This window comes from Streptomyces sp. NPDC051636 (assembly GCF_044453765.1).
In the GTDB taxonomy this organism is placed as follows: domain Bacteria; phylum Actinomycetota; class Actinomycetes; order Streptomycetales; family Streptomycetaceae; genus Streptomyces.
The window spans coordinates 1-56,475 of sequence record NZ_JBITDA010000038.1 but is presented as its reverse complement, the minus strand read 5'-3'; the positions used below and the strand labels follow the sequence as shown (position 1 = coordinate 56,475).

The window sequence follows — 56,475 nt, the reverse complement described above, 5'->3', positions numbered from 1 at the left end:
GATCATCTGCATCCCGGACTGCTCGTCGGCGGTCCCGCTGCACACGGTCCCGCCGGTCGCGAACAGCCCGGCCTTCTTGCCGGTGATCACCAGGGCGACGGCCTTGCCGTCGGTCGTGGTGAGCCAGTTGCCCTGCAGGCTGCCGGACGTTCCCGTCACCCCGCCGGTACCGCCGCCGGTGTCCGCGGTGGAGGCCGCGGACGCGCTCGGCCTGTTCGAGGAGTCGTCCTTGGAGCCGCCCCCGCCGCCGCACGCGGTGAGCGCGAGCGCGCCCGCCAGCCCGGCGGCGGCGGCCGCTGTCCGCACCCTGGTGTTCGCCACCCTCGTAGTCGCCGAAGTCACTGCAAGCTCCCAAGCTGTAGCCGGTCGGCCACCGGTTGGCCGGAGGACCGCAGCAAGCTACCAGGAGTTACCCGGAGTACTTCAGGACGCCCGGCAGGTATTCGCTGTGAGCCTGGTCCCGGCCGGACCAACACGTGGACGCTGGAACACCAAGGGCTCGGTACGCGTCTTTTCCAGTGGACGAAGGACTCGTGGCGCGGAAGATCATGGACGGGGGCCGGTGTTCGCATGTCCCGCGAGCTCCGGGGCAGAAGCTGGAACGGCTTCGGCAGAGCAGACGGTAAAGCAGTCGTCAAAGCTGTAACCAGAGGAACACCCCCCGTGCACGTGCATCTGCCCATGCATCTGCACATGAACAGGGCTATGATCCGGGTCAGTTGACCACAGCATCTATGGCCACACCAGCCAAGTGCACCACCGGGGAGCGACCTGTGGACCGCGACGTTGACGGCGTGTACGGGGGGTACGACGTGTACAACGGCATGGCTGCCACGCAGCTGGACGGAGTGGCCTGGCAGAAGAGCAGGCACAGCAACTCGCAGGGTTCCTGCGTGGAGTTCGCCCGCCTGCCGGGCGGAGACGTGGCGGTGCGCAACTCGCGCTTCCCGGACGGTCCCGCGCTCGTCTACACGCGCGCGGAGATCGAGGCGATGCTGCTGGGCGTCAAGGACGGCGAGTTCGACCACCTGATAGTCGGCTGACGCCACTCGCCCGACCCGGAGCCGGGCGAGGGCGGTTGAGGGCATTCGGGCGGACGCGCGTAGAAACGCGGCGTCAGTCGACGCCGCGTCGCGTCATTCGGCCGGCCGCAGCCGGAACAGCGCCCAGACGACCTTGCCGTTGAGGGTGCCGGCCAGCGGGTGCCAGCCCCAGCTGTCGCTGAAGGAGTCGACGAGGAACAGGCCGCGGCCCGACTCCGACGAGAAGTCGTCCGAGTCGCGCGCGACCGGGGTTTCGTGACTGGGGTCGCGCACCGCGCACACCAGCCGCTCGGTCCACCGCATCAGATGCAGCCGCACCGGCGAGGCCTGGTCCCCGCACCGCCCGGCGTCGCCCGGCAGCGCGTGCCGCAGGGCGTTGGTGACCAGTTCGGAGACGACGAGACATATGTCGTCGAAGCGGTCGCCCACGTCCCACTGGTCGAGCGTCCGGCGGGTGAACAGGCGGGCTTCGCGCACCGCTTCGTAGCGGGCCGGCAGGGCGCAGGAGGCGGCATTGGACACGGCCGCGGGATCCAGCGGCGGAAGGCCCTGCCGTAACGGCTCGAGCATGGTCGATCCATTCGTCCCCATGCGAGGCACTCCCGGGAATTCGCGGTCGTTGCGATGCAGCGGTGGCGCGGGACCATGGTTTCGGATGCGCAGAGCAGATGCAAGGGCAGATGCACGTGCACGAGACCGAATTGAGCCGCCCCGTACCGCTTGTTGGCCATTTTTTCCGCCAACCTCCTGCACGTCGCACACCTTTCGCTTGCCACTTCCTGCGCGAAATCATTGGCCTCTTTCCGTTTGTGTAATCGGACGAGTACAGCTCGAAGTGTTTTAGTGGCAGACTGCGGCCCCTGAAGACGTTGGGGAGGCTGGCGAACGTGAGCGCGGGAGAGCCGGGATCGGTGGTGCGGCGCATGCTGCTCGGATCACAACTCAGGCGACTGCGTGAAGCGCGGGGGATCACGCGCGAGGCGGCGGGGTACTCGATCCGCGCCTCGGAGTCGAAGATCAGCCGGATGGAGTTGGGCCGGGTGAGCTTCAAGACGAGAGACGTGGAAGACCTGCTGACGCTGTACGGCATCACCGACGAGGCCGAGCGTGAATCCCTGCTCTCCCTCGCCAAGGAGGCCAATGTGGCGGGCTGGTGGCACAGTTACTCCGACGTGCTGCCGAGCTGGTTCCCGACGTATGTGGGTCTGGAGGGCGCGGCCGCTCTGATCCGGGCGTACGAGGTGCAGTTCGTGCACGGCCTGCTGCAGACCGAGGAGTACGCGCGCGCGGTCGTGCGGCGCGGCATGAAGGGCGCGAGCACGGCCGACGTCGAGCGGCGCGTGGCGCTGCGGCTGGAGCGGCAGAAGTACCTGGTGGCCGAGAACGCCCCCGACTTCCACATCGTCCTCGACGAGGCCGCCCTGCGCCGCCCGTACGGCGACCGCGAGGTGATGCGCGGGCAGCTCCAGCACCTGATCGAGATCTCCGAGCGGCCCAACGTCCGGCTGCAGATCATGCCGTTCAGCTTCGGCGGCCACTCCGGGGAGAGCGGCGCCTTCACCATCCTCAGCTTCCCCGAGTCCGACCTGTCGGACGTGGTCTACCTGGAGCAGCTCACCAGCGCGCTCTACCTGGACAAGCGCGAGGACGTCGCCCAGTACGAGCAGGCCCTGAAGGAACTCCAGCAGGACAGTCCCGGACCGGACGAGAGCCGGCACCTGCTGCGCGGGCTGCTGCACATGTCCTGAGCGTGCGGTCGTCTTGACCGCGCACGGTGTCGTGTCCCCAGGTGACGCCCAACTCACTGCAATCACAAGTACGATGACAGGTGATCAGTCTCATCGGACCGTGAAGTTGATCGGGTGTCTGTCTCGACTGCTTCGGCAGCAAGGGATCGAGGGATCACATGTCGTCCTGCTTCACCGACCTGGCTCAGCAGTACATCGACGGTGAGTGGCGCCCGGGCACCGGCTCCTGGGACATCATCGACTTCAACCCGTACGACGGCGAGAAGCTGGCCTCGATCACCATAGCCACCACCGACGAGGTCGACCAGGCCTACCGGGCGGCCGCCCGCGCCCAGCGCGAATGGGCCGAGACCAACCCGTACACCCGCCGCGTCTTCTTCGAGAAGGTCCTGCGCCTCGTCGAGGAGCGGGAGGCCGAGATCACCGAGATGATCATCGCCGAGCTCGGTGGCACGCGCATGAAGGCGCAGCTGGAACTGCACCTGGCCAAGGAGTTCCTGCGCGAGTCGGCCCAGCTGGCGCTGCGCTGCGAGGGCCGGTTCCTGCCGTCGCCGGTCGACGGCAAGGAGAACCGCCTCTACCGCGTCCCGGTCGGCGTGGTGGGCGTCATCAGCCCGTTCAACTTCCCGTTCCTGCTGTCGGTCAAGCCGGTCGCCTCGGCCCTCGCCCTCGGCAACGCCGTCGTCCTCAAGCCGCACCAGGACACCCCGGTCTGCGGCGGCACGCTGCTCGCGAAGCTCTTCGAGGACGCGGGCCTGCCGCCCGGCCTGTTCAACGTCGTCCTCACCGACATAGCCGAGATAGGCGACGCGTTCATAGAACACCCCGTCCCCAGGCTGATCTCCTTCACCGGCTCCGACAAGGTCGGCCGGCACATCGCCACCGTGTGCGCCGCGCAGCTCAAGCGGGCGGTCCTCGAACTGGGCGGCAACAGCGCGCTGGTGGTGCTGGACGACGCGGACATCGACTACGCCGTCGACGCGGCCGTCTTCAGCCGGTACGCCGACCAGGGCCAGGTATGCATGGCCGCCAACCGCGTCCTGGTGGACCGCTCGGTGGCGGACGAGTTCACCGAGAAGTTCGTCGCCAAGGTCAGAACGCTCAAGACCGGCGACCCCAGCGACCCGCAGACGGTCATCGGCCCGGTCATCAACTCCCTCCAGGCGAACACCATCTCGGCCGCGATCGAGCAGGCCGTGGCCGAGGGCGCCACGCTCCTCGTGCGCGGCTCGGCCACCGACAACCTGGTGGAGCCCTCCGTCCTGACGGACGTGCCGTCCGACTCCTCCCTCCTGCACAAGGAGATATTCGGGCCCGTGGCCCTGCTCGTCCCCTTCGACGGCGAGGAGGAAGCGGTCCGCATCGTCAACGACACGCCCTACGGCCTGAGCGGCGCCGTCCACACCGCGGACGTCGAGCGGGGCGTGTCCTTCGCCAAGCGGATCGACACGGGGATGTTCCACGTGAACGACGGCACGATCCATGACGAGCCGCTGGTCCCCTTCGGCGGCGAGAAGCACTCCGGGATCGGCCGGCTGAACGGCGAGACCACGCTGGACGCCTTCACCACGCTGAAGTGGATCTCGGTGCAGTACGGGCGGAGTGCGTTTCCCCTCTGAGTCCACTCTGGGTCCCTCTGCGTCCAGTCCCGGGATTGAGGACAGCACCTGTCCTCAAGGGCCCGTAACGTCGTCCATGTCAGGCAGCAGGAGCCGATCCGACGAAAGGCGGCCGGTCATGGTCACTCACGTGCGAGCCGAGGCCCAGGGCGACGAGCGGGGAGCGCTGCTCTCCTTCCTCGCCGAGCAGCGCGGCGGCATCCGGCGGGCGGTGCTGGGGCTGACCGAGGAGCAGGCCGCGAGCCGGCCCAGCGCCAGCGAACTGTCCCTGGCCGGGCTGGTCAAGCACGTCGCCGAGGTCGAGCAGGGCTGGGTGGCCCGTGCCAAGGGCGAGCCGCCGGCGGTCAAGCGGGACGAGTCGAACTGGCACGAGTGCTTCCAGCTGGTCGACGGCGAGACCCTCGCCTCCCAGCTGGCGTACTGGGAGCAGGTCGCCGCCGGGACGGAGGCCTTCATCCGCTCCGCCCCCAGCCTCGACGACACCTTCCCGCTGCCGAACGACCCGTGGTTCCCGCCGGACGAGGCCGTCTCGCTGCGCTGGCTGTGTCTGCACCTGATCCGGGAGACCGCCCGGCACGCGGGCCACGCCGACATCATCCGGGAGTCGCTGGACGGGAAGACGGCGTTCGAGCTGGTGGCTCTCGCCGAAAAGTGAGGCCATAACCTGGACCGCATGTCAGCGATCCGCCTGCTCGTGCTCGGCGCGGTCCGCCAGCACGGGCGGGCCCACGGGTACCAGGTGCGCAACGACCTGGAGTACTGGGGTGCGCACGAGTGGTCCAACGCCAAGCCCGGCTCGATCTACCACGCCCTGAAGCAGATGGCCAAGCAGGGCCTGCTGCACGCGCACGAGACCGCGCCGTCCACGGCCGGCGGCCCGCCGCGCACCGAGTACGAGATCACCGACGGGGGCACGGCGGAGTTCCTCCGGCTGCTGCGGGAGGCCCTGGTCTCCTACGACCAGAGGATGGACATCCAGTCGGCGGCCATCGGCTTCCTCGTCGAGCTGCCGCGCGCCGAGGCGGTGGCCCTGCTCAAGGAGCGGATCCGGCGGATCGAGCAGTGGCGGTCCGCCGTGACCGGGCACTACATCCCCGAGGACGGCCCCGAACAGCTGGGCCACATCGGGGAGATCATGAACCTGTGGGTCCACACGGCCGACTCCGACGCCGCCTGGACCCGCGGGCTCGTCGAACGCCTCGAACGCGGCGCCTACACCTTCGCCGGTGAGGGCGAACCGTTCGTCGGCGTGCTGGCCGAGGGCGAGGAGAACCCGTACGCGACGGGGGAGCGGCATCCGGGAGATGACCTCTGATCAAGTTCGACCGATCCGCCCACAGGCGCGTTACCTCTCTGAGTAGTCAGGTTTGCCCAGTGAGGGAGTGGGCCGTACGCGACCTGCTCGCGGCCCCGGCGACCCGGGGCACGTCGGCTCGGCCGCTAGTGGTGGAACCCGGTGGCCGCGTCCCTGTCCCTCGTCACCGGACGCGGCTGCCGGCGCAGTTCCGGCAGCAGGCGGCTCAGATCCTCGACGAACAGTTCGGCGAGGTCGACGGAGAAGCCGTTGCGGCACACCACCCGCAGGACCGACAGGTCATCCCGTTTCGGCGGGAAGGTGTAGGCGGGCACCAGCCAGCCGCCCTCCCGAAGGCGCCGGGAGACGTCGAACACGTCGTACGCCGTCACGTCCTCGGCGGTGGTGAAGGCGAAGACGGGCAGCTCGTCGCCCCGGGTCAGCAGCCGGAAGTCGCCCAGCGCCTCGATCCGGTCGGCGAGGTGGCGCGCGACGTCCCGCGTGGTCTGCTGCACGGCCCGGTAGCCGGCCCGGCCCAGCCGCAGGAACGTGTAGTACTGGGCGACCACCTGGGCGCCCGGCCGGGAGAAGTTGAGGGCGAAGGTCGGCATGTCGCCGCCCAGGTAGTTGACGTGGAAGACCAGTTCCTCGGGGAGAGCCTCCTTGTCGCGCCACAGCGCCCAGCCGACCCCCGGGTAGACCAGCCCGTACTTGTGCCCCGAGGTGTTGATCGAGACCACGCGCGGGAGACGGAAGTCCCACACCAGGTCCTCGTCCAGGAAGGGCGCGATCATGGCCCCGGACGCGCCGTCCACGTGCACCGGCACGTCCAGACCGGTCCGCGCCCGGAGGTCGTCCAGAGCCGCGCACAGCTCGGCGATCGGCTCGTACGACCCGTCGAAGGTGGAGCCGAGGACGCCGACGACCCCGATCGTGTTCTCGTCGCACAGCTCGGCCGCCGCCTGCGGGTCGAGGTGGTACCGGTCGCCCTCCATGGGCACCTGGCGTGCCTCGATCTCCCAGAAGTTGCAGAACTTGTCCCAGCAGACCTGGACGTTGACGCCCATGACGAGGTTCGGGCGGGCGTCCGGTGAGGGGTATCGGTCGGCGTTGCGCCGCGCCCAGCGCCGCTTGAGCGCCATCCCGGCGAGCATGCACGCCTCGCTGGAGCCGGTCGTCGAACAGCCCACGGCCGCCGCCGGATCCGGGGCGTGCCACAGGTCGGCGAGCATCGCCACACAGCGCCGCTCCAGCTCGGCGGTGCGCGGGTACTCGTCCTTGTCGATCATGTTCTTGTCCCGGCACTCACCCATCAGCACCCCGGCCTGCGGCTCCATCCAGGTGGTGACGAACGTGGCCAGGTTCAGCCGCGCGTTGCCGTCCAGCATCAGCTCGTCGTGGACCAGCTGGTACGCGGTCGACGGGGGCAGCGCCCCGTCCGGGAGCCGGTGCTTGGGCGGGGCCTCGGTCATGCCGCCGACCGGGTTCGCCTCGCCGAAGAACGGGTTGACGGACATGGGCCGCTCGTCGTGCTTCCCGGGGCCTTTGTGCAGTGCCATGGAGATGCCTTCCTGAAGGGTCGACAGGGTCAGCGGACCGGGCTTCCGTCCTCGCGCAGCTGCATCTGCGGCCGTCCCGTGACCAGCAGCCAGGTCGGCAGTGAGGCGATGCAGAGCACGGCGAGGACCGTCGGCGAGGCCACGATGACCGCGGCCGTGAACAGGCTCACCCAGGCCTGCCGGGTGATCGCCAGGAGCAGGCCCAGCACGCCCGCCGCCACGCCCAGGGCGGGATCGACGGCGGGCACGCACGCGTGCGCGCACAGGCCGAGCGCGACGCCGATGAACACGGACGGGAAGATCCGCCCGCCGCGGAAGCCGCTGGACGCGGCGACCAGCAGTGCGGCCACCTTCACCACCGCCAGGACCGCGAGCCGCCCCGCCGAGTTGCCCTGGGGATTCCGCGCCAGCTCCGCGGCCTCGGCGAGTCCCTTGAAGAGCGTCAGATGCCCGCCCAGCGCCGCCAGCAGCCCCAGCACGAGCCCGCCGGCCGGCAGGGCCAGCATCGGGTGGCCCAGACGCCGGAAGCCGCCGTGCACGTACGGGAAGGCGTAGACGGCGCACAGGCCCACCAGGCCCGCCACGGGCGCGATCACCAGGGCGGCCAGGAGATCGCCCCAGTCCGGTCGCCCGAGCGGGGGCAGACCGAGGTCCAGGGCGGGGTGGGCCACCAGGGCGGTCGTCAGCGCGCCCGCCGCAGCGGCGACCAGCGGCGCGAAGACGTTGTCCCACAGCGCCCCCTTGAGCGGCCGTCCGGCCAGCGCCTCGGAGATCACCAGCGCGGCCGCCACCGGTGTGCCGAACAGCGCGCCGATCGTCGCCGACTCCGCCAGCATGCCCCACACGCCGCCCGGAAGGCCGGGGACCAGCCGGTGCCCGAGCCAGAGCGCGAGCCCGACGTTCACCACGATGATCGGGTTCTCCGGCCCGAGACTGGGCCCGCCCGCGAGCATCAGCACGGTCGCCAGCAGCAACCCCGGCAGCACGACGGGCGGCAGCGGCACGGCGTGCAGTGACAGCGTGGCCGGGTCCGGACCCGCGTGCCCGGGCACCTTCCACACCACCAGCCCGACCAGCACGCCCGTCGCGGTGAGCATCACCAGCATCCACAGCACGGAGTACCGGCCGACCCCGAGCGCGTCGGGCAGGTTCGTCCACAGCAGGTCCTGGAGCCGCTCGGCCACCCCGTTCACCAGCAGCAACAGCAGGCTCGCCCCGACTCCGACGACCAGAGCGGGCAGGATCAGCGGCAGCAGGGCACGCGCGGGCGTCGCCGGGGCGGTCGGGGGCGCCTGCCGCGCGGTGTCCTGGGCCACAAGATCACTATAAGCGGACAAAGCCGGCACAACATCTCGAGGGAAACGGGCTTGCACCTCACGTCACGTGAGGGCCCACCGTGGAGTGCGTACCGAGAGAAGGAGCGGAAAGTGAGCTACTCCGTCGGACAGGTGGCCGGTTTCGCCGGAGTCACGGTGCGCACCCTGCACCACTACGACGACATCGGCCTGCTCACCCCGAGCGAGCGCAGCCACGCGGGCCACCGGCGCTACAGCGACGACGACCTCGACCGGCTGCAGCAGATCCTGTTCTACCGGGAGCTCGGCTTCCCGCTCGACGAGGTCGCGGCCCTGCTCGACGACCCGGACGCGGACCCGCGCGCGCACCTGCGCCGCCAGCACGAGCTGCTGACCGCCCGGATCGAGAAGCTGCGGAAGATGGCCGAGGCCGTGGAGCACGCCATGGAGGCACGCACGATGGGTATCAACCTCACGCCCGAGGAACGGTTCGAGGTCTTCGGGGACAAGGACCCCGCGCAGTACGCCGACGAGGCGGAAGCGCGCTGGGGCGGCACCGAGGAGTGGGCGGAGTCGCAGCGCCGCGCCGCCCGCTACACCAAGGACGACTGGAAGCGCCTGCAGGCCGAGGCCGACGCCTGGAGCGAGCAGTACGCCGCCCTGGTGGCCGCCGGCGAGCCGCCGGCCGGCGAGGCGGCCATGGAACTGGCCGAGGAACACCGGCAGCACATCAGCAGGTGGTTCTACGAGTGCCCGTACGAGATGCACCGGTGCCTGGCCGAGATGTACGTGTCCGACCAGCGCTTCAAGGCGTTCTACGACTCCGTGCGCCCGGGCCTCGCCGAGCACCTCAAGGAGGCCATCCTGGCGAACGCCGCCCGCCACGCCGCGTAACCCCTGGCCCGGGAGTGATCCCGGGCCAGGACCCTCCAGGTCCGTACGCGCACGTGCTCACAGCTTTGTGCCGGTCGCCGCGCAGTGCATCCTGAAGGCACCGGTGGAACCTGGGGCGGACGCATGGCGTTGATAGCTTTGTGCGGCCGCACAAGGACACCGCCGTCGCCTTCACCCCTCAGGAGCCCGGACCCGTGATGACACTCGCCCTCGGCCCGAGCTGGCTGGACCCCGACTACCTGCTCAGCACGTACAGCATCTGGGGCCTGCTCCTCATCGTCTTCGCCGAGTCGGGCCTGCTCATCGGGTTCTTCCTGCCGGGTGACTCGCTGCTGTTCACCTGCGGACTGCTGATCACCTCCCACAAGCTGGACTTCCCGCTGTGGGCCGCGATCGCCCTCATCTGCCTGGCCGCGGTCCTCGGCGACCAGGCGGGCTACATGTTCGGCAGGAAGGTCGGCCCGTCCCTCTTCAACCGCCCGGACTCCCGCCTGTTCAAGCAGGAGAACGTCACCAAGGCGCACGACTTCTTCGAGAAGTACGGTGCCAAGTCCCTGGTCCTGGCCCGCTTCGTGCCCATCGTGCGCACCTTCACGCCGATCATCGCCGGCGTCAGCGGCATGCGGTACCGCTCGTTCCTGGTCTTCAACGTCATCGGCGGCGTCCTGTGGGGCGCGGGCGTGACCCTGCTCGGCTCCTGGCTGGGCAACGTCGGCTTCGTCAACAAGCACATCGAGGCGATCCTCATCCTGATCGTCCTCGTCTCGGTGGTCCCGATCGCCATCGAGTTCCTGCGGGCCCGCTCCAAGGCCAAGAACGCGCCGCCCGCCGCCCGGCAGCAGGCCCCGGTCATGGACGACGCGACGACGCAGCTGCGCCGCATCGAGCCGGAGCACCAGGAGCCGGCGTACGAGCAGCAGCAGCCGTACAGCTCCGGCCAGAACTACGACCAGAACTACGACCAGAGCTATGACCAGAGCTACGACGAGTACTACGGCCGGCAGCAGCACCCGCAGAACCACGGCCGACAGCAGTACCCGCAGGACTACGACCAGCAGCAGTACCCGTACGACTACAACCAGGGCAACTACCGCCAGTAGGCGCTCAGAACCCCCTGGTCCGCTTCGCGGCCCGCCGCCCCTCGGCGGAGCCGAACCGCAGGAACAGCCGCGAGATCTCCGACCCGAGGTTGACCCCGATGGCGATGGCCATGGCCAGCGACGCCGCCTTGGCCAACGACACGAGCCCCTCGTCGACCTCGTTCTGCGCCATCGACAGCAGCCCGAAGTACGTGGCCGACCCCGGCAGCAGGGGCCCGATCGCGGCGGTCGTGTACGGCAGCGCCGACGCGAACCGGTAGCGGGACAGCAGCTGCCCGAACAGCCCCACCAGCCCCGCCGCCACGGCCGTGGAGGCCACCGGCGAGATACCGCCGGCGTAGTGCATCGCCCCGTACACCGACCACGCGACACCGCCGTTGAGGGTCACGGCCAGCACGGTGGACCGTTCCTGTTGCAGCAGGACGGCGAAGGTCAGCGACAGCAGCATCGACGCCGCGATCTGCAGCAGCGGCCGCTCGGCGATGTTCAGCGCCGCGTCCGGATTGAGCTTGGCGCCCACCTTCACGCCGAAGTACAGCACCACCAGCACGCCGACGACGATGCCGACGAAGAAGTACATGACCTCCAGCAGCCGCGCGGAGGCGGTGATGTAGAAGCCGGTCAGCCCGTCCTGCACGCCCGCCACCAGCGCCCGCCCCGGCAGCAGCGCGAACAGCCCACCGGTGATGACGGCCGAGGCCACCACGTCGACGTGGGTCAGCGTGAGCGCCACGCCGATCGCCGCGGGCGGCATCGCGGCCACCGTGAACTGGTAGAACTCCGGCAGCCCGCGCCCCGCGCACAGCCACGCCAGCCGGTCGCCGAGAATCGCGCCCAGCGCGGCCGCCACGAACACGATCACGTCACCGCCGACGAGAAGCGAGGCCGCCCCCGCCAGCAGCCCGGCCGCCGAGGTCAGCGCCCAGCCGGGGTACGGGTGCCGGTTGCGGCGGATCTCGGCGAGGCGCCGGTAGGCCTCCTCCAGCGAGATGTGGGTCTCGGGGTCGGTCAGGTCGTCCACGAGCCGGAATACGGCCGCGAGGCGCGTGTAGTCGGTCCCCCGGCGCCGCACCGTCCGGGACGCCGTCACCGGGTCCTCCACCAGGGACGGCTGGTGCGAGATCGACAGCAGGGTGAAGGTGACGTTCGGCTCGCACCGGTCGAGCCCGTAGGACCGGCACACCGCGAACATCGCGGCCTCCACGTCCTCGGCGTTCTCGCCGCCCGCGAGCAGCAGCTCGCCGATACGCAGCGTCAGGTCGAGCACGCGCGGGACGGCCGGGCCGCCCTCGTCCGCCTTCTGCACCGGCTCCGGCGCGGGCCGCTCCGTCACCGGCATCCGCAGCATCGTGCGCATCCGGTCCTGCCAGGGCGCGTCCTTGATCAGGCTGACCGCCGGTATCCCGGTCGGCGGCGTGAACGCGGGCGGTGCCTGCTTGGCGTGGTAGGTGCTGGGCGGGCTGAACGCCGACCCCTCCGGCTCGGGACTCGACGGCTGCGGCGCGTCCAGCCCCTCCGGCACCGCGAACTCGGAGGTGGTCTCGGACTCACCACCGGTCTTCGGGACGGCGAGCCCCCGGGGAATCGCGAACTCGGACGTGATCTCGGGATCGTACGAGCTCCTCGCCTCGTCCGACCGAGGCTTGCGCTCCTCCGCCTCCGTCACTCCGCAACGCTCCCTGAACGACACCTTCCGTAGGCCTCAGTATGCGCATGGCTACGCAGACGGGCCGCGGCACCCCACCAGGGTGCCGCGGCCCGTGCGAGCCAAAACCTGCGGTCAGTGACCGCCCTGCTCCTTGAAGCGCTTGTACGACCGCTCGATCTCCACCTCGGCGTCCGTACGGCCGACCCAGTTGGCACCCTCGACCGACTTGCCGGGCTCCAGGTCCTTGTAGACCTCGAAGAAGTGCTGGATCTCCAGGCGGTCGAACTCCGACACGTGGTGGATGTCGCGCAGGTGCTCCACCCGCGGGTCGGTGGCCGGCACGCACAGCAGCTTGTCGTCGCCGCCCGCCTCGTCCGTCATCCGGAACATGCCGATCGCGCGGCACCGGATCAGGCAGCCCGGGAAGGTCGGCTCGTCCAGGATGACCAGCGCGTCCAGCGGGTCGCCGTCCTCGCCGAGGGTGTTCTCGACGAAGCCGTAGTCGGTCGGGTAGGCGGTCGAGGTGAAGAGACGACGGTCCAGGCGGATCCGACCGGTCTCGTGGTCCACCTCGTACTTGTTCCGCGAACCCTTCGGGATCTCGATCGTGACGTCGAACTCCACCGGTGGCTCCTCCATGATCAGCACATAGTTCTGGTGGTTAAGTGTCCCTCACGCAGGTGTGTGATCGCGAAAGGGGCTGGTGGTCGTGCCAGAGCTGAGGCCTTGGCGAGCCGCGAGACCGCATGTGGTGCGGATCGCGGAAGCCGTACGACCACGACTGGCACGGGCCGCCACGGCCGCGAAACCGCAGGTCGTGCGGGTGACGCGGGTGACGCGGGCAGTGAAACCGCAACTTGCGCGGATCACGTCCCTGGCCCCGCGGTCCCGGGGGACCTCCCGGCCGGCGGCCCTGAGGACCTGGCAGTACAGCGCCGGCGCCGCCACCGCCGGACTGGCGCTGGCCGCCGGTGTGGTGACCGCCGCCGGTCCCTGGGACGCCAGTGGTCAGCGTACGGCCGAGCGGGACCGGGCCGCCGCTCAGGAGCGGGCAGGTGGCAGAGATCACGGCGGCGGCTCCGGTACGACGGCCGCCGGCCCCCGGCCCGCCCCCAGCGCCGCGTCCGTCCTGACCGGCCTCGGCGGCGACACGAACACCGTGAAGTCCGCCCCCGCCGGGAAGGCCCTCGCGGACGTCCTGGGTCCCCTTCTGGACTCCTCGGCGCTCGGCAGCGTCCGTACGGCGGCCGTCGTCGACGTGGCGACCGGCAGGCGCCTGTACGGCACCGGCGCGGACAGGGCCATGACCCCCGCCTCCACCACCAAGATCGCCACCGCCGTCGCCGCCCTGTCCGCCCTGGGCGCCGACCACCGCCTCACCACCCGCGCCGCGCTCGAACCGGACACCGGCGAACTCGTCCTCGTCGGCGGCGGCGACCCGACCCTCACCGCCCACAAGGAGGCGGAGGGCTGGGCGAGCCTGCGCACACTGGCGGACGACACGGCCGCCGCGTTGCGGAAGCGCGGCGTCCACCGGGTCACCCTCTCCTACGACACCACCCTCTACGCGGGCACCGCACTGCACCCCATCGGCGTCAACGACAATCTCGCCCCCGTCAGTGCCCTCACGGTCGACGAGGGCCGCACCGACGACTCCACCAGCGGCCCGGTGACCCGGGTGGCCGACCCGGCGGCGGACGCGGCCCGCAAGTTCGCGGCGCTCCTCGAAGAGCACGGGATCAAGACGACCTCCCCCGGCCCCTCCAAGGCGACCGGCCGCGCGAACACCCTGGCCACCGTCTCGTCGCCCCCGCTCTCCGCCCTGGTCGAACGCATGCTGACCAACAGCGACAACGACATCGCCGAGGCCCTGGCCCGCCAGACCGCCCTGGCGACCGGGGCGTCCCCCGGCTTCGACGGCGGCGCCACGGCCGTCGCCGCCCGGCTGAAGAAGCTCGGCCTGCCGGTCACCGGCGCGGAATTCCACGACGGCAGCGGCCTGGACCGCGACGACAGACTCACGGCGGACCTCCTGACGGCCCTGCTCGTCAAGGCCGGCTCCCCGTCCCACCCCGAACTCCGCCCCGTCCTCACCGGCCTCCCCGTCGCGGGCTTCACCGGCACCCTGACCAGCCGCTACACCGACGGCGCCGCCGGCATCGTCCGCGCCAAGACAGGCACACTGACGGGCGTGAACACCCTGGCCGGCACGGTGGTCGACCGTGACGGCCGCCTCCTGGCGTTCGCGTTCCTGACATCGGACACGACAGACCCCACGGAGGCCCAGGCGGCCCTGGACCGAACGGCGACGACACTGGCGGGATGCGGCTGCGGATAGGACCCGCGCCGTGCCGCCGTGGGCACTCGTTCCGCAGGGCGATGGCCCCTGCCCAGGCAGGCACCCAGCACCAACCCCGGTCACCCACAGCCCCCCTGGGCCCCGCCTACCTCTCACCCTGCCCCCAGCGGCAGCGCTCACGTACGGTTGACACATGACGAGCATCGGTGGTGCCGCTTCTTCAGGGATGGTCGACTGGAACCTCGCGGTGGCGACCGCGACCCGGCTCGTACGGCCGGGCCCCGACGTCAGCCGCGACGAGGCCCGGGCCGTCGTCGCGGAGTTGCGCCGCCACGCCAAAGCCTCGGAGGAACACGTCCGGGGCTTCACTCGTATGGACACCGAGGACGCCCGGGACACGCCCGTCCTGGTCGTCGACCGCCCGGGCTGGATCCGGGCGAACGTCGCCGGATTCCGGGAGATCCTCAGGCCGCTGCTGGAGAAGATGCAGGAACGGCGCGGCAACACCCCCGGCGGCGCGGTCCTCGGCGCCGTCGGCGGCAAGGTGACCGGCGTCGAACTGGGCATGCTGCTGTCCTTCCTGGCCTCCCGCGTCCTCGGCCAGTACGAGACCTTCGCCCCCGCCACCCGCGACCTCCCGGCGGGCGAGGACGGCGGCGGCCGGCTGCTGCTGGTCGCGCCGAACATCGTGCACGTCGAACGCGAACTCGACGTCGAACCCCACGACTTCCGCCTGTGGGTGTGTCTGCACGAGGAGACGCACCGCACGCAGTTCACGGGCGTGCCCTGGCTGCGCGACCACCTCGAGGGCGAAATCCAGTCGTTCTTGGCGGAGACCGACGTCGACCCGATGACCGTGCTGGAACGCGTCCGGGAGGCCGCCCAGTCACTCGCCGGGGGCCGCCCCGAGGGCGAGGAGGACGACGGCGGCCGGTCCTTCGTGGAACTGGTGCAGACCCCGGCCCAGCGCGAGATCCTCGGCCGCCTCACCGCCGTGATGTCGCTCCTGGAGGGACACGCCGACTTCGTGATGGACGGGGTCGGGCCAGAAGTCGTACCGACCGTCGCGGAGATCCGCGAGAAGTTCCAGCAGCGCCGCGCCAAGGGTGCCTCCCGACTGGACATCGCCCTGCGCAAGCTGCTCGGTCTGGATGCCAAACTCAGGCAGTACCGGGACGGCGAGCGCTTCGTCCGGGCCGTCGTCGACCAGGTGGGCATGGACGGCTTCAACCGGGTGTGGACCTCCCCGAACACCCTCCCCACCAAGGCGGAGATCGCCGAACCGGCGGACTGGGTCGCACGGGTGCACCGCAAGGCCGAGTCCTGAACGCCGTGAGGAAGCGGTGAAACGAATCCGGCCGACGGCAGGCGAACGCCCCTCCAATCACCCGTCCGAGGGACCGTGAGCGATGGGTAGGCGTGCAATGCTCGGGGAACGGCCCGTTTCTGTCACCATCGACACACTCTGAGTGACCGAACCTCGGGCTCAACCCCCGAAAACTTCATGAAGGGAACCGGACATGGGTCCCCATCCTGCGGTCGCGGCGATACGCCTGGCGGTCCGCCGCGTCCTCCACGACATCCTCAACGACCAGACCTCCGCCCGGACCCCGGACGAGGCAGCCGAGCGTCCCCCCTCCCCGCTCGTGCTCGTCGCCTGCTCCGGCGGTGCCGACTCCATGGCCCTCGCCTCCGCCCTGGCGTTCGAAGCGCCCAAGCTCGGCATCCGTGCCGGCGGCGTCACCGTCGACCACGGCCTGCAGCCCGGCTCGGAACTGCGCGCCCAGGAGGTCGTCCTCAGGCTGCGCGAGCTCGGCCTCGACCCGGTGGAGGCCACCACCGTGACCGTCGGCCGCGAGGGCGGGCCCGAGGCCGCCGCCCGCGACGCCCGGTACGCCGCCCTCGACGCCGCCGCCGAGTGCCACGGCGCCGCCGCGATCCTGCTCGGCCACACCCGCGACGACCAGGCCGAAACCGTCCTGCTGGGTCTCGCCCGCGGTTCCGGCATCCGCTCCCTGTCCGGAATGGCCGCGGTCTCGGGGGCCGGCGGCCGTTACCGCCGCCCCTTCCTGCAGCTCGACCGGCAGACCGCCCGCAAGGCCTGCATGGTCCAGTCCCTCCCGGTCTGGGACGACCCGCACAACGCCGACCCCGCCTACACCCGCTCCCGGCTCCGCCACGAGGGCCTGCCCGCCCTGGAGAAGGCGCTCGGCAAGGGCGTCGTCGAGGCCCTTGCCCGCACCGCCCAGCTCTCCCGCGACGACGCCGACGCCCTCGACGCCTGGGCCCGCCAGGCCGAGGCCTCCGTCCGCGACGCCGCCGGACTCCTGGAGTGCGCCAAGCTGTACGCCCTCCCGCCCGCCGTGCGCCGCCGCATCCTGCGCCGCGCCGCCATCGAGGCCGGCGCACCGGCCGGTTCGCTGTTCGCCCGCCACATCGAGGAAGTCGACCGGCTGATCACCGGCTGGCGCGGTCAGGGAGCCATCAATCTCCCGGGCAGGGTCATCGCTCAGCGGCAGGGTGGCAGACTGGTGATTCGGCAAGGCTGAGGTCCGTACCTCCCGGGAGGACCGTCCGGCGGTTCGGGCAGCCGAAGGCCGTAAGTGCGGGACGACCGAAAGTGATGCGGGTGGACGCGAAAGACATGGGTGCCGACCTCAAGCAGGTGCTCATCACCAAGGAAGAGATCGACGCGAAGCTGGCCGAGCTGGCCGCGAAGATCGACGCTGAGTACGAGGGCAAGGACCTGCTGATCGTCGGCGTGCTCAAGGGCGCGGTGATGGTCATGGCAGACCTCGCCCGGGCGCTGTCCACCCCCGTCACGATGGACTGGATGGCCGTGTCGTCCTACGGCGCGGGCACCCAGTCCTCCGGTGTCGTCCGGATCCTCAAGGATCTCGACACCGACATCAAGGGCAAGCACGTCCTGATCGTCGAGGACATCATCGACTCCGGGCTGACCCTGTCCTGGCTGATCTCCAACCTCGGCTCCCGCGAGCCCGCCTCGCTGAAGGTGTGCACGCTGCTGCGCAAGCCCGAGGCCGCGAAGGTCGCCATCGACGTGGAGTGGGTCGGCTTCGACATCCCCAACGAGTTCGTCGTGGGCTACGGCCTCGACTACGCCGAGAAGTACCGCAATCTCCCGTTCGTCGGTACGCTCGCGCCCCACGTCTACGGCGGCTGAGCCCTGGCGGGCCCAAGTTCGTAAGACGATCGGGAACCCCAGCGGGTTTCTCACCGTTGGAGCATGCAGAGACGGGATTGCCGGCCGCCCGCGCAACATCGTGCGGCTTCGGGCGACAATGCTGGGGTACCGTCAGAAGAACTGTCTTATCAAACTCACTGTGGCAGGAGGGACGGGGCGGCACCGCTCCGTATGGATGGACGTGAAGCGATACTTCCGTGGGCCGGTCATGTGGATCGTGCTGGCCGTCCTTGCCGTGGTCGTGTTGATGCAGGTCGTCGGCTCGTCCGGTGGCTACAAGACGGTGGACACCGGCCAGGTCGTGGCGGCGATCAATGAGAACAAGGTCGAGTCGGCCAAACTCACCACCGGCGACGAGGAGACCGTCAAGGTCACACTCAAGGACGGTGTGAAGGTCGACGGCAGCTCGAAGATCCAGGCGAGCTACATCGGCGACCAGGGCGTGGCCATCGCCAGCACGCTGCAGAACAAATACCAGGACAAGCAGATTCCGGACGGCTACACGGTGTCGCCGTCCAAGCAGAACCCGTTCCTCGGCGTCCTGCTCTCCCTGCTTCCCTTCGTCCTCATCGTGGTCGTCTTCCTGTTCCTGATGAATCAGATGCAGGGCGGCGGCTCCCGGGTCATGAACTTCGGCAAGTCCAAGGCGAAGCTCATCACCAAGGACACCCCGAAGACGACGTTCTCGGACGTCGCGGGCGCGGACGAGGCCGTCGAGGAGCTCCACGAGATCAAGGAGTTCCTGCAGGAACCGGCCAAGTTCCAGGCCGTCGGCGCCAAGATCCCCAAGGGCGTGCTGCTGTACGGCCCGCCCGGCACCGGCAAGACCCTGCTCGCGCGGGCCGTCGCGGGCGAGGCGGGCGTGCCGTTCTACTCGATCTCCGGCTCCGACTTCGTCGAGATGTTCGTCGGTGTCGGTGCCTCCCGAGTCCGTGACCTGTTCGAGCAGGCCAAGGCGAACGCCCCGGCGATCGTCTTCGTCGACGAGATCGACGCGGTCGGCCGCCACCGCGGCGCCGGCCTCGGCGGCGGTCACGACGAGCGCGAGCAGACGCTGAACCAGCTGCTCGTCGAGATGGACGGCTTCGACGTCAAGGGCGGTGTGATCCTCATCGCCGCGACGAACCGGCCCGACATCCTCGACCCGGCCCTCTTGCGCCCCGGCCGCTTCGACCGCCAAATCGCGGTCGACCGCCCGGACATGCAGGGCCGTCTGGAGATCCTCAAGGTCCACCAGAAGGGCAAGCCGGTCGCCCCGGACGTCGACCTGGCCGCGGTCGCCCGCCGCACGCCGGGCTTCACCGGTGCCGACCTGTCGAACGTGCTGAACGAGGCGGCGCTGCTCACGGCCCGCAGCGACCAGAAGCTCATCGACAACAAGATGCTGGACGAGGCGATCGACCGCGTGGTCGCGGGCCCGCAGAAGCGGACCCGGATCATGTCGGACAAGGAGAAGAAGATCACCGCGTACCACGAGGGCGGTCACGCCCTGGTCGCGGCGGCTTCCCCGAACTCCGACCCGGTCCACAAGATCACGATCCTGTCGAGAGGCCGTGCCCTCGGCTACACGATGGTCCTGCCGGACGAGGACAAGTACTCGACCACGCGCAACGAGATGCTGGACCAGCTGGCGTACATGCTGGGTGGCCGCGCGGCCGAGGAGCTGGTTTTCCACGACCCGACCACGGGCGCGGCGAACGACATCGAGAAGGCCACGGCCACGGCTCGCGCGATGGTCACGCAGTACGGCATGACCGAGCGCCTGGGCGCGATCAAGTTCGGCGGCGACAACACCGAGCCGTTCCTCGGACGTGAGATGGCTCACCAGCGTGACTACTCGGAAGAGGTCGCCGCGCTGGTGGACGAGGAAGTCAAGAAGCTCATCGAGAACGCGCACAACGAGGCCTGGGAGATCCTGGTCGAGAACCGCGACGTCCTCGACAACCTGGTGCTCCAGCTGCTGGAGAAGGAGACCCTGGGCAAGGAGGAGATCGCCGAGATCTTCGCCCCGATCGTCAAGCGCCCGCCGCGGCCCGCCTGGACCGGCTCCTCCCGCCGTACGCCCTCCACCCGTCCGCCGGTGCTCTCCCCGAAGGAGCTCGCACTGACCAACGGGGCGAACGGCGCGACCCCGGCGATCAGCACGGTCAAGTCCACGGCGACGGAATCCGCCCCGGCGACCGAGTCGGCCCCGGAGGACCGCCCCGAGAGCTGACCGTTCCCGGACCGGAATGATTGCCGCGCCCCCCAGGTTCTAGCCTGGGGGGCGCGGCATTTCGCATGTCCGCAGATGAGGCGCGTGGCCCACACGCGTGACCCGCACATGAAACGAGGCACCACATGACCGACCCCGTGACGCTGGACGGCGAGGGCGTGATCGGCGAGTTCGACGAGAAGCGCGCCGAGAACGCCGTACGCGAGCTCCTGATCGCGGTCGGCGAGGACCCGGACCGTGAGGGCCTGCAGGAGACGCCGGGGCGGGTGGCGCGGGCGTACAAGGAGATCTTCGCGGGGCTGTGGCAGAAGCCCGAGGACGTGCTGACGACGACGTTCGACCTGGGCCACGACGAGATGGTGCTCGTGAAGGACATCGAGGTGTACAGCACGTGTGAGCATCATCTCGTCCCGTTCAGGGGAGTCGCTCACGTCGGCTATATCCCGTCCGTCACGGGCAAGATCACCGGTTTGTCCAAGCTGGCCCGGCTCGTGGACGTCTACGCCCGCCGCCCCCAGGTGCAGGAACGACTCACCACGCAGATCGCGGACTCCCTGATGGAGATCCTGGAGCCGCGGGGTGTGATCGTGGTCGTCGAGTGCGAGCACATGTGCATGTCGATGCGCGGTATCCGCAAGCCGGGCGCGAAGACCATAACGTCGGCGGTGCGCGGCCAGCTGCGGGACGCGGCGACGCGGAACGAGGCGATGAGTCTCATCATGGCGCGCTGACCGGCGGCCGGCACGTCGACGTGACGCGGGCGGGTCACGCCACCGGTTCCGCCCCCGGATGGTTCTCGTCGTCGTCCTCCGGGAGTTTGCACACCCGCTCCAGGAAGAGGGCGGCCGCTACCACGGCGATGCCGGCGAGAACCGAGAAGGCCGCGTAGATGGCCTGGTCGCGGCGGGCGGGAACGTCGAGGAATGCCAGGAGGAAGACGCCCGTGCCGCCGTACATGCCGGCGACGAGGGCGGCGACCAGGGCGCTGGACTGGCCGAAGACGACCGCGCGGGCGGCCATCAGGGGGTCGACGCCCTTGGCGCCGGGGCGGCGCTCGCGCTGGGCCTTCAGGCGGGCGCGCAGCGAGAACGCCGTGGACAGCAGGACCACGGCGATCAGGGCGAGGACGATGGGGGCGGCCACGGGGACGCTGGGCAGGGTCCCGATCGAGTTCCACAGGCGGGCGCCCGCCCAGGACAGGACGCCGGCCACGACGAACACGCCGGCCAGCACCCTGATGCGCAGCTCTTTCACGATGTCCCTTCAGCTCCCCCGGACCGTGGCCGTGGGCGGCCCGCCCCAGTGTGCCCGTGTGTCGGTCGTCTTGACCTTAACGACTACTCGGGCAGTCGGAGTTCCAGGTCCCCCCGGGCAGCGACGCCGTCGCGGGTGACGGCGCCGAGCAGGTCGGCGACCTTGCCGCGGCCGGGCAGTTGGGCGTCGGGGTCCACGTCGTGCCAGGGCGCCAGGACGAAGGCGCGCTCGTGGGCGCGGGGGTGCGGGAGGGTGAGGTGCGGGTCGTCGGAGGTGACGTCGGCGTACGCGACGATGTCGACGTCGAGGGTGCGCGGGCCCCAGCGCTCGTCCCGGACCCGGTTGAAGGCCTCCTCGACGGCGTGCGCGCGCTCCAGCAGGGAGGACGGCGGGAGGGTGGTCTTCAGGACCACGACCGCGTTGAAGTACGACGGCTGGCTGCCGGGCTCCACGCCCCACGGCTCCGTCTCGTACACCGGTGACACGGCCTTGATCCGCAGGCCCGGGGTGTCCTCGAGGGCGTCGATGGCGCCCTGGAGGGTCTCCAGGCGGTTGCCGAGGTTGGAGCCGAGGGAGATCACGGCCAGCCGGGGGTTCTGCAGGGTGGTGTCGGCGGCGTCGACCTTCTCGACGACGGAGGCGGGCACCGGCTGTACGGTCGGGTCGGTGGGACCCTGCGTGAAGGATGCGGTCATACTCGGCTCCGGGTGATGGTGACGGTCACGTCGTCGAAGGGGACCGTGATCGGGGCGTCCGGTTTGTGGACGCGGACCTCGACCTCCTGGACCCCTTCGTGCTTCAGGCAGGCCTGGGCGATGCGCTCGGCGAGCGTCTCGATGAGGTTCACCGGCTCGCCCTCGACCACGGCCACGACCTCCTCGGCCACGATGCCGTAGTGCACGGTCTTCGCCAGGTCGTCGTCGGCCGCGGCCGGCCGGGTGTCCAGTCCCAGGACGAGGTCGACGATGAAGGTCTGGCCCTCCTCGCGCTCCTTGGGGAACACACCGTGGTGCCCGCGGGCCTTCAGGCCGCGCAGCGCGACACGATCCACGCGAATCACTCCTGCAGTCGTCGGTAACGGCCGGTCCGTGCCGTGTGCGGGCGGCACACCGGCCTCGGACGAATCTACCCGCGGCCTCGGCCAGAACCGGGCCGCGGGGGCGTGGGCCGGCGGCGGGACCGGGAGGGTTCATCGCGCGTTTCCCCTGCGGAACCCGGTGGCTCACAGGCTGGTAGCCGCACCTACCCGCGGGTTCGTGATTCCAACCACTTCTTGGTCCCTGCGGGCCGCCTACCCACTCAGGCGGGTGTGTCGTCGTCCTCGGCCTCGTCGTTTTCGGCCAGAACGGGGGACGCGTGGTGGGACCAGAGTTTCCAGCCGAGGGGCGTGCGGCGGAAGACGTTCGTGGCGACGACGAGTTGGCCGACGAGGGGGCCGAGCTCCTCGCCGCCCTCGGGGGCGGGGCCGCCGCTGAGGATGTTCTCCGTGCAGGTCACGAGGGCGGTGTCGCCGGTGACGGAGACGTGCACGTCGGTGAGGAAGAACTGGATGTAGTCGGTGTTCGCCATGATCAGCGCGTACGACCTGAGGACCTCGCCGCGACCGGTCAGCACCGGCCAGCCCGGGTGCACGCAGGAGACCACGCCGACGTCCGCCGGGTCGTGGAACGTCTCGTCGACGCCCAGGTCGGACGGGGTGAGCCAGAGCGAGGACAGTTCTTCGAAGTCACCGCGCTCCATCGCCTCGTAGAAGGCGGTGTTGGCGAGTTCCACCTGCTCGACGTCGGTGTGGGGGGCGCTCACCGGGCTCCTTCCACCGGTGCCTGCGGCGCCTCGGCGGGGGAGTCCCCGGCGCTCGGCGCCCCGGGCCGTGCGTCGGAATCCGGCGTGGCCCCTGTGGCGCGTGCCCCCTCCACCGCCCGCGCCACCCGTACCGCGTCCGCCGTGGCCCGTACCTCGTGGACGCGCACCGCCCAGGCGCCGGCGTGGGCGGCGAGGGCGGAGACGGCCGCGGTGGCGGCGTCGCGCTCGCGGGCCGGGGGAGGGGCGCCCTCCGGGCCGGCGAGGACGCGGCCGAGGAAACGCTTGCGGGAGGCGGCCACCAGCAGGGGGTGGCCCAGGGCGTGCAGACGGTCGAGGTGGGCGAGGAGGGCCAGGTCGTGTCCGGCCTCCTTGGAGAAGCCGAGGCCGGGGTCGACGACGATGCGGTCGGGGGCGATGCCGCCCGCCAGGACGGCCTCCACACGCGCGCGGAGCTCGTCGACGACCTCGGTGACGACATCGTCGTACACGCCCTTGACGTTGCCGTCCCGCAGGAAGCCCCGCCAGTGCATGACGACGAAGGGGGCGCCCGTCTCGGCCACCACCGGGATCATCGCCGGGTCGGCGAGGCCGCCGCTGACGTCGTTGACGAGGGCGGCGCCGGCCGCGAGCGCCTGTTCGGCGACCCGGGCGCGCATGGTGTCGACGGAGACGACGACGCCCTCGGAGGCGAGGCCGCGCACGACGGGGATGACGCGCCGGAGCTCCTCCGCCTCGTCGACGCGGGTGGCGCCGGGGCGGGTGGACTCGCCGCCGACGTCCACCAGATCGGCCCCCTCGGCGACCAGCTCGAGTCCGTGCTTGACGGCGGCCGTGGTGTCGAAGAAGCGGCCGCCGTCGGAGAAGGAGTCGGGGGTCACGTTCACGACCCCCATGACCGCGCAGCGGTCCCATGCCGGAAGGCCCGCCACTCGGCCGCGGCCGCTCTGGTTGCTCATACGTTCAGCGTAGGCCCAGCCCGGGGACGGCCGAGTGCGCGGCTCGGGCGGAAGCCCCCGGGCTGGAGGGGGCTTCCGCCCGGGCCGGTCGGGTCACGCCGCCCGGACGTCGCGGACGTCGCGGACGTCGCGGACGTCGCGTTCCGCGAGCGCGTGGGAACACGGACGGGCGGCGGCGGAGCGGCGGAGCAGGAAGCGCGGCAGCGGGAGGGCGAGGTTGACGAAGCCCTCCGCCTGCATGGCGGCGAAGCCGATGCGGGGCAGGTCACCGGAGGCCCGGTAGACCACGAAGCGCGGCTCCCAGCGTGGCTGGAACTTGGCGTTGAACTTGTACAGCGACTCGATCTGGAACCAGCGGGAGAGGAACACCAGCAGCCCGCGCCAGGCGCGCAGCACGGGGCCGGCGCCGATCTTCTCCCCACGCGCGAGTGCCGAGCGGAACATCGCGAAGTTCAGCGACACGCGCGTGATGCCGAACTTCGGGGCCGCCTGGAGCGCGGCGACGATCAGCAGCTCGTTCATGCCGGGGTCGGCCGAGCGGTCGCGCCGCATCAGGTCCAGGGAGACGCCGTCGGTGCCCCAGGGCACGAAGTGCAGGATCGCCTTGAGGTCGCCGTAGGGCCCCGGTTCGGCGTCGGCCTTGTGGGCGGTGGCGATCAGGCAGTCCGCATCGGCGGGGTCGCCGATGCGGCCGAGCGCCATGGAGAAGCCGCGCTCGGTGTCGGTGCCGCGCCAGTCCTCCGCCGCGCGCCGGATACGGTCCAGTTCGGCCTCGCCGAGGTCACCGATGCGCCGTACCCGGGTTTCGTAGCCGGCCCGCTCGATGCGCTTGACCATCTGTCGCACGTTGCGCATCGCGCGTCCGGCGAGCGAGAAATCCGCGACGTCCACCACCGCCTCGTCACCCAGTTCGAGGGCGTCCAGGCCGGTCTCGCGGGTCCACACCTCGCCGCCCGTCTCCGAGCAGCCCATGACGGCGGGGGTCCAGGAGTGGGCCTTGGCCTCGTCCATGAACCGCTCGATGGCGCCCGGCCAGGCCTCGACGTCGCCGATCGGGTCACCGCTGGCGAGCATCACGCCCGACACGACCCGGTATGTCACCGCCGCCTTGCCGCTGGGCGAGAAGACGACCGCCTTGTCGCGGCGCAGCGCGAAGTGGCCGAGGGAGTCGCGGCCGCCGTGCTTCTCCAGCAGGGCGCGCAGCCGGGCCTCGTCCTCGTCCGTCAGCCGCGCGGCCGGGTGTTCGGGGCGGAAGGCGAGGTAGATGGTGGTGACCGCGGTGATCCAGCCCAGGGCGCCGAGGGAGAAGGCGACGGTCCAGGAGGTGTTGCCCTCGTAGTTCACCGGGCCCTCGAAGCCGAACAGGCCGTAGAGGACGTGTGTCAGGCGATCGGCCACGCTCGGGTCGCCGATCGTCCGGTTCGGGTGGACGCTGACGATGACCAGTCCGAGGACGAGGGAACCGGCGCTCATGAGGACGAAGTTGGCGAGCGCGCGCCACCGGCTGCGCGGATCGGGCAGGGCCGCGAACTCGTCGCGGTGGCGCAGCAGCAGTACGAGCAGCGCGAGCGAGATCAGCGCTCCTGTGAGGGAGTGCCGGTACACGAACTGCGCCGCCGCGCCGGCCGGCAGCAGCGCCACCGCGGCCCGCCACGCCCGGCGCTTGCGCCGTCTGAGCCCGTGCGCGAGCAGCAGCAACAGCACGCCCGCGCTGAGCGAGAGCGCCGCGGCGAACGGGCCGAAGGAGCCCGGCAGCACCTCCGCCATGGCGTGCATACGGCTGTGACGGAAGCGCGGGAACACGCCCGCGGCAATGTCCAGGAGCCCCACGACCGCACAGGCCCTGCCGACCAGTGCGGGGGCGGCCTCGGGACGCGGACCACGGACTATGCGCCGCGCCCAGCTTGATCGGCTCGGAACCCCGCCCGAGATTTCCCCATCTATCCTGACAGACATCGCATCCCGTAGTTCTGCGAGAGACCTTGAGCCCGGTGCCCGTTTCGGGCATCCGGCGACATTGCGCCCTCTAGGACGGTGTCTCGGGGGAGGAGGTTCCTTCCTCGCCGGAAAGCCGGTTCAAAGCCCAAGGAAAGCCCGGGGCAAGCCCTCGTGACGATTGCGTCGGCGGGCCGCGGGCGGAAAGCGCAGGCAGGAACAGACCATGGGTCTCACGAGCAACAAAGTGCTGGTGGTGGCGATCGCGCTCGCCGTCCTGCTGTTCGTCGGCACGGTGTGGCTGTGGCCACGGCTGGCCAGGAGCGGCTGGCGGTCCGTCAGCGGGCGGGTCGGTCTCCTCTTCGCCACCCAGGTGATGCTCTTCGCCTCCGTGGGCATCGCCGCCAACCAGGCCTTCGGCTTCTACGCCAGCTGGGCGGACCTGTTCGGCCGGGAGACCGACCAGGGTGTCGTCGTCGACCACACGACCAACGGCGGCACCGGCGGCCCGCTCCAGGTGCTCTCCACGCAGAAGGTGACAGGGGTGAGCGGAACGCGGCCGCAGACGGCCGGGCAGGTCCAGAAGGTGGACATCGTGGGCCGTACGACCCACATCGCCACACCGGCGTACGTGTACCTGCCGCCGGAGTACTTCCAGCCGCGGTACCGCACCCGTACCTTCCCCGCGGCCGTCGTCCTGACCGGATATCCGGGCACCGCGCAGGCGCTGGTGGACAAACTGCATTACCCGGGCACGGCGCAGCAGCTGGCCAAGGACGGCCGGATGCAGCCGATGATCCTCGTCATGCTGCGGCCGACGGTGGCGCCGCCGCGCGACACGGAGTGCGTGGACGTTCCGGGCGGGCCGCAGACGGAGACGTTCTTCGCCAAGGATCTGCCCGATGCCGTACTGGCCCACTACAGGGTGGGCAAGAAGCCGGGGAGCTGGGGGATCATCGGGGACTCCACGGGCGGTTACTGCGCACTGAAGCTCGCCATGCACCATCCGGACGTGTACGCGGCGGGCGCGGGCCTGTCTCCCTACTACAAGGCGCCGATCGACCCCACGACCGGTGACCTCTTCCACGGTGACAGGACCCTGCGGAATCGTTCCGACCTGTGGTGGTGCCTCAAGCACGAGGAGGCGCCGGACACCTCACTGCTCGTCAGCAGCAGCAAGATCGGCGAGTCCAACTACAAGGACACGCTGAAATTCATAGGGCAGGTGCGGGCCACGAACCTGACCAGGATCTCGTCGATCATCCTGGAGAGCGGCGGCCACAACTTCAACACCTGGCGGCGGGAGATCCCGGCGACGCTGCAGTGGATGAGCGGGCGGCTCAGTGACCGCTGAAAGGCCGTGTTTTTACGGGGCGGGGGCGCCAGAATCGCCTACTCGCGGTAAGTTTCTGGCCATGCCACGTGGACGTCACCGCCATTCCCCGCCCCTGCACAGGCTGTTGCCTCCGTCGGCGATCGCAGGCGTCTCCGTCGTCTGCGCATTGGGCCCCTGGGTGTTCTCGGAGCAGCTGGTGCTCCGCTCGCTGGCCGCGGCCGCCGCGGTGACGGCGGTCGCCGGTGCCGTCGTCATGCGCCGCTGGGACGCGCAGGCCGGCAGGCAGGTAGCCGACCTCACGCGCGCGCGGGCGAGCGACGAGTGGCGGTACGAGGAGCGGGTCGCCGAACTGGAGACCGACCTGGAGGAGTCCCGCGAGCTGCGCGGGAAGCTGGAGCAGCGGCTGCGGGCCAAGCGGGCGGAGCTGGCGGCCCTGCGCAACGAGCATGCCGCGCTGCTGCGCCGGTACGCCACGGCGGAGACCGAGCGGGCCAGCGCGCTGGAGGGGCGGCGGCTGCTCGAGATAGAGGCCGCGGAGCCGTCGTCGGCGCGTGCGCTGCCGCCGGCGCGCGTGTCGGAGGAGGACGGGGCTGCGACCGCTCCGGCCGAGGACGCCGCGGCCGAGCCCACGGCATCCGGGGTGTTCTCGCCGGAGGGTTCCCAGCTGTTCCTGCGGGCCAAGGTGGCGCTGGCCCGGTTCGACGCCGGTGACGAGGCTCCGGAGGCCGGGGCTGAGGCCGTTGCCAAAGGGGACGGCGCTGACGGGGACGTGACGGAGACACAGGAGGACGAGGGGCAGGGGCAGCCGGAGGCGGTCGACGAGCACGGGCACGCGGCCGCCACCACCACGACGGCTCCGGCCGGCACCGCCGCGCCCGCTTCGCGGGCCACAGGGCAGCCCACCGGGCACTTCACGGTGCCGACCGCGGTGGCCGTCGTACCGGCCGCGCCCGTGCGGCGCCCGGCGGCCGGGGGCGGCTTCGACTTCTTCGGCACCCAGAAGGGCTCGCCCTCCCCCGCGCTGGACGCCGTGCAGAACGAGGACCTCGCCGACGTGGTCGGCCAGGAGGCCCTCGCCCTCCACAAGGCCGAGTCCGAGGCCCACTTCAAGCCCGCCGACGCGGAGTCCCGGTCCGTCGGCCAGGTCATCGACCTGACGGCCCACGACGAGACGGAACAGATCGACGTGCAGGGGCTGCGCAGCGCGGCCTCCTGAGCCTCGCCGAGGGCGCCTCGTGGGGGCCCGCGCCCTGCCGTCCGCCTGGCGGCGACGCGAGCCCCAGCGGGGTTTGCCGCCCCCGCCGCCCCTACCCGTTCCCATCCCCCGGGGCGCCGTCCCTACGACCCCGCCAGGGGCGCCGTCCCATGGGACCTCTCTGGGGCATCTGCCCCGCTGCGCGGCTCTGCTCCGGGCCTCTGTTGGGCTTCTCTCCGGGCCTCTGCGGGGGCTCCGCCCCGGACCCCCTGCGGGGCCGCCCCCGCGCCCCGCAGGGGGTTGCGTCCCAGACCGCGCTTCGGCCTGAACGGCCTCGTTCTCGAACGCCGCGCCGGGGCCGGCCGTGCGCCGTGACCAACCCGGCGTAAAGCCGTCCGCTCAGCCGCGCGCAGCGCCCCGCCGGGGCGGCGTCCGGGCGCGGGCGGCATCCCTCAGCGCCGGCCCCGGCACCAGCAGCGTCAGCTCTCCGGCGGAGCCGACGTCATCCACCGGTCCGGGCCCGCGTGCCGGCGCCCCGTCCGGGAGCGTTCCGCCTGACCCCGCAGCAGCGCCGCCGCCTCCTCCGCGTCCCGCAGCCGTGCTGTCACGGTTTTGTCGGCTCCAGTGTCCACGTGGACGTCGGCGACCCGCCACAGGCGCTCCCAGGGGCCCTGGGTGAGCCGTACGCTCTGGACCTTGGCGTGCGGGACCAGGGCGAGGCTGCGGCGCAGCAGGCCGTGCCGGGCGGCGAAGGCGGTGTCCGTGACCGCGATGCCGTGCCCCCGCCACCAGACCGGCACGCACCAGCCGGCCCGGCGGGGCGGTCGTACCGGTGCGGAGGGCACGGTCGCCCCGGGCAGCACGCGCGCGACGACCGACTCCGCGATCGCGCGCGGGGCCACCGGTACCAGGACGGAGTTGGACGACCCGGCCACGTCCAGTTCCACCCGCACCCAACCGTGCCGCCGCCACAGCAGCGGCTCGACGATCCGTACGGTCTGCACCCGCCCCGGCGGCACCGTCTCGTGCGTACGGTCCAGCAGTCCGTGATCGATCCGCAGCCCGTCCGGGGACTCGGCCACCGTCCAGTCGTACTCCCCGACGAACCGCCCCGCGCTGCTCGCGCCCGCCGCGCCGAGCAGCGGCAGCCCGGTGGCGAGGACCGTCCACACGCTGTTCGTGGCCAGCCACAGCACCGGCGGCACGACGAGCGCGGCGGCCAGCGAACCCCAGGTCGCACCGGTCAGGGCCAGGGATATCGCGAGCTCGCGCGGGGGCACGCGCAGCAGCTCGCGGGCGGGCGCCTCGCCCACCTCGCGCGCCGCCTCCGGCGCGAAACCGGCCGCGCGAGCGAGGAGTTCGGCGCGCAGGGCGCGTGCCTCGTCCTCGCCCAGGAAGGCCAGTTCGTCCTTCTTGTCGGCCCCGACGACGTCGATCCGCAGCTTGGCGACGCCCGCCACGCGCGCGAGCAGCGGCTGGGTGACGTCGACGGCCTGGATGCGCTCCAGACGGATGTGCGCCGTGCGTCGGAAAACCAAACCCGTCCGTATGCGCAGCTCGGTGCCGGTCACCGCGAAGTGCGTGAACCACCAGGACAGGAAGCCGTAGAGGGAGGCGGCCGGAACCAGGACGGCGAGCCCGGCCAGGAGCATGGTCGTGGTCAGCCTGGTCAGCTGCTGCTGCGTCTGGTTCGGGTCGTGCACGGCCCACCCGGCGAGGACGGCGACCGGCGCCCACGCCCGCCGGAACGGCGTCACGGGGTGCAGCCGCCGCTCCGGCACGGGCTCCTCCTGCCGTACCTCGCCGGCGGCGCCCGGCGCCGTCACAGGCCCGCCGATCGGGCCTCGCCCAGCTCGGTGAGCCGGTCGCGCAGCCGCTCCGCCTCGGCCGGGTCGAGGCCGGGGATGACCGCGTCGGTCGCGGCGGCCGCGGTGTGCAGCTGCACGCCGGCCAGCCCGAAGTGCCGCCCCACCGGCCCGGAGGTGACCTCGACCAGCTGCATCCGCCCGTACGGCACCACCGTCTCCTCGCGCCACAGCACACCGCGGCTGATCAGCAGGTCGTCGGCGCGCTCGGCATAGCGCCAGGACCGCCAGTTGCGGCCCAGCAGCACCCAGCCCCACGCCATCAGGGCCAGCGGCAGCAGCGCGAACGCGGCCCAGGCGGGCCCGGCGAGCAGGCCGAGCAGCAGCCCGGCGGCGAGGGCGGCCGCCCCGAGCCACACCACCAGCAGCAGCCGCCGCATCCGCAGCAGCCCCGGCGGAAGCCCCCGCCACACCGGCTCGGCCGCCGTCACCTCACCAATTTCCCCGCTCCCCGTCTCCATACGGCCAGCCTACGTAGGGGAGACTGTGTCCATGACGTCCATGACTCCTGTGACTCCCGCGACGGAGACCACGGTCGGTATCGGCGGTGCCGCGGAGAGCACCGACATGGTGCTGAACATCGGGCCACAGCACCCGTCCACGCACGGCGTGCTGCGGCTCAGGCTCGTGCTGGACGGCGAGCGCATCCTGTGCGCGGAACCGGTGATCGGCTACATGCACCGGGGCGCGGAGAAGCTCTTCGAGGCGCGCGACTACCGCCAGATCGTCGTGCTCGCCAACCGCCACGACTGGCTGTCGGCCTTCTCCAACGAGCTGGGTGTGGTGCTCGCCGTGGAGCGGATGCTCGGCATGGAGGTCCCCGAGCGCGCGGTGTGGACGCGCACGCTGCTGGCCGAGCTGAACCGGGTGCTCAACCACCTGATGTTCCTCGGCTCCTACCCGCTGGAGCTGGGCGGCATCACCCCGGTCTTCTACGCGTTCCGGGAGCGCGAGGTGCTCCAGAACGTCATGGAGGAGGTCTCCGGCGGGCGCATGCACTACATGTTCAACCGCGTCGGCGGCCTGAAGGAGGACCTGCCGGCCGGCTGGGCCGCACGCGCGCGCGGCGCCGTCGCCGCCGTGCGCTCGCGCATGGACGTCTTCGACGACCTGGTCCTCGGCAACGAGATTTTCCGGGGCCGCACGCGGGACGTGGGCGTACTCGCACCGGAGCACGTGCACGCGTACGGCGTCAGCGGTCCCATCGCGCGCGCCTCGGGCGTCGACTTCGACCTGCGCCGTGACGAGCCGTACCTGGCGTACGGGGAGCTGCAGGACGTCCTCCAGGTCGTCACCCGGCAGGAGGGCGACTGCCTCGCCCGCTTCGAGTGCCTCCTGGCGCAGACCCACAACGCGCTGGACCTGGCCGACGCCTGCCTGGACCGCCTCGCCGACCTGCCTCCCGGCCCGATCAACCAGCGGCTCCCCAAGGTCCTGAAGGCACCCGAGGGCCACACGTACGCGTGGACCGAGAACCCCCTGGGGATCAACGGCTACTACCTGGTCAGCAAGGGCGACAAGACGCCGTACCGGCTGAAGCTGCGCTCCGCCTCCTACAACAACATCCAGGCGCTGACCGAGCTGCTGCCGGGGACGCTGGTGGCGGACATGGTGGCGATCCTGGGCTCACTGTTCTTCGTGGTCGGGGACATCGACAAATAGATCGGGTACGTCCGGGATTCCCACGGGCTGCAGCAGCCACCCGAAGTCGCCGAGCCCGCCCGGCGCGGTGAGCTCGGCGGCCTCGCCGGCACCCGCGAGGGCGCGTACGTACTCCGTGGGGTTGCTGGACGCGAGTGCGAGCGGGGGGCGTGCGCCCTCGAGGCCCAGGGCGCGCAGCGCGTCTCGTTGGGTGAGCAGGCGGGCGCCCGGGAGTGTGCGCGCCGTGGGATGCCCCGCGCACGCGTCCAGGGCCACATGCGCCGTGATGTCGCACGACCCGTCCGGTACGGGCGCCGTCTCGCGTCCCTCCCGGAAGCCGGTGAGCGTCCCGAACGGAGGGCGCGCGCCCGCCGTGTGCGCGTAGTCGACGGCGACCGCCAGCCCTCGCTCGACCCGCGCGACGGCCGACGCCCACGCGGCGTCCCTGGGCAGCCCGATCTCCGCGCGCAGCCCCTCCTCGGGCGGCAACGGCCACCACCGCGCGAGCCACCCGGCCTCCGCCCCCGACACCGGCTCACCCAGCCGCTCGCGCCCGTCCTCCCGTACGAGCACCAGCCGGGGCACGCCCTCCGCGTCCACCTCCGCTACGTCGACGGGCACGTTGTCCAGCCACTCGTTGGCGAACAGCAGCCCGTGGATCCCCTCGGGAGGTTCGCTCAGCCAGGTGATCCGGTCGTCGAGCCCCGCCGGGCGACCGGCCAGCTCGACGGCGTACCCGCGCGCGCGGGCGGCCACGTCGGCGGGCAGCGCGGCGAGCACGCCCGCGACCAGCTCGCCCCGCCCGGCCCCCATGTCGACGAAGTCCAGCGTCCCGGGCCGCCCCAGTGCCTCGTCCACCCGGCACAGCAGCCGCGCCACGGCTCCCGCGAACAGCGGCGACGCGTGGACGGACGTACGGAAGTGGCCGGCCGGTCCCTCGGGCCGCCGGTAGAAGCCGCCCGGCCCGTACAGGGCCGCCTCGGTGGCCGCCCGCCAGCCCCGCCACCCACCGGTGTTCTCATCGGTCACCGGGACAGACTAGGCACACAGGTGATCACGCCCTCCACCTTGCGGAGTATGCGTGCCGGGGACGGATCGCCCCTCCGGTTGACCCCTGCACACTCCACGTTTCCCTACTCTGGGTTACGTGCAGCGCCTCTATGACTTCCTCCGCAGGCACCCGACGCGGGTCGACGCCTTCTGGGCCGTCGTCCTGTTCGGGATCTCCGGCGTGAGCGTGACCAGCGTCAACGGGGCGCCCGACCATCACGGATCGGTCGCCGCGGGGCTGGCCGTCTCCGCCGTCCTGAGCGTGGTCGTCGCACTGCGCCGCCGCTTTCCGGAGCCGATGCTGCTGCTGGCCGCCGCGACCGGACTGGCCCAGCTGATCCTCGACGTCGAGACGACCGTCGCCGACTTCGCCATGCTGGTGATCGTCTACACGGTCGCGACGATCGGCGACCGCTGGGCCTCACGGCTGGCGCTGACCGCGGCCCTGTGCGCGGCGACCCTGGCGCAGATCCGCTGGCCGGACCCTGAGCGGAGCGTCCTTTCGCACGTCGCGATAGTGGTGTTCCAGACGGTGCCGTTCGCCCTGGCGTGGGTGCTCGGCGACTCCATGCGCACCCGCCGCGCCTACTTCGCGCAACTGGAGGAGCGCGCCTCGCGCCTGGAGAAGGAGCGCGAGGCGCAGGCCAAGGTGGCGGTCGCCGCCGAGCGCGCCCGGATCGCGCGCGAGCTGCACGACGTGGTCGCGCACAACGTCTCGGTGATGGTGGTGCAGGCCGACGGCGCCGCGTACGTCCTCGACGCCGCGCCCGACCAGGCGAAGAAGGCCCTGGAGACGATCTCCTCCACCGGCCGCCAGGCCCTCGCCGAGATGCGCCGCCTGCTGGGCGTGCTGCGCACCGGGGAGCACCAGGAGAGCGGCGAGTACGTCCCGCAGCCCGACGTCGAGCAGATCGACGACCTGATCGAGCAGTGCCGCAGCTCCGGCCTGCCCGTCGACTTCAAGGTCGAGGGGACCCCGCGCCCGCTGCCCAGCGGTGTCGAGCTCACCGCGTACCGCATCGTGCAGGAGGCACTGACCAACACCCGCAAGCACGGTGGACCGAACGCGGGCGCGAGCGTGCGGCTGGTCTACTTCGACGACGGGCTCGGCCTGCTCGTCGAGGACGACGGCAAGGGCGCCCCGCACGAGCTGTACGAGGAGGGCGGCGCCGACGGCCAGGGCCACGGCCTGATCGGCATGCGCGAGCGGGTCGGCATGGTCGGCGGCACCCTGGACGCGGGCCCCCGCCCCGGGGGAGGCTTCCGCATCAGCGCCCTGCTGCCGCTCAAGCCGGCGCACTGACGCCGACGTACGCCCCCTGCTGACACCTGGCACGGCCCTGCCCCTGTGAAAAGACGGAAACGGAAGAGGACCAATGGCGATCCGCGTGATGCTCGTCGATGACCAGGTGCTGCTGCGCACCGGGTTCCGGATGGTGCTCGCCGCCCAGCCGGACATGGAGGTCGTCGCGGAGGCGGGCGACGGCGTCGAGGCCCTCCAGGTGCTGCGTTCCGCCGCGGTCGACGTGATCCTGATGGACGTGCGCATGCCGAAGCTGGACGGTGTGGAGGCCACCCGGCGCATCTGCTCGGAGCCCGACCCGCCGAAGGTGCTGATCCTGACCACCTTCGACCTCGACGAGTACGCCTTCTCCGGGCTGAAGGCGGGCGCCTCCGGCTTCATGCTCAAGGACGTGCCGCCCGGCGACCTGCTCACCGCCATCCGCTCCGTGCACAGCGGCGACGCGGTCGTCGCGCCCTCCACCACCCGCCGCCTGCTGGACCGCTTCGCGCCCATGCTGCCCTCCGCGGGCAAGGAGCCCCGGCACAAGGAGCTGGAGCGGCTCACCGACCGTGAACGCGAGGTCATGATCCTGGTCGCCCAGGGCCTGTCGAACGGTGAGATCGCCGCCCGGCTGGTGCTGTCCGAGGCGACCGTGAAGACCCACGTGGGCCGCATCCTGACCAAGCTGGGCCTCAGGGACCGGGTGCAGGTGGTGGTTCTGGCCTACGAGACGGGGCTCGTCCGGGCCGGCGGACTCGGCTGACCGCCCCCGGCGGCCCGGCGGGCGTCGGTAGGGTCGGCGCATGCTCCTGTGGATCAACGGCCCCTTCGGAGGCGGCAAGACACAGACCGCACACGAGATACAGCGCCGCCTGCCCGGCAGCGTCATCTGCGACCCCGAGCACGCCGGTTTCGGCCTGCGCCGCATGCTCCCGCCCGAGTTGCGCGGAAACTTCCAGGACCTGGCGTCCTGGCGGCAGGGCGTGGTCGAGGTCCTCGACCTCGCCCTCACCAGGCACGACGGCGTGGTCATCGCCCCCATGACGGTCACCGACTCCGGCTGCTTCGCCGAGACCGTCGGCCGCCTGCGCGAACTCGGCCACGACGTACGGCACTTCACGCTGCTCGCCGAACGCGAGACCGTCCTGAAGCGGCTGCGCGAGCGCGGTTTCGGGCACCTCCTGCAGTTCGTCGGCGGGAAGAACGCGGGGCTGGGCCGGGAGACCTGGGCGGTGAGTCAGCTCGACCACTGCCTTCAGCGGCTGCGCGAGTCCGAGTTCGCCGAGCACCTGTGGACGGACCGCTCCACCGTGCCGAAGACGGCGGACCGCATCGCCGTCCTGGCCGGGCTCACCCTGCGCCCCAACCGCGAGGGCGTACTGCGGACCCGGCTGCGTCAGGTGGGCGTGGGGCTGCGGCACATCCGCCTCGACTGAGGCTGTCGCGCCCCCGTGCCCGGTCCTGTGGCTACGCCCCCTCCGGCAGCCGGGCCACGAAGTCCGCGACCGCCGCCTTCACGTCGGCGGCCGTCCACTCCAGGCCCGCGGCGCGGACGGTGATCTCGGTGAAGGCCAGCCCCGGCCCGCCGCGGAGCCAGCCGACGGCGAACAGCAGCGTCCCCGTCTCCTCGGCCTGCCGCACCGCCGCCTCCGCCAGCACGTCCGGTTCGTACGGCAGCCACACCTGGAACTCGTGTGTGTGCGGCTCCTCGGGGTGGACGCGCGCCCAGGGCACGCCGGCCACGGCGAAGCCCTCGCGCAGCGCGGCGGCCACCACGCGCGCGTGGCGCACGTACTCCGGCAGCCGGGGCAGCTCCCGCTCCAGTCCGGCGAGCGCCGACAGCGCCGTGGGGAACTGCTGGAAGACCATCCCGCCGTACCGGTGCCGCCAGGTCCTCGCCTCCTCCACCAGCGTCCGGGGTCCGGCGAGCGCGGCGCCGCCGAAGCCGTCGAGGGACTTGTAGAACGACACGTAGACGCTGTCCGCCAGGCCCGCGATCTCGTCCAGGGAGCGCCCGAAGTGGACGGTGCACTCCCACAGGCGCGCGCCGTCGAAGTGCACCACCGCGTCGCGCTCCCGCGCCGCCGCCACGACCTCGGTGAGCTCCTCCCAGGTGGGCAGGACGAAACCGGCGTCCCTCAGGGGCAGTTCGAGCATCAGCGTCCCGAACGGCTCCTCGAAGTCGCGTATCTCCTCAGCCGTGGGGAGCCGGGGCTCGCCGGTTACACGGACCGGCCGCAAGCCGCTGACCTCACGGAACGCGTTCCGCTCGTGCACCTCGGGGTGCGCCAGCGCGTGCAGGGCGACGGCCGGGTCGCCGGTGCGGCCCGCCCAGCAGCGCAGGGCCACCTGCTGGGCCATCGTGCCGCTCGGAAAGAACGCGGCGGCCTCCGTGCCCAGCAGGTCGGCGACCCGGTCCTCCAGGGCGGCCACCACCCCGTTGCCGTACATGTCCGCCGGCTCGTCCAGGTCGTACACCTGGAGGGCCGCCTCCTGCAGACGCGCCAGCCGTTCCCCGATCGTGGTCCGGAAGCCCCCGCGCGACAGCACGCGCCCGGCCTGCCGGAAGGCGGCCACCCGGCGCTCCCGCAACCGCTCCCGGGCCGACCGCTCTTCGCCCTGTTCCGCTGTATCGCTCATGCCCGGGATCATGCCGCGCCCCGGCTTCGGCGGGCACCGGATCTCCGGCCCGGGACGCGCCCCGGAAAGCCGCCGGGAACGTCGTACGGAAACTCACAGCCTGTGGACAACCAACCGCCCCTCGACCCGATCGCGTTAACATGACGAGAAATCGTCCGGTACCCAGAGCGGACTGGAACGGGAAGGCCTCCGTCGCGTGACTACAGTCCACCAGCAAGACTCCAAGGACCGCCCCGCGCGGCTCACCGTCGGCGTCGTCGGCGCCGGCCGCGTGGGTCCCGCGCTCGCCGCGTCCCTCCAGCTCGCCGGGCACCGCCCGGTGGCCGTCTCCGCCGTCTCCGACACCTCCAGGCGGCGGGCCGCGCTGCTGCTGCCGGACGTGCCGGTCGTGCCGCCCGCCGAGGTCCTCCAGCGCGCCGACCTGGTCCTGCTCACCGTCCCGGACGACACCCTGCCCGGCCTGGTGACGGGTCTCGCCGAGACCGGCGCCGTGCGGCCGGGCCAGCTCCTCGTGCACACCTCCGGCCGGTACGGCGCGAAGGTGCTGGACCCCGCCCTGCGCGCGGGCGCGCTGCCGCTGGCCCTGCACCCCGCCATGACGTTCACCGGCACCCCCGTCGACGTCCAGCGGCTCGCCGGGTGCTCCTTCGGCGTCACCGCGCCCGAGGAGCTGCGGCTGGCCGCCGAGGCCCTCGTGATCGAGATGGGCGGCGAGCCGGAGTGGATCGCCGAGGAGAACCGCGCGCTCTACCACACCGCCCTCGCCCTGGGCGCCAACCACCTGGTCACGCTGGTCGCCCAGTCCATGGAGCTGCTGCGCACGGCCGGTGTCGAGGCCCCCGACCGGATGCTCGGCCCGCTGCTCGGCGCGGCCCTGGACAACGCCCTGCGCTCCGGCGACGCGGCGCTGACCGGGCCCGTCGCGCGCGGGGACGCGGGCACCGTCGCCGCGCACGTCGCCGAACTGCGCGCGCACGCCCCGCAGACCGTCGCCGGCTACCTGGCGATGGCCCGCGCGACCGCCGACCGCGCGCTCGCCCACGGCCTGCTGAAGCCGGAACTCGCCGAGGACCTCCTCGGGGTACTCGCCGACGGGGTCACGGGAACCACCGGAGCCGACGGCACCGACGGCGCCGACGGAGACGCCCGATGACCGGGGCCGGGCTCACGACCGCGAAGGAGGGCCGCCCGACGACGTGCGCGCCCGGGAACGGAGACCTGCGATGACCGCCGCCCTGCTGAGCACCGCCGACGAGCTGCACGCGCGTGTGCGTCACGGTCGCCGCGCCGTCGTGATGACCATGGGCGCCCTGCACGAGGGCCACGCCACGCTGATCCGCACCGCGCGCGAGATCGCCGGGCCGGACGGCGAGGTCGTCGTCACCGTCTTCGTCAACCCGCTGCAGTTCGGCGCCGGCGAGGACCTCGACCGCTATCCGCGCACCCTCGACGCCGACCTCAAGCTCGCCGAGCAGTCCGGCGCCGACGCCGTCTTCGCACCCTCCGTCGACGAGGTCTACCCGGGCGGTGAGCCCCAGGTGCGCATCTCCGCGGGCCCCATGGGCGAGCGCCTGGAGGGCGCCTCCCGCCCCGGGCACTTCGACGGCGTGCTCACCGTCGTCGCCAAGCTGCTGCACCTCACCCGCCCCGACGTGGCCCTGTTCGGCCAGAAGGACGCCCAGCAGCTGGCCCTGATCCGCCGCATGGTGCGGGACCTGAACTTCGGCGTCGAGATCGTCGCCGTACCGACCGTGCGCGAGGACGACGGCCTGGCCCTGTCCAGCCGCAACCGCTACCTCTCGCCCCAGGAACGGCGCACGGCCCTGGCCCTGTCCCAGGCCCTGTTCGCGGGCCGCGACCGGCACGCCGCCCAGGAGGCGCTGCGCGCGCGGGCCCGCGTCGTGCCCGCCACGCGTGCGCGTGCCGAGGCGCTCAGCGCCATAGGGGAGTCCCGCGCGGCGGCCGACGCGCACGCCGTCGCCAAGGCCGCGCCCGGTGGTCCGGCGGCCGTCCGCGCGGCGGCCCGCCAGGTCCTCGACGAGGCCGCCCGCCTCGACCCGCCGCTCCAACTGGACTACCTCGCGCTGGTCGACCCGTCCGACTTCACCGAGATCGGCGACGACTTCACCGGCGAGGCCGTCCTCGCCGTCGCCGCCCGGGTCGGGACGACCCGGCTGATCGACAACCTCCCCCTCACCTTCGGAACCTTCGGAGCCGCCTCGTGACCAGCACAGGCATACGACTGCACGCCCCCGCCCCCGGGTGGTCCATCTCCGCGGACGTGGTGGTCGTCGGCTCCGGAGTGGCCGGCCTCACCGCGGCCCTGCGCTGCGAGGCGGCGGGCCTGACGACGGTCGTCGTCACCAAGGCCCGCCTCGACGACGGCTCCACCCGCTGGGCGCAGGGCGGCATCGCCGCGGCCCTGGGCGAGGGCGACACCCCCGAGCAGCACCTGGACGACACCCTGGTGGCGGGGGCGGGCCTGTGCGACGAGGAGGCCGTACGGATCCTCGTCACCGAAGGTCCCGACGCCGTACGGCGGCTGATCTCCACCGGCGCCCACTTCGACACCGACGAAGAGGGCGACATCGAGCTCACCCGCGAGGGCGGCCACCACCGCCGCCGTATCGCGCACGCCGGCGGCGACGCGACCGGCGCGGAGATCTCCCGGGCCCTCGTCGAGGCCGTACGCGCGCGTGGCCTCCGTACGGTCGAGAACGCACTCGTCCTGGACCTGCTCACGGACGCCGACGGCCGCACCGCGGGCGTCACCCTGCACGTGATGGGCGAGGGCCAGCACGACGGTGTGGGCGCCGTGCACGCGCCCGCGGTGGTCCTCGCGACCGGCGGCATGGGCCAGGTCTTCTCCGCCACCACCAACCCGTCCGTGTCGACGGGCGACGGCGTGGCCCTCGCGCTCCGCGCGGGCGCGGAGGTCTCCGACCTGGAGTTCGTGCAGTTCCACCCCACCGTGCTGTTCCTCGGCGCGGACGCCGAGGGCCAGCAGCCCCTGGTCTCCGAGGCGGTGCGCGGCGAGGGCGCCCACCTGGTCGACGGCGACGGCGTGCGCTTCATGGTCGGCCAGCACGAGCTGGCCGAGCTGGCGCCCCGGGACATCGTCGCCAAGGGCATCATGCGGCGGATGCAGGAGCAGGACGCCGAGCACATGTTCCTCGACGCCCGGCACTTCGGCGCCGAGATGTGGGAGCACCGCTTCCCGACGATCCTGGCCGCCTGCCGCGCCCATGGCATCGACCCGGTCACCGAGCCCGTCCCGGTCGCCCCGGCCGCCCACTACGCCTCCGGCGGCGTGCGCACCGACTCCCACGGCCGGACGACCGTCCCCGGCCTGTACGCGTGCGGCGAGGTCGCCTGCACCGGCGTGCACGGCGCCAACCGGCTCGCCTCCAACTCCCTCCTGGAGGGCCTGGTCTACGCCGAGCGCATCGCCGCCGACATCGCCGCGAGCCACGCGGACGACGGCCTACACGCGCGCGTGCCCGCGCCCGTCCCGTACCCCGAGAAGCCGGCCCACCCCCTGCTCGTCCCCGAGGCCCGCTTCGCCATCCAGCGGATCATGACCGAGGGCGCGGGCGTCCTGCGCTCGGCGGACTCGCTGGCCAAGGCCGCCGACCAGCTCCAGCGGCTGCACTCCGAGGCCCGCGACGCCCTCGACGAGAACGGCAAGACCGCCGAGCCCGGCGTCGACACCTGGGAGGCCACCAACCTCCTGTGCGTGGCCCGCGTGCTGGTCGCCGCCGCGCGGCTGCGCGAGGAGACCCGCGGCTGCCACTGGCGCGAGGACCGGGCCGACCGCGACGACGCGAACTGGCGCCGCCACATCGTCGTACGGCTCAATCCGGACCGGACGCTGGCCGTACGCACCACCGACACCGCAGACTTCCCCCCTACCCGGCAGCACCAGCGTCCCCAGGAGCAGTGAGTCACGTGAGCACCCCCGACCTTCCCCTCGCCCCGTCCGGCGGCTGCGGCGACGGCTGCGCCTGTGGCGCGGACGGCGACGAGGAATACTTCGAGTGCGGGCTCGACCCCGCCCTCGCGCAGCTCCTGGCCGACGCCGGGCTCGACCCGGTCGAGGTCGAGGACATCGCCCATGTGGCCATCCAGGAGGACCTCGCCCACGGCGTGGACGTGACGACGGTCGCGACCATCCCCGAGGACGCGGTGGCCACCGCCGACTTCACCGCGCGCGAGGCGGGCGTGGTGGCGGGCCTGCGGATCGCCGAGGCCGTGGTCTCCGTGGTCTGCTCCGACGAGTTCGAGGTCGAGCGGCACGTCGAGGACGGCGACCGGGTGGCGGCCGGGCAGAAGCTTCTGTCGGTCACCACGCGCACGCGTGACCTGCTCACCGCCGAGCGCAGCGCGCTCAACCTGCTGTGCCGCCTGTCGGGCATCGCGACCGCCACGCGCGCGTGGGCGGACATGCTGGAGGGCACCAAGGCGAGGGTGCGCGACACCCGCAAGACGACGCCGGGCCTCAGGGCGCTGGAGAAGTTCGCGGTCCGGTGCGGTGGCGGGGTGAACCACCGCATGTCGCTGTCGGACGCCGCCCTGGTGAAGGACAACCACGTCGTCGCCGCGGGCGGGGTCGCCCAGGCCTTCAAGGCCGTGCGGGAGGCCTTCCCGGAGGTGCCGATCGAGGTCGAGGTCGACACCCTGCACCAGCTGCGCGAGGTCGTGGACGCGGGCGCCGACCTGATCCTGCTGGACAACTTCACGCCGATGGAGTGCGAGGAGGCGGTGGCGATCGTCGGGGGGCGGGCGCTGCTGGAGGCGTCGGGCCGGCTGACCCTGGACAACGCCCGGGCCTACGCCGGCACCGGCGTCGACTTCCTCGCCGTGGGAGCCCTGACCCACTCCTCGCCGATCCTGGACATCGGCCTGGACCTGCGCGAGGCGGAGTAACGGCCATGCTCCTCACGATCGACGTGGGCAACACGCACACCGTTCTGGGCCTGTTCGACGGTGAGGACATCGTCGAACACTGGCGGATCTCGACGGACGCGCGCCGTACGGCGGACGAGCTGGCGGTGCTGCTGCAGGGCCTGATGGGCATGCACCCGCTGCTCGGCGAAGAGCTCGGGGACGGCATCGACGGCATCGCGATCTGCGCGACCGTGCCGTCCGTGCTGCACGAGCTGCGCGAGGTGACGCGGCGGTACTACGGCGACGTGCCGGCGGTGCTGGTCGAGCCCGGGGTGAAGACGGGGGTGCCGATCCTCACCGACAACCCCAAGGAGGTCGGGGCGGACCGGATCATCAACGCGGTGGCCGCGGTCGAGCTGTACGGCGGGCCGGCGATCGTCGTGGACTTCGGTACGGCTACGACGTTCGACGCGGTGTCCGCGCGCGGGGAGTACGTCGGTGGGGTCATCGCGCCGGGTATCGAGATCTCGGTCGAGGCGCTGGGCGTCAAGGGCGCGCAGCTGCGGAAGATCGAGGTGGCCCGGCCGCGGAGTGTGATCGGGAAGAACACGGTCGAGGCGATGCAGGCGGGGATCGTGTACGGGTTCGCCGGGCAGGTCGACGGCGTGGTGAGCCGGATGGCGCGGGAGCTGGCCGGCGATCCGGACGAGGTGACCGTGATCGCGACGGGTGGGCTGGCGCCGATGGTGCTGGGCGAGTCGTCGGTCATCGACGAGCATGAGCCGTGGTTGACGCTGGTGGGGCTGCGGTTGGTGTACGAGCGGAACATGTCGCGGATGTGAGGCGGGTCCCTGGGGCTGGACCCCTGGCCCCCAGGGGAGGGCCGCCCGGGTGGTGGCCCCGCGCCACACCCGCCCCCTATGCCGAGTTTGTCTGATTAGCGCGTATCGTCGGCGCATGCCCACGCCATACGGATCCCGCGGCGGCATGGCGTTCGGTGTGGAGGAGCTGCGTGTGCTCCGCCGCGCTCTCGCCCTTGCCGTTCAAACCGGCCCGGCCCCGGCCGAAGACGTTCAGGACTGTTTCCGGCTTGCCGAGTCGCTCGACGAGGCGATGCGCGAGGGGGCTCGGATGCGTGCCTTTCTGGCGGCCGATCTCGGTCGGTACCGGGCCGCGCTGCCCGGCGCGGTCGCCGGGTACCTAGCGCTCCTGGAGGAGGCGCTGGGTGCCGGGCACCGGCCGACGCCCGATGACCTGGCCGCGCTCGGGGCCCTGCGTGGGAACCCCGTCGCGGCGGCCCTCCTGCGGAAATGCCGGGCGCTCGCCCAGGCCGCCGTGCCTGCCTGTCGTATGCCGCTGCGGGCGCTCCCGGGTGGCCGGTCCGCCGGTGATGCCGACGAGCCCGAGGACAAGCCCACGCCCCGCAAGCCGGCCGAGCGCCCGGCCGCCGAGCCCGTCCCGCCCCGGCCGTCCCGGCCCATCCCGACCCCGGGCGAGGTCTTCCCGCGCCGGAAGCCGGCCCCGCCACGCGAAGAGCCGCCCCAGCGGCTCGCCGCCGTCTGAGCCCACCCCTGCCGCTCCGGGCGGCGCCCCGTGGCTACTCTGGAGGCATGGACTACGTCTCCGCGCTCGTGCCCCCGGTCGTCATGGCCATCTTCTTCATCGGTGTGGTCAGGGTGATCGTGAAGACCCAGGGCGGGGGCGCCAAGGCCAAGGAGGACGCGGCCGTCGACGCGGCGCTCGCGCGCGCGGAGGGCACCCGGAAGGCCTCCGCGGGCACCGACGCCTGAGGCCCCGCCTGGAAGTGGCGTACGGCTCACGCCCGCACACGGCGCGTGAGTCGTGCGCCCTTTTTGTTCATGTTTGTTGTTGAAGGGGCACGTCCGCCACGCCATTGCCGGGATCTCCCACTATTGTTCTGAGTTGTGCCTCGCCCATTGGGAGAACTCGAAGACGCGGTCATGACGAGGGTGTGGAAGTGGAACCGCCCGGTGACCGTTCGAGAAGTCCTGGAAGACCTTCAGCAGGAACGGTCCATCGCCTACACCACGGTGATGACCGTTTTGGACAATCTCCATCAGAAGGGCTGGGTGCGCCGCGAGGCGGAAGGCCGGGCCTATCGATATGAGGCCGTCTCCACGCGTGCCGCGTACGCCGCCGCCCTGATGAACGACGCCTGGTCGCAGAGCGACAACCCGGCCGCCGCTCTCGTCGCCTTCTTCGGGATGATGAGCGACGAACAGCGCCAGGCCCTGCGGGACGCCGTACGCATCGTCCAGGGCCCCGAAACCCCCGAAGAGGAGAACCCCGGCTCCGTGCCGGACGGCAGTGGGCGATAGCGTCCGCTCATGTCAGCAGAGCGCCCCGAAGTCACCCCGAAAGCCATCACCGTCCGGCGGGCGAGGACCAGCGATGTCCCGGCCGTGCGCCGACTCCTTGACGCGTACGTCCGCGGTGGCATCCTGCTCGACAAAGCGACCGTGACTCTTTACGAGGACATCCAGGAGTTCTGGGTCGCGGAACGCGACGACAACGCCGAGGTGGTCGGCTGCGGGGCACTGCACGTGATGTGGGAAGACCTCGCGGAAGTGCGCACTCTGGCGGTGAAGCCCGGCCTGAAGGGCGCCGGTGTGGGCCACCGGTTGCTGGAGAAGTTGCTGGAGACCGCCCGCTGGCTCGGTGTTCGACGCGTTTTCTGCCTGACCTTCGAAGTGGACTTCTTCGGGAAGCACGGCTTCGTGGAGATCGGCGAGACACCCGTCGACACCGATGTCTACGCGGAGCTGTTGCGTTCCTATGACGAGGGCGTCGCGGAGTTCCTGGGCCTCGAACGAGTGAAACCGAACACCTTGGGCAACAGCCGGATGCTTCTGCATCTGTGATCATCGGGCTTCGCCGGTATTCCGGTTGCTTCCAGTCGCTCGGCGTTGCCCACGCGCCCTATGTCCGAAACGCGCATGTTTCCGGTCGAGGGTGACCCCTGGGTCTCTCCCGGGGGTTTGTGTTTTTCCGGCAAAAGCGGTTTGCTTTCCGACGTACTGCAGTACTGCATATAACAGGGGGCGGCGAAACGGCGGACGCCGCAAGACCCCCCGGCCCAAACGTTATCGATGAAAGGAAATCCGGTGGCACAGAAGGTTCAGGTCCTTCTTGTCGACGACCTCGACGGCGGCGAGGCGGACGAGACCGTGACGTTCGCGCTGGACGGCAAGACGTACGAGATCGATCTCACGACCGCCAACGCGGACAAGCTGCGCGGCCTTCTCGAGCCCTATGTGAAGGGCGGCCGTCGCACCGGTGGCCGTTCCGCGGGCGGGCGTGGAAAGACCCGTGCCGCGGCGGGCGGCAGCCAGGACACCGCGCAGATCCGCGCCTGGGCGAAGGAGAACGGCTACGAGGTCAACGACCGCGGCCGTGTTCCCGCGTCCATCCGCGAGGCCTACGAGAAGGCCAACGGCTGAGCGCACGCGCGCCGCAGCCGGACTCGGTGACACTGCGTTGCCAGCGTGTCCACGAGTCGCACGAGATCAGGGGCGCCCGCATCGCCCCCCAGGGCCGACAGCGTCGGCAGCGAGGTCTCGACCTCGCACCCCGGCTCGGGGGGCCGCAGCCACACGGCGGCCCCCTGCAAGGCGCCCGGGACGGCCACGGCACCAAAAGCGCCCCGGGGAAGCGGTCGGGCTCCGGTGGAGGCCGGCTCGGGAGGCGCCGGCGCCTCCATGTGCCCGTCCGCGCCCAGCGCCACGAGATCCAGCGCCAGCGCGCCCCACTCCAGCCAGTCCAGCAGCCCGGGCAGCTCCTCCGCGCTGCCCGCGGCCACCAGCAGCCGCATCCGGTCGCCCCGCACCGCCACCGGTGAGCCCGGCCCCAGGCGCCTGAGCGCCGCCACGCCCGCCTCGGCCGGCACGTCCAGGACGTCGAACCGGAGGCCGGTGACGAGCCGTACCGGCTCTCCGGGCACTGTTTCCCAGCCCAGTTCGTTCTCGTACCAGTGCCGGATCCGGGCCGTCTCGGAATTCCCGCCATTCTGATCAATTCGATCATTCCGGGCGTTCTGCGTATTCGGATCATCCAAGGCATTCCGGGAGATCCGCGTGTTCGGGTCGAACGGTCGACGGGGAAGGGGGAGCGCGGGTGTCACGGGGACGGTGCCAACCATGCCAAGCGCAACCGCCGAAGCGGCGCGCGGGTTACGCTGGGTGTCTCGATGGCTGCGCGCAGTGCCCGCCGAGGGGGCGCTTGGGGGTGCGGGGAGGCGCAAGGTTGTTCGCCCATAGCGGAGGGAAGGGGTGCGCGCGGCATGGACTGTCCGTGCGCACGGGTAAGACATCCCTAGTGGGAGGGGGCGACACGCAGGACAGGGCGTCTCACGTTCGCCATGGGCGTACTGGCGAGAGGGGTAACGGCCTGGCCTGCGGGAACATCGTCTCGCACCATCGGGTTGGAGCAGATGTCGGCGTTCGGGGTCAGGAGGCCATCGACGGTGTCGGCAGTTGGAATGAGCGGTCCCCGCTTGCGGGACTAAGCTGCGGAAGGACAGGGAGGGGAAGTTCCCCCCACTGCCTGACCGCTCTGAGGAGCGATTAACGATGTTCGAGAGGTTCACCGACCGCGCGCGGCGGGTTGTCGTCCTGGCTCAGGAAGAAGCCCGGATGCTCAACCACAACTACATCGGCACCGAGCACATCCTCCTGGGCCTGATCCACGAGGGTGAGGGTGTCGCCGCCAAGGCCCTTGAGAGCCTCGGGATTTCGCTCGAGGCGGTCCGCCAGCAGGTGGAGGAGATCATCGGCCAGGGCCAGCAGGCCCCGTCCGGGCATATTCCCTTCACCCCCCGTGCCAAGAAGGTCCTGGAGCTGTCGCTCCGCGAGGCCCTTCAGCTGGGCCACAACTACATCGGCACGGAACACATCCTGCTCGGCCTGATCCGTGAGGGCGAGGGCGTCGCCGCCCAGGTCCTGGTCAAGCTGGGCGCAGATCTGAACCGCGTGCGGCAGCAGGTGATCCAGCTGCTCTCCGGTTACCAGGGCAAGGAGACCGCCACCGCCGGCGGGCCTGCCGAGGGCACCCCCTCGACGTCCCTGGTCCTCGACCAGTTCGGCCGGAACCTCACCCAGGCCGCTCGTGAGTCCAAGCTCGACCCGGTCATCGGGCGCGAGAAGGAGATCGAGCGGGTCATGCAGGTGCTGTCCCGCCGTACGAAGAACAACCCGGTTCTGATCGGTGAGCCCGGCGTCGGCAAGACCGCCGTCGTCGAGGGCCTCGCCCAGGCCATCGTCAAGGGCGAGGTGCCCGAGACCCTCAAGGACAAGCACCTCTACACCCTGGACCTCGGCGCGCTGGTCGCCGGCTCCCGGTACCGCGGTGACTTCGAGGAGCGCCTGAAGAAGGTCCTCAAGGAGATCCGCACCCGCGGCGACATCATCCTGTTCATCGACGAGCTGCACACGCTGGTCGGTGCGGGTGCCGCCGAGGGCGCCATCGACGCCGCCTCGATCCTGAAGCCGATGCTGGCGCGCGGTGAGCTGCAGACCATCGGCGCGACCACGCTGGATGAGTACCGCAAGCACCTGGAGAAGGACGCGGCCCTCGAGCGCCGCTTCCAGCCCATCCAGGTCGCCGAGCCGTCCCTGCCGCACACGATCGAGATCCTCAAGGGTCTGCGTGACCGCTACGAGGCGCACCACCGCGTCTCCATCACGGACGAGGCGCTGGTCCAGGCCGCCACCCTGGCCGACCGGTACATCTCGGACCGCTTCCTGCCGGACAAGGCGATCGACCTGATCGACGAGGCCGGATCGAGGATGCGGATCCGCCGGATGACCGCGCCGCCGGACCTGCGCGAGTTCGACGAGAAGATCGCCGGTGTCCGCCGCGACAAGGAGTCCGCGATCGACTCGCAGGACTTCGAGAAGGCCGCCTCCCTCCGCGACAAGGAGAAGCAGCTCCTGGCCGCCAAGGCAAAGCGGGAGAAGGAGTGGAAGGCCGGCGACATGGACGTCGTCGCCGAGGTCGACGGCGAGCTGATCGCCGAGGTCCTCGCCACGGCCACGGGCATCCCGGTCTTCAAGCTGACCGAGGAGGAGTCCTCCCGCCTGCTGCGCATGGAGGACGAGCTCCACAAGCGGGTCATCGGCCAGAACGACGCCGTCAAGGCGCTGTCGAAGGCGATCCGCCGTACGCGTGCCGGTCTGAAGGACCCGAAGCGTCCCGGTGGCTCGTTCATCTTCGCCGGCCCCTCCGGTGTCGGTAAGACCGAGCTGTCCAAGGCGCTCGCCGAGTTCCTCTTCGGCGACGAGGACGCGCTGATCTCCCTCGACATGTCGGAGTTCAGCGAGAAGCACACGGTCTCGCGTCTCTTCGGTTCGCCCCCCGGCTACGTGGGCTACGAAGAGGGCGGCCAGCTGACCGAGAAGGTCCGCCGCAAGCCGTTCTCCGTCGTCCTCTTCGACGAGGTCGAGAAGGCCCACCCGGACATCTTCAACTCGCTGCTGCAGATCCTGGAGGACGGCCGCCTGACCGACTCCCAGGGCCGGGTCGTGGACTTCAAGAACACGGTCATCATCATGACGACCAACCTCGGCACCCGGGACATCTCCAAGGGCTTCAACCTGGGCTTCGCGGCCTCGGGCGACACGAAGACCAACTACGAGCGCATGAAGAACAAGGTGTCGGACGAGCTCAAGCAGCACTTCCGCCCCGAGTTCCTCAACCGCGTCGACGACGTGGTCGTCTTCCCGCAGCTGACGCAGGCCGACATCCTCCGGATCGTCGACCTGATGATCGGCAAGGTGGACGAGCGCCTCAAGGACCGGGACATGGGCATCGAGCTCTCCCAGTCCGCCAAGGAGCTGCTGTCCAAGAAGGGCTACGACCCCGTGCTGGGCGCCCGGCCGCTGCGCCGCACGATCCAGCGCGAGATCGAGGACTCGCTGTCGGAGAAGATCCTCTTCGGCGAGCTGCGCCCCGGTCACATCGTGGTCGTGGACACCGAGGGCGAGGGCGAGACCAAGACCTTCACCTTCCGGGGTGAGGAGAAGTCGGCACTGCCGGACGTCCCGCCGATCGAGCAGGCGGCCGGTGGGGCTGGGCCCAACCTGAGCAAGGACGCGTGACCCTCCGGGGGTTCGCCCGGAGGTCCTGAAAGGGGCCGGTGCTCTCGAGCACCGGCCCCTTTCGCATGCCGCGAGGCGTTACGACAACTGCCCGTCGTAGTCCGGCAGCTTGAACGTCTTCTCGGCGTGGCCGCCCGACAGGTCGGTGGCGCTGTTGCCGATGTTCGCGATGATCGTGTAGCCCTTGTTCTCGATGCCGACGCGCTGGGCGGTCTTGTAGGCGGCGACGTTCTTGAAGAGGTCGGACAGGCCGCGGACGTAGAGGCCGGAGACGTCGTAGCCGTCGTACTCGAGGTTGTACTCGGTCGGCGCGGCGATGATGCCCGGGCGGGCGGTGACGAAGAAGAGCGAGACGCCGTGCTCCTGGGCGTACTCGGCGACGTTCAGGACGGGCTTGTTGGCCGGCTGCGGGTACCTGAAGCCGAAGTCGGTTTCCAGCGAGGTGTTGTCGATGTCGAAGACGATCGCCTGCTTCTCGCCCGGCGTGGCCGCCGCGATGCGCTGCTGCAGGTACGGCAGGGCCTGGTCCATCACCGTCTGGCAGTCCTTCTGCCAGGTCGCGTAGTCCACGGTGGCGGCGGTGCCGCTCGTCGTCGCCGCGTCGGCCGGGGCGGCCGTCGCCGCCAGGGCGGCCACGGAGACGGCGGTGACGGATAGGCGGTGCGCCCAGGGGCGTGTGGTCATCGGTGGGGGTCCTCTCACGTCCGTACGCGTGCGTACGGTGCCTTCGTCTGCCTGTGTCACGGGCATGATCTTCGGTGAGGGTGGCGCGAGGGGAACCGTAGGGTTACCGGAGGGTAGGCGTACAGGGATGTGCGTCACACCGTGCTGTGAACTGGGGTGACCGCGGGGGGAATGGGGAAAGCGGCGAGGACTTCGGGAGGGATCTTCGCGTTCGGGGTGGCGGGAACGATGTCGAGCGTGCGCAGGTGGGGGAACGTGCGGAGGATGTGGGCGATGTCCTCGTCTCCGGTGAAACGGTTGAGTCGCAGCTTGGTGACGTGCGGCAGCGGCGGCCCGCCCCAGCCGACGGTTCCCCAGTTGATACGCAGCTCCACCAGTTCCGGCAGGCGGGCGATCTCCTCGAAGTCCTCGGGGTCCAGATCCCTGGCGAGGGCCGCCAGGCTCAGCTGCTTCAACGTCCGGAGCCGGTGCAGTCCGCGCAGTCCGGTGTAGAGCACGGCCGACTTGGCCAGGCGCAGGTAGCGCAGCGGCACGCCGCGTGGAAGGGCCTCGTCGAGGGAGCCGGCGCGCAGTGTCGTGCCGATGTCGAGCGCACGCAGAGTCGCGTGGCCGTCGAGTGGCGCAAGCGCCCCCGGCCACTCCAGGCCGTAAGAGTTGGTCACGGACAGCCAGCCCAAGGGCAGATGGGCCACCGGGGCCAGGCTGTCCACGCGATGGCACGAGCTGAGGTCCAGGTACGTGAGCCCGTGGAGGGACGACAGGCAGGACAGGTCCTGCAACTCCAGGTTGGCGTGAAGGTTGAGGGAGGCCACCGAGTCCGGCAGCGTGGCGCCCAGGTCTCTCTCCGAGACGTCGCCCAGCACCTGGAGGGCCTGCCGTCCGCCCAGCCCCCGCAGCAGACGCAGGTGCTCCGCCGAATGCGCACTGAAGAAGAGGTCGTCGGGCCGCAGATGGGCGATGACTTCCCGCGCGTACCGACGTGCCGGGAAGCGGTGCCAGGTCCAGGTCAGCTGGGCACGCACCATGAGCGCCGGGTGGTCCCGGAAGCGGGCCAGCACCGGCACCGCCGCCTCCGTCCCGATGAGAGAGGCGGTGATCACGACTGCCCGGGCTTCCTCGTCGCTGAGACCCTCCGGCCCGGGCAGCAGCTCCAGCGCGAGCGGCCCGGCCGAGGCCACGGCACGCGCCTCATCCGTCGTCCGGGGCGGGATGAGAGCGGCCGCGTTCTGCTCCACGGCGGCTCGGACGCCGGGGTCGAGCTGCGTCGCATGCTCCAGCGAGGCCAGCGCGAGGAGTCGTACCCGCGTCCCCTCGGCGCCCTCCAGCCGCTTCGCCGACTCGGTCAGCTCCCCGAGCAGCTCGGCCCGCTCCCGAGGCCGTGCGTGCGCGACCGCCATCCGCACGACATCCGCCCACTGCTCGTCCACCGCGCCGCGCACCAACAGTCCGAAATCCCCGTCCTCCACCGCCGCCTTGGCCCCCAGGTAGTCCTGGAAAGTGCGGTGGACGAACTCCACGGTGCCGGCGGCGGGTTCGCGGAGCAGCCCGCTGCGGACCAGCAGGTGGTTCAGGATGCGCCGGGCGTCGCCCTGCGCGGCGGCGGCCGGCAGGGACGGGAGGACGTCCGCGATGATCCGTTCCGCCCGCTCGCGGTCCATCTCGGACTGGTTGTTGCGGATCAGCCAGTACGCGAGCCGCTGGAGCAGCTGGATCTGCGGGAGTTCGCTGAGGTGGATGCCACCGTCGCGGTCGTCGCCCGGGAACATGTCCCGTTCCTCGTCGCGGCGGGCGAGCAGCATCGACAGCGCGGCGTCGTACAACTCCTGGCGGCCGTGCGGGAGGTAGCCGCGCCGGTCGCGGTGCAGGGCGCAGATCAGACCGCACATCAGGGGGTTGGTGGCGAGGCGGCCGAGGTCGGGCTTGGTCTGGACGGCGTCGAGGAGGGTGCGCTCGTAGCCGTCGAGGCGGTCGGGTTCCGTCTCCGGGGCGTCGGCGCGGGCCGCGGTGTGCCAGCGGGCGACGAAGGCGGCCACGTCGTCCCGGCTCATCGGGGTCAGGGCCAGCTCCGTGAAGCCGTCGGCGGTGAGCCAGTCCTCGCGTACGGCGGAGGGTCGGGAGGTGACCAGCCACTGGTTGCCGGGATACACCTCCAGCAGCTCCCGCAGCCAGCGGCGGGTCCGTTCCCGCTCGCGTTCCGGAACCTCGTCGACGCCGTCCACGAGGAGCAGCCCGCGGCGGGCGACCAGCACCCGGTCGGCCCAGCCGTCCGGCTGGGCGGCGTGAAAGGGGACGCGTACGCCGGCCAGGAAGGCGTCGGGGGCGGCAAGGCCGCCGGGACGGCGGACGAGGGTACGCAGGGGGAGGACGAAGGGGATGCGGTCACCCCGCTCGCCCCGGGCCGCGGTGACCGCCAGCCACTGCACCAGCGTGGTCTTGCCGGAGCCGGCGACCCCGCGGAGGAGCACGCGGTCGTGCTCGGCGAGGGCCTGGTCGGCGGGGAGCGCGGTGGCCGCGGAGGCGATGCGCGGGCCGTCGGGGCCGGTCGCCTCGGCGTCCTCGGCGGGGCCCAGGGCCTGGAGGCTGAGGTAGGCGGCGTCCAGGGGCCAGCGGTCGGGGGAATTGACGAGGTCGATGCCGTAGATGGTGAGCTTGCTGTGCCGGGTCGCGATGTAGGCGAGGTAGCGCTGCTCGAAGGCGGTGTCGGTGCCGCCGGTTGGGGGCGTGCGGGCGATCAGCTCGTCGACCTTGGCGATCAGTGACGCCTGGCGGCGGGTCTGTTCGACGAGGGTGCGGGCGACAAAAGTGGAGCGCTGCGTGAAGAAGTGCAGGATGTGCAGGCAGGCGGTGTCGAGGAGACGCTCGTAGAAGAGGGATGCGTCGTAGGAGAGGACGCAGGTGAAGGTCCGGCCCTCAGGAGTGCCGCGCAGGCGCCGGGCGAGGGCTTCGTGGCCGAGTTCCACGGCCTGTACGTCGGTCATGTCGAGGTCGCCCAAGGCGCGGAGGGTCTGGGCCACCGCCACTTGGACGGCCTCCACCTGCTCGGCCGGGACCGGAGGCTCACCTCCCGTCATCGCCCTCTGCACCAGCTCGTCCGCCAGCTTCCGCAGGTCGTCGTAGGTGAGGGTCTTCTTCTCCCCCTTGAACGACACGAGCCCGGATAGCCGGACCGGCTTGTCGACGAGCCCGGCGCCCGGCCCCTCGGCCGTGAACAGTTTCCTGACGAGCGGTGTGATCACACTCGACGCCAACTTCACGCCTGCGCCGGTCGGTTCCATGTCGTTCCCCCGAGGCATGGTGCGGTCTCTCTTGCCCGAACGCCGGTCAGCGTAGCCCGTCGTTCGGTTCGCGGGCCGGATCCCGGCGGCCGACGTGATCGGTGGCCTCCTGGACGACACGGGACAAGCACTCTTCCGCAGGGCCGAGTTCGCGGTCGGTGGGCGAGAGCGTCGAGTAGTCCGTGACGGCCGGCGGGTTGTTGCCTGCGCCGAGGCCAGTGTTCCGATGCTCCGCGCCTTGGAGGCGTCCGCCGTGCGACGTGAACGCCCGTCCGCGTAGCGCCGGTCACATTTCGGCGTCCGTCGATCTTGCGGGTCGGTGATATGCCGCACAGGCGATATGTCCGTTACTAGTGGAGATAGTGGGATCTGGCGGACAGGGTAACGGCAGGTCATGTCAGGCCTGTGACCTGTCAAGAAGGGGGGCATTTTGCGGCTAAGTACTACTGATGGCCGTAGTGAGGCTGTTTTGGGGTGAATGGGACCCCGAGGTACCAAGGGACGGCCCACCCGCGGACACCAGTCGCGTCGGGTGGCTTTCTGTCCCCCACCCCGCGAGGTTTCGATGTCCCAGCGCGTCCCGTCCCGTACTCCCCGCCGTACGTCCCTTCTGCGCACCCGTGTCGCCGCCCTGGCCGCAGGCGTGGGCGCGTCGGTCGTGCTGGGGGCCGGGGTCGCGAGCGCCGCCACCCCGCAGGCCGCCTCCGCCACCACGACGACCGCCGCCGCGAAGTCCGCCGCCGGCTGGGTCGACCCGGTGAAGAAGTACACGCTGTCCGCGGGCTTCAACCAGGCCGGCGCCCTGTGGCAGGCCAAGCACAGCGGGCAGGACTTCGCTGTGCCGATCGGCACCGATGTCGTCGCCGCGCACGGCGGCACCGTGGTCAAGGCCGGCGGCAACGGCGCCGGTGACGGGCCCGCCTATGGCAACGCCATCGTCGTCAAGCACGGGAACGGGACGTACTCGCAGTACGCCCACCTCTCGCGGATCGACGTCAAGATCGGTCAGGTCGTCGCCACCGGTCAGCACATCGCCCGGTCCGGCAACACCGGCAACTCCACCGGCCCGCACCTGCACTTCGAGATCCGTACCACCCCGAACTACGGCTCGGCGGTCGACCCGGTCGCCTTCCTGCGCGCCAAGGGCGTGTCCGTCTGAGCCCGTTCAGGAGCCGCGGGCGCCCCGGTGCGCCTGCGTGACCAGGTCCACGGCGACCTCGAGAACCGCCTCGCGCTTCTTCTCGGGGTCGCCCACGACGTCCTGCAGCACGAACATGCCCGCGTGCAGCGTGAACAAGGCGCTGACGCAGCGGACCTGGTCGACGAGGGCCGCGTCGGGGTCGACGATGATGTCGCGCAGGCCGCGCATGCGGTCCTTGAAGGTGTCGCCGATGCGCAGTTCGCGTACCGTCGCCTGGTTCTCCTGCATGAAGCGGAAGAGCGGCTCGGCGCCGGCCAGAGCCTCGCTGTAGCGCCGCACGATCTCCTGCTTGGTCTCCAGTGTGTGCGGTTGCCGCGCGCCCCAGTCGATCAGGTCCTGGATCGGCTGCGTCAGGTCCTCGAAGAGGCTGACCAGGATCTCTTCCTTGGTCTTGAAGTGGTAGTAGAGCGCCGCCTTCGTCACGTCCAGGCGCTCGGCGATCTCGCGCAGGGATGTCTTCTCGTAGCCCTGCTCGGCGAAGAGCTCGAGGGCCACGTCCTGGATGCGCTGGCGGGTGTTGCCGCGGCGCTGCTGCTTGGTGCCGTCCATGGTGACGCCCATCCTCGTACTCCTCGCGCTCCCGCGGAAACTTACTTGACGACCGGCTAGTGACATCGCTACCTTCCCAGTGTAGTGAACTAGCCGGGCGGCAAGTAAGTAGCGGTCCTGGGGGAGTGGGATAGATGGCGGACACAGAGAGCGCACCAGGCGTGGAAAGCAACGGCACAGGGGGCAAAAAGCCCAGGAGCGTGCGGGTCGTGCTGCTCGCTCTGATGATCGCGATGATGCTCGCGATGCTGGACAACATGATCGTGGGCACGGCGATGCCTACGATCGTGGGTGAACTGGGGGGCCTGGAGCAGCTGTCGTGGGTGGTGACCGGGTACACCCTGGCGACCGCCGCGGCGACCCCGATCTGGGGCAAGCTCGGCGACATGTACGGCCGCAAGGCCACCTTCCTCACCTCGATCGTGATCTTCCTGATCGGCTCCGCGCTCAGCGGCATGGCCCAGAACATGGGTGAGCTCATCGGGTTCCGGGCCGTTCAGGGGCTCGGCGCCGGCGGTCTGATGGTCGGCGTCATGGCGATCATCGGCGACCTCGTACCGCCGCGGGAACGGGGCAAGTACACGGGCATGATGGCCGGTGTCATGGCGCTCGCGATGATCGGCGGCCCGCTGGTCGGCGGCACCATCACGGACAACTGGGGCTGGCGCTGGTCCTTCTACATCAACCTGCCGCTGGGCGCCGTCGCCCTCGCGCTGGTCAGCGCCGTGCTGCACCTGCCGAAGAAGCGGTCCAAGGTCGGTATCGACTACCTCGGCGTCGTGCTCCTGACCGTCGGCATCACCTCGATCGTGCTGGTCACCACCTGGGGCGGGAGCGAGTACGCCTGGACGTCCGCGCGGATCATGGAGCTGATCGGCATCGGCGTGGCCGCGCTGGTCGGGTTCGTGTTCTGGCAGACCAAGGCCGCGGAGCCGGTGCTGCCGCTGCACATCTTCCGCAGCCGCAACTTCACGCTGATGTCGGGCATCGGCTTCATCACCGGCTTCGTGATGTTCGGCGCCACGCTCTTCCTGCCGCTGTACCAGCAGTCCGTGCAGGGCGCGTCCGCGACCAACTCCGGGCTGCTGCTCCTGCCGATGCTCGGCGCGATGCTGGTGACCTCGATGATCTCCGGGCGGGTCACCACCAGCACCGGCCGGTACAAGGTCTTCCCGGTCGCCGGCGGCGTTCTGATGATCACCGGCCTGTACCTGCTGTCGACGATGGACACGGGGACCTCCCGGCTCACCTCCGGGGTGTTCATGGCCGTCCTCGGCCTCGGCATGGGCTGTCTGATGCAGATCACCATGCTGGTCGCGCAGAACAGCGTGCAGATGAAGGACATGGGCGTGGCGTCCTCGTCCGCCACCCTCTTCCGTACGCTCGGCTCCTCCTTCGGTGTCGCCGTCATGGGCGCGCTGTTCAACCACCGGGTCCAGGACGTCATGGCCGAGCGGGCCGGCGCGCTGGGCGCCAAGGTGACCCAGCGGTCCGCCCAGCTCGACGCGGCCAGCCTGAGGAAGCTGCGTCCGGCGGCGCGGGAGGCGTACCAGCACGCGGTGTCCTCCGGTACCCACTCGGCGTTCCTGCTGGGCGCGATCATCGCGGTGGCCGTGCTGGTGGCGGCCTTCTTCGTCAAGGAGGTGCCGCTCAGGGGCGGCCCGCAGAAGCCGGAGGACGGCCCGGCGGACAACGCCGACGCGGCGCCGGCGCCGGTCGTCGAGGCCGTCTGACCGGACAGCGAGCGCCTGGCGGTAACGACCGGCAGCGAGCGAAGGCCCCCCGGACGTGCTTGAGTTCTAGCGATCGTCGCAACACCCCAGCTCAAGGGGTGCGATGTTCGAGATCCGCAAGACCCGGACGGTGGCTCAGGGCCGCAGGAAGC

General features: G+C 71.1%; 52 protein-coding genes (1 of these 52 only partly in view). 32 read left to right on the top strand and 20 right to left on the bottom strand.

Going from position 1 to position 56,475, the window contains the following annotated elements; genetic code table 11:
* Positions 1 to 321 carry the 5' portion of a hypothetical protein gene (locus tag ACIBBH_RS38245; protein WP_399412897.1) on the bottom strand. 174 nt of this gene lie to the left of the window's left edge, so the window shows 321 of its 495 coding nt (coding positions 1-321); its start codon is at positions 319 to 321; the stop codon falls past the left edge of the window.
* A 452-nt stretch (positions 322 to 773) separates the two neighbouring features.
* Between ACIBBH_RS38245 and ACIBBH_RS38240 the strand changes: the two genes are divergently transcribed.
* Positions 774 to 1,043: a DUF397 domain-containing protein gene (locus ACIBBH_RS38240; protein ID WP_399412895.1), complete on the top strand. Its 270-nt coding sequence runs from the start codon at positions 774 to 776 to the stop codon at positions 1,041 to 1,043.
* 93 nt (positions 1,044 to 1,136) lie between these two features.
* On the opposite strand, the gene ACIBBH_RS38235 is transcribed toward ACIBBH_RS38240, so the two are convergent.
* The gene (locus ACIBBH_RS38235; protein WP_399412893.1) at positions 1,137 to 1,634 is read right to left on the bottom strand and encodes an ATP-binding protein; all 498 of its coding nucleotides are present in this window, start codon (positions 1,632 to 1,634) and stop codon (positions 1,137 to 1,139) included.
* A gap of 332 nt (positions 1,635 to 1,966) precedes the next feature.
* On the opposite strand from ACIBBH_RS38235, the gene ACIBBH_RS38230 reads away from it, so the two are divergent.
* The 4 genes from ACIBBH_RS38230 (at position 1,967) to ACIBBH_RS38215 (ending at position 5,725) form a co-directional block, all read left to right on the top strand.
* Complete coding sequence (locus tag ACIBBH_RS38230; RefSeq protein ID WP_399412904.1) at positions 1,967 to 2,791, top strand: helix-turn-helix domain-containing protein; 825 nt, start codon at positions 1,967 to 1,969, stop codon at positions 2,789 to 2,791.
* 158 nt (positions 2,792 to 2,949) lie between these two features.
* A complete protein-coding gene (locus ACIBBH_RS38225) occupies positions 2,950 to 4,410 on the top strand; it encodes an aldehyde dehydrogenase family protein (RefSeq protein WP_399412891.1) in 1,461 nt (486 codons plus the stop codon).
* 118 nt (positions 4,411 to 4,528) lie between these two features.
* Positions 4,529 to 5,065, top strand: a complete 537-nt coding sequence (locus ACIBBH_RS38220) for a DinB family protein (protein ID WP_399412889.1) — start codon at positions 4,529 to 4,531, stop codon at positions 5,063 to 5,065.
* Positions 5,066 to 5,083: 18 nt separating this feature from the next.
* Positions 5,084 to 5,725, top strand: coding sequence for a PadR family transcriptional regulator (locus tag ACIBBH_RS38215; protein WP_399412887.1), 642 nt, complete (start codon positions 5,084 to 5,086; stop codon positions 5,723 to 5,725).
* 125 nt (positions 5,726 to 5,850) lie between these two features.
* Here ACIBBH_RS38215 and ACIBBH_RS38210 read toward each other — a convergent pair whose 3' ends face one another.
* Complete coding sequence (locus ACIBBH_RS38210) at positions 5,851 to 7,263, bottom strand: glutamate decarboxylase (RefSeq protein WP_399412885.1); 1,413 nt, start codon at positions 7,261 to 7,263, stop codon at positions 5,851 to 5,853.
* Between the two features lie 29 nt (positions 7,264 to 7,292).
* A complete protein-coding gene (locus ACIBBH_RS38205) occupies positions 7,293 to 8,579 on the bottom strand; it encodes an ion channel protein (RefSeq protein WP_399412883.1) in 1,287 nt (428 codons plus the stop codon).
* A 111-nt stretch (positions 8,580 to 8,690) separates the two neighbouring features.
* Between ACIBBH_RS38205 and ACIBBH_RS38200 the strand changes: the two genes are divergently transcribed.
* Positions 8,691 to 9,452, top strand: a complete 762-nt coding sequence (locus ACIBBH_RS38200; RefSeq protein ID WP_399412881.1) for a MerR family transcriptional regulator — start codon at positions 8,691 to 8,693, stop codon at positions 9,450 to 9,452.
* Between the two features lie 194 nt (positions 9,453 to 9,646).
* The gene (locus ACIBBH_RS38195; RefSeq protein WP_399412879.1) at positions 9,647 to 10,552 is read left to right on the top strand and encodes a DedA family protein; all 906 of its coding nucleotides are present in this window, start codon (positions 9,647 to 9,649) and stop codon (positions 10,550 to 10,552) included.
* Between the two features lie 4 nt (positions 10,553 to 10,556).
* Here ACIBBH_RS38195 and ACIBBH_RS38190 read toward each other — a convergent pair whose 3' ends face one another.
* Both ACIBBH_RS38190 and ACIBBH_RS38185 read right to left on the bottom strand, forming a co-directional pair.
* Entirely contained in the window at positions 10,557 to 12,218 is a 1,662-nt protein-coding gene (locus ACIBBH_RS38190; RefSeq protein ID WP_399412877.1) for a threonine/serine exporter ThrE family protein, read from the bottom strand.
* 114 nt (positions 12,219 to 12,332) lie between these two features.
* Positions 12,333 to 12,824, bottom strand: coding sequence for an inorganic diphosphatase (locus tag ACIBBH_RS38185; RefSeq protein WP_030342671.1), 492 nt, complete (start codon positions 12,822 to 12,824; stop codon positions 12,333 to 12,335).
* Between the two features lie 79 nt (positions 12,825 to 12,903).
* On the opposite strand from ACIBBH_RS38185, the gene dacB reads away from it, so the two are divergent.
* From dacB to folE, 6 genes are all read left to right on the top strand, one after another.
* Positions 12,904 to 14,538: a D-alanyl-D-alanine carboxypeptidase/D-alanyl-D-alanine-endopeptidase gene (gene dacB, locus ACIBBH_RS38180; RefSeq protein ID WP_399412875.1), complete on the top strand. Its 1,635-nt coding sequence runs from the start codon at positions 12,904 to 12,906 to the stop codon at positions 14,536 to 14,538.
* A 154-nt stretch (positions 14,539 to 14,692) separates the two neighbouring features.
* Positions 14,693 to 15,826, top strand: a complete 1,134-nt coding sequence (locus tag ACIBBH_RS38175) for a zinc-dependent metalloprotease (RefSeq protein ID WP_399412872.1) — start codon at positions 14,693 to 14,695, stop codon at positions 15,824 to 15,826.
* A gap of 193 nt (positions 15,827 to 16,019) precedes the next feature.
* A complete protein-coding gene (gene tilS / locus ACIBBH_RS38170) occupies positions 16,020 to 17,048 on the top strand; it encodes a tRNA lysidine(34) synthetase TilS (protein ID WP_399412870.1) in 1,029 nt (342 codons plus the stop codon).
* 74 nt (positions 17,049 to 17,122) lie between these two features.
* Positions 17,123 to 17,683 (top strand): hypoxanthine phosphoribosyltransferase, encoded by a 561-nt coding sequence (gene hpt / locus ACIBBH_RS38165; RefSeq protein ID WP_399412867.1) that lies wholly within the window; start codon positions 17,123 to 17,125, stop codon positions 17,681 to 17,683.
* Positions 17,684 to 17,879: 196 nt separating this feature from the next.
* Complete coding sequence (gene ftsH, locus ACIBBH_RS38160) at positions 17,880 to 19,919, top strand: ATP-dependent zinc metalloprotease FtsH (RefSeq protein WP_399412865.1); 2,040 nt, start codon at positions 17,880 to 17,882, stop codon at positions 19,917 to 19,919.
* A 125-nt stretch (positions 19,920 to 20,044) separates the two neighbouring features.
* On the top strand, positions 20,045 to 20,650 hold the full coding sequence (gene folE / locus ACIBBH_RS38155) for a GTP cyclohydrolase I FolE (protein ID WP_399412863.1): 606 nt from the start codon (positions 20,045 to 20,047) through the stop codon (positions 20,648 to 20,650).
* A gap of 34 nt (positions 20,651 to 20,684) precedes the next feature.
* Here folE and ACIBBH_RS38150 read toward each other — a convergent pair whose 3' ends face one another.
* The 6 genes from ACIBBH_RS38150 to ACIBBH_RS38125 form a co-directional block, all read right to left on the bottom strand.
* Complete coding sequence (locus ACIBBH_RS38150) at positions 20,685 to 21,173, bottom strand: DUF3180 domain-containing protein (RefSeq protein ID WP_399412861.1); 489 nt, start codon at positions 21,171 to 21,173, stop codon at positions 20,685 to 20,687.
* A gap of 83 nt (positions 21,174 to 21,256) precedes the next feature.
* Positions 21,257 to 21,868 carry a 2-amino-4-hydroxy-6-hydroxymethyldihydropteridine diphosphokinase gene (folK, locus tag ACIBBH_RS38145; RefSeq protein WP_399412859.1) on the bottom strand — a complete coding sequence of 204 codons (612 nt, stop codon included), beginning with the start codon at positions 21,866 to 21,868 and terminating at the stop codon, positions 21,257 to 21,259.
* The gene (gene folB / locus ACIBBH_RS38140) at positions 21,865 to 22,224 is read right to left on the bottom strand and encodes a dihydroneopterin aldolase (RefSeq protein WP_166001081.1); all 360 of its coding nucleotides are present in this window, start codon (positions 22,222 to 22,224) and stop codon (positions 21,865 to 21,867) included. The genes folK and folB overlap by 4 nt, the downstream gene beginning before the upstream one ends.
* A 248-nt stretch (positions 22,225 to 22,472) precedes the next feature.
* Positions 22,473 to 22,976, bottom strand: coding sequence for a nuclear transport factor 2 family protein (locus tag ACIBBH_RS38135; RefSeq protein ID WP_399412857.1), 504 nt, complete (start codon positions 22,974 to 22,976; stop codon positions 22,473 to 22,475).
* Positions 22,973 to 23,932: a dihydropteroate synthase gene (folP, locus tag ACIBBH_RS38130; protein ID WP_399412855.1), complete on the bottom strand. Its 960-nt coding sequence runs from the start codon at positions 23,930 to 23,932 to the stop codon at positions 22,973 to 22,975. The genes ACIBBH_RS38135 and folP overlap by 4 nt, the downstream gene beginning before the upstream one ends.
* A 93-nt stretch (positions 23,933 to 24,025) precedes the next feature.
* The gene (locus tag ACIBBH_RS38125) at positions 24,026 to 25,864 is read right to left on the bottom strand and encodes a phosphatidylglycerol lysyltransferase domain-containing protein (protein WP_399412902.1); all 1,839 of its coding nucleotides are present in this window, start codon (positions 25,862 to 25,864) and stop codon (positions 24,026 to 24,028) included.
* A gap of 229 nt (positions 25,865 to 26,093) precedes the next feature.
* On the opposite strand from ACIBBH_RS38125, the gene ACIBBH_RS38120 reads away from it, so the two are divergent.
* A complete protein-coding gene (locus ACIBBH_RS38120; protein WP_399412853.1) occupies positions 26,094 to 27,221 on the top strand; it encodes an alpha/beta hydrolase in 1,128 nt (375 codons plus the stop codon).
* A gap of 61 nt (positions 27,222 to 27,282) precedes the next feature.
* Positions 27,283 to 28,419: a hypothetical protein gene (locus ACIBBH_RS38115; protein WP_399412851.1), complete on the top strand. Its 1,137-nt coding sequence runs from the start codon at positions 27,283 to 27,285 to the stop codon at positions 28,417 to 28,419.
* A gap of 458 nt (positions 28,420 to 28,877) precedes the next feature.
* Here ACIBBH_RS38115 and ACIBBH_RS38110 read toward each other — a convergent pair whose 3' ends face one another.
* Both ACIBBH_RS38110 and ACIBBH_RS38105 read right to left on the bottom strand, forming a co-directional pair.
* The gene (locus tag ACIBBH_RS38110) at positions 28,878 to 30,224 is read right to left on the bottom strand and encodes a PH domain-containing protein (RefSeq protein WP_399412849.1); all 1,347 of its coding nucleotides are present in this window, start codon (positions 30,222 to 30,224) and stop codon (positions 28,878 to 28,880) included.
* Complete coding sequence (locus ACIBBH_RS38105) at positions 30,221 to 30,724, bottom strand: PH domain-containing protein (RefSeq protein WP_399412847.1); 504 nt, start codon at positions 30,722 to 30,724, stop codon at positions 30,221 to 30,223. The genes ACIBBH_RS38110 and ACIBBH_RS38105 overlap by 4 nt, the downstream gene beginning before the upstream one ends.
* Positions 30,725 to 30,773: 49 nt before the next feature.
* Between ACIBBH_RS38105 and ACIBBH_RS38100 the strand changes: the two genes are divergently transcribed.
* Positions 30,774 to 31,925, top strand: a complete 1,152-nt coding sequence (locus ACIBBH_RS38100; RefSeq protein WP_399412900.1) for an NADH-quinone oxidoreductase subunit D — start codon at positions 30,774 to 30,776, stop codon at positions 31,923 to 31,925.
* Here ACIBBH_RS38100 and ACIBBH_RS38095 read toward each other — a convergent pair.
* Positions 31,890 to 32,933, bottom strand: a complete 1,044-nt coding sequence (locus tag ACIBBH_RS38095) for an SAM-dependent methyltransferase (protein WP_399412845.1) — start codon at positions 32,931 to 32,933, stop codon at positions 31,890 to 31,892. The two genes, ACIBBH_RS38100 and ACIBBH_RS38095, sit on opposite strands and share 36 nt — an antisense overlap.
* Before the next feature lie 118 nt (positions 32,934 to 33,051).
* Here ACIBBH_RS38095 and ACIBBH_RS38090 point away from each other — a divergent pair, with 118 nt between their 5' ends.
* The 3 genes from ACIBBH_RS38090 to ACIBBH_RS38080 all read left to right on the top strand — a co-directional run bounded on the left by ACIBBH_RS38090 (position 33,052) and on the right by ACIBBH_RS38080 (position 35,675).
* Entirely contained in the window at positions 33,052 to 34,257 is a 1,206-nt protein-coding gene (locus tag ACIBBH_RS38090; protein ID WP_399412843.1) for a sensor histidine kinase, read from the top strand.
* A 73-nt stretch (positions 34,258 to 34,330) separates the two neighbouring features.
* On the top strand, positions 34,331 to 35,002 hold the full coding sequence (locus ACIBBH_RS38085; protein ID WP_399412841.1) for a response regulator: 672 nt from the start codon (positions 34,331 to 34,333) through the stop codon (positions 35,000 to 35,002).
* 40 nt (positions 35,003 to 35,042) lie between these two features.
* Positions 35,043 to 35,675, top strand: a complete 633-nt coding sequence (locus ACIBBH_RS38080; protein ID WP_399412839.1) for an AAA family ATPase — start codon at positions 35,043 to 35,045, stop codon at positions 35,673 to 35,675.
* 31 nt (positions 35,676 to 35,706) lie between these two features.
* On the opposite strand, the gene ACIBBH_RS38075 is transcribed toward ACIBBH_RS38080, so the two are convergent.
* The gene (locus ACIBBH_RS38075; protein ID WP_399412837.1) at positions 35,707 to 36,879 is read right to left on the bottom strand and encodes a threonine aldolase family protein; all 1,173 of its coding nucleotides are present in this window, start codon (positions 36,877 to 36,879) and stop codon (positions 35,707 to 35,709) included.
* Between the two features lie 196 nt (positions 36,880 to 37,075).
* Between ACIBBH_RS38075 and ACIBBH_RS38070 the strand changes: the two genes are divergently transcribed.
* The 10 genes from ACIBBH_RS38070 (at position 37,076) to ACIBBH_RS38025 (ending at position 45,227) form a co-directional block, all read left to right on the top strand.
* Positions 37,076 to 38,032, top strand: coding sequence for a Rossmann-like and DUF2520 domain-containing protein (locus tag ACIBBH_RS38070; RefSeq protein WP_399412835.1), 957 nt, complete (start codon positions 37,076 to 37,078; stop codon positions 38,030 to 38,032).
* 70 nt (positions 38,033 to 38,102) lie between these two features.
* Entirely contained in the window at positions 38,103 to 39,104 is a 1,002-nt protein-coding gene (gene panC / locus ACIBBH_RS38065; RefSeq protein ID WP_399412833.1) for a pantoate--beta-alanine ligase, read from the top strand.
* Complete coding sequence (locus tag ACIBBH_RS38060; protein WP_399412831.1) at positions 39,101 to 40,822, top strand: L-aspartate oxidase; 1,722 nt, start codon at positions 39,101 to 39,103, stop codon at positions 40,820 to 40,822. The genes panC and ACIBBH_RS38060 overlap by 4 nt, the downstream gene beginning before the upstream one ends.
* A 5-nt stretch (positions 40,823 to 40,827) precedes the next feature.
* A complete protein-coding gene (gene nadC / locus ACIBBH_RS38055) occupies positions 40,828 to 41,805 on the top strand; it encodes a carboxylating nicotinate-nucleotide diphosphorylase (RefSeq protein ID WP_399412829.1) in 978 nt (325 codons plus the stop codon).
* Positions 41,806 to 41,810: 5 nt separating this feature from the next.
* Positions 41,811 to 42,608, top strand: a complete 798-nt coding sequence (locus ACIBBH_RS38050) for a type III pantothenate kinase (protein ID WP_399412826.1) — start codon at positions 41,811 to 41,813, stop codon at positions 42,606 to 42,608.
* Between the two features lie 115 nt (positions 42,609 to 42,723).
* Entirely contained in the window at positions 42,724 to 43,329 is a 606-nt protein-coding gene (locus tag ACIBBH_RS38045) for a hypothetical protein (RefSeq protein ID WP_399412824.1), read from the top strand.
* A 47-nt stretch (positions 43,330 to 43,376) separates the two neighbouring features.
* Positions 43,377 to 43,556 carry a hypothetical protein gene (locus tag ACIBBH_RS38040; RefSeq protein WP_399412821.1) on the top strand — a complete coding sequence of 60 codons (180 nt, stop codon included), beginning with the start codon at positions 43,377 to 43,379 and terminating at the stop codon, positions 43,554 to 43,556.
* Between the two features lie 147 nt (positions 43,557 to 43,703).
* Positions 43,704 to 44,105 (top strand): BlaI/MecI/CopY family transcriptional regulator, encoded by a 402-nt coding sequence (locus ACIBBH_RS38035; RefSeq protein ID WP_399412819.1) that lies wholly within the window; start codon positions 43,704 to 43,706, stop codon positions 44,103 to 44,105.
* A 9-nt stretch (positions 44,106 to 44,114) separates the two neighbouring features.
* Complete coding sequence (locus tag ACIBBH_RS38030; RefSeq protein WP_399412817.1) at positions 44,115 to 44,648, top strand: amino-acid N-acetyltransferase; 534 nt, start codon at positions 44,115 to 44,117, stop codon at positions 44,646 to 44,648.
* 243 nt (positions 44,649 to 44,891) lie between these two features.
* Positions 44,892 to 45,227 carry an Lsr2 family protein gene (locus ACIBBH_RS38025; RefSeq protein ID WP_399412815.1) on the top strand — a complete coding sequence of 112 codons (336 nt, stop codon included), beginning with the start codon at positions 44,892 to 44,894 and terminating at the stop codon, positions 45,225 to 45,227.
* Here the strand turns inward: ACIBBH_RS38025 and ACIBBH_RS38020 are convergent.
* Positions 45,206 to 45,925 carry an SCO3374 family protein gene (locus tag ACIBBH_RS38020; RefSeq protein WP_399412813.1) on the bottom strand — a complete coding sequence of 240 codons (720 nt, stop codon included), beginning with the start codon at positions 45,923 to 45,925 and terminating at the stop codon, positions 45,206 to 45,208. The two genes, ACIBBH_RS38025 and ACIBBH_RS38020, sit on opposite strands and share 22 nt — an antisense overlap.
* Positions 45,926 to 46,355: 430 nt before the next feature.
* Between ACIBBH_RS38020 and ACIBBH_RS38015 the strand changes: the two genes are divergently transcribed.
* Positions 46,356 to 48,881: an ATP-dependent Clp protease ATP-binding subunit gene (locus ACIBBH_RS38015; RefSeq protein ID WP_399412811.1), complete on the top strand. Its 2,526-nt coding sequence runs from the start codon at positions 46,356 to 46,358 to the stop codon at positions 48,879 to 48,881.
* A 78-nt stretch (positions 48,882 to 48,959) separates the two neighbouring features.
* On the opposite strand, the gene ACIBBH_RS38010 is transcribed toward ACIBBH_RS38015, so the two are convergent.
* Entirely contained in the window at positions 48,960 to 49,565 is a 606-nt protein-coding gene (locus ACIBBH_RS38010) for an HAD family acid phosphatase (RefSeq protein WP_399412809.1), read from the bottom strand.
* A gap of 134 nt (positions 49,566 to 49,699) precedes the next feature.
* Positions 49,700 to 52,840: an NACHT domain-containing protein gene (locus ACIBBH_RS38005; protein ID WP_399412807.1), complete on the bottom strand. Its 3,141-nt coding sequence runs from the start codon at positions 52,838 to 52,840 to the stop codon at positions 49,700 to 49,702.
* A 565-nt stretch (positions 52,841 to 53,405) separates the two neighbouring features.
* On the opposite strand from ACIBBH_RS38005, the gene ACIBBH_RS38000 reads away from it, so the two are divergent.
* Positions 53,406 to 53,999 carry a M23 family metallopeptidase gene (locus ACIBBH_RS38000; RefSeq protein ID WP_399412805.1) on the top strand — a complete coding sequence of 198 codons (594 nt, stop codon included), beginning with the start codon at positions 53,406 to 53,408 and terminating at the stop codon, positions 53,997 to 53,999.
* Between the two features lie 6 nt (positions 54,000 to 54,005).
* Here the strand turns inward: ACIBBH_RS38000 and ACIBBH_RS37995 are convergent, their stop codons facing one another.
* Entirely contained in the window at positions 54,006 to 54,602 is a 597-nt protein-coding gene (locus ACIBBH_RS37995) for a TetR/AcrR family transcriptional regulator (RefSeq protein ID WP_399412803.1), read from the bottom strand.
* Positions 54,603 to 54,724: 122 nt separating this feature from the next.
* On the opposite strand from ACIBBH_RS37995, the gene ACIBBH_RS37990 reads away from it, so the two are divergent.
* Positions 54,725 to 56,323, top strand: coding sequence for an MDR family MFS transporter (locus ACIBBH_RS37990; RefSeq protein ID WP_399412801.1), 1,599 nt, complete (start codon positions 54,725 to 54,727; stop codon positions 56,321 to 56,323).
* Positions 56,324 to 56,475 lie beyond the last annotated feature (152 nt).

What these genes read in the sequence shown, in the direction of transcription:
- ACIBBH_RS38080 (WP_399412839.1), top strand. Translation starts at nt 35,043, where the DNA reads ATGCTCCTGTGGATCAACGGCCCCTTCGGAGGCGGCAAGACACAGACC.
- ACIBBH_RS38215 (WP_399412887.1), top strand. Translation starts at nt 5,084, where the DNA reads ATGTCAGCGATCCGCCTGCTCGTGCTCGGCGCGGTCCGCCAGCACGGG.
- ACIBBH_RS38045 (WP_399412824.1), top strand. Translation starts at nt 42,724, where the DNA reads ATGCCCACGCCATACGGATCCCGCGGCGGCATGGCGTTCGGTGTGGAG.
- folP (WP_399412855.1), bottom strand. Translation starts at nt 23,932, where the DNA reads ATGAGCAACCAGAGCGGCCGCGGCCGAGTGGCGGGCCTTCCGGCATGG.
- ACIBBH_RS38210 (WP_399412885.1), bottom strand. Translation starts at nt 7,263, where the DNA reads ATGGCACTGCACAAAGGCCCCGGGAAGCACGACGAGCGGCCCATGTCC.
- ACIBBH_RS38005 (WP_399412807.1), bottom strand. Translation starts at nt 52,840, where the DNA reads ATGGAACCGACCGGCGCAGGCGTGAAGTTGGCGTCGAGTGTGATCACA.
- ACIBBH_RS38020 (WP_399412813.1), bottom strand. Translation starts at nt 45,925, where the DNA reads ATGGTTGGCACCGTCCCCGTGACACCCGCGCTCCCCCTTCCCCGTCGA.
- folE (WP_399412863.1), top strand. Translation starts at nt 20,045, where the DNA reads ATGACCGACCCCGTGACGCTGGACGGCGAGGGCGTGATCGGCGAGTTC.
- hpt (WP_399412867.1), top strand. Translation starts at nt 17,123, where the DNA reads ATGCGGGTGGACGCGAAAGACATGGGTGCCGACCTCAAGCAGGTGCTC.
- ACIBBH_RS38015 (WP_399412811.1), top strand. Translation starts at nt 46,356, where the DNA reads ATGTTCGAGAGGTTCACCGACCGCGCGCGGCGGGTTGTCGTCCTGGCT.
- ACIBBH_RS38040 (WP_399412821.1), top strand. Translation starts at nt 43,377, where the DNA reads ATGGACTACGTCTCCGCGCTCGTGCCCCCGGTCGTCATGGCCATCTTC.
- ACIBBH_RS38220 (WP_399412889.1), top strand. Translation starts at nt 4,529, where the DNA reads ATGGTCACTCACGTGCGAGCCGAGGCCCAGGGCGACGAGCGGGGAGCG.
- ACIBBH_RS38000 (WP_399412805.1), top strand. Translation starts at nt 53,406, where the DNA reads ATGTCCCAGCGCGTCCCGTCCCGTACTCCCCGCCGTACGTCCCTTCTG.
- ACIBBH_RS37995 (WP_399412803.1), bottom strand. Translation starts at nt 54,602, where the DNA reads ATGGGCGTCACCATGGACGGCACCAAGCAGCAGCGCCGCGGCAACACC.
- ACIBBH_RS38225 (WP_399412891.1), top strand. Translation starts at nt 2,950, where the DNA reads ATGTCGTCCTGCTTCACCGACCTGGCTCAGCAGTACATCGACGGTGAG.
- ACIBBH_RS38235 (WP_399412893.1), bottom strand. Translation starts at nt 1,634, where the DNA reads ATGGGGACGAATGGATCGACCATGCTCGAGCCGTTACGGCAGGGCCTT.
- ftsH (WP_399412865.1), top strand. Translation starts at nt 17,880, where the DNA reads ATGGACGTGAAGCGATACTTCCGTGGGCCGGTCATGTGGATCGTGCTG.
- folK (WP_399412859.1), bottom strand. Translation starts at nt 21,868, where the DNA reads ATGACCGCATCCTTCACGCAGGGTCCCACCGACCCGACCGTACAGCCG.
- ACIBBH_RS38075 (WP_399412837.1), bottom strand. Translation starts at nt 36,879, where the DNA reads ATGAGCGATACAGCGGAACAGGGCGAAGAGCGGTCGGCCCGGGAGCGG.
- tilS (WP_399412870.1), top strand. Translation starts at nt 16,020, where the DNA reads ATGGGTCCCCATCCTGCGGTCGCGGCGATACGCCTGGCGGTCCGCCGC.
- ACIBBH_RS38030 (WP_399412817.1), top strand. Translation starts at nt 44,115, where the DNA reads ATGTCAGCAGAGCGCCCCGAAGTCACCCCGAAAGCCATCACCGTCCGG.
- ACIBBH_RS38115 (WP_399412851.1), top strand. Translation starts at nt 27,283, where the DNA reads ATGCCACGTGGACGTCACCGCCATTCCCCGCCCCTGCACAGGCTGTTG.
- ACIBBH_RS38120 (WP_399412853.1), top strand. Translation starts at nt 26,094, where the DNA reads ATGGGTCTCACGAGCAACAAAGTGCTGGTGGTGGCGATCGCGCTCGCC.
- ACIBBH_RS38230 (WP_399412904.1), top strand. Translation starts at nt 1,967, where the DNA reads ATGCTGCTCGGATCACAACTCAGGCGACTGCGTGAAGCGCGGGGGATC.
- ACIBBH_RS37990 (WP_399412801.1), top strand. Translation starts at nt 54,725, where the DNA reads ATGGCGGACACAGAGAGCGCACCAGGCGTGGAAAGCAACGGCACAGGG.
- ACIBBH_RS38010 (WP_399412809.1), bottom strand. Translation starts at nt 49,565, where the DNA reads ATGACCACACGCCCCTGGGCGCACCGCCTATCCGTCACCGCCGTCTCC.
- ACIBBH_RS38105 (WP_399412847.1), bottom strand. Translation starts at nt 30,724, where the DNA reads ATGGAGACGGGGAGCGGGGAAATTGGTGAGGTGACGGCGGCCGAGCCG.
- ACIBBH_RS38085 (WP_399412841.1), top strand. Translation starts at nt 34,331, where the DNA reads ATGGCGATCCGCGTGATGCTCGTCGATGACCAGGTGCTGCTGCGCACC.
- panC (WP_399412833.1), top strand. Translation starts at nt 38,103, where the DNA reads ATGACCGCCGCCCTGCTGAGCACCGCCGACGAGCTGCACGCGCGTGTG.
- ACIBBH_RS38050 (WP_399412826.1), top strand. Translation starts at nt 41,811, where the DNA reads ATGCTCCTCACGATCGACGTGGGCAACACGCACACCGTTCTGGGCCTG.
- ACIBBH_RS38175 (WP_399412872.1), top strand. Translation starts at nt 14,693, where the DNA reads ATGACGAGCATCGGTGGTGCCGCTTCTTCAGGGATGGTCGACTGGAAC.